General features: G+C 71.1%; 46 protein-coding genes (1 of these 46 running past the window's edge). 20 read left to right on the plus strand and 26 right to left on the minus strand.

The window, feature by feature from the left end; genetic code table 11:
* The 4 genes from NK718_RS05200 to NK718_RS05215 form a co-directional block, all read left to right on the plus strand.
* Positions 1 to 1,092 (plus strand): Y-family DNA polymerase (locus NK718_RS05200; protein WP_254739317.1); only part of this gene is annotated, 1,092 nt, incomplete at its 5' end.
* Positions 1,093 to 1,108: 16 nt separating this feature from the next.
* On the plus strand, positions 1,109 to 4,408 hold the full coding sequence (locus tag NK718_RS05205; RefSeq protein WP_254739767.1) for an error-prone DNA polymerase: 3,300 nt from the start codon (positions 1,109 to 1,111) through the stop codon (positions 4,406 to 4,408).
* A gap of 87 nt (positions 4,409 to 4,495) precedes the next feature.
* Positions 4,496 to 5,431, plus strand: a complete 936-nt coding sequence (locus tag NK718_RS05210) for a dihydrodipicolinate synthase family protein (protein ID WP_254739318.1) — start codon at positions 4,496 to 4,498, stop codon at positions 5,429 to 5,431.
* Between the two features lie 10 nt (positions 5,432 to 5,441).
* Complete coding sequence (locus tag NK718_RS05215) at positions 5,442 to 6,542, plus strand: NAD(P)/FAD-dependent oxidoreductase (RefSeq protein WP_254739319.1); 1,101 nt, start codon at positions 5,442 to 5,444, stop codon at positions 6,540 to 6,542.
* A 24-nt stretch (positions 6,543 to 6,566) separates the two neighbouring features.
* Here the strand turns inward: NK718_RS05215 and purU are convergent, their stop codons facing one another.
* The gene (purU, locus tag NK718_RS05220) at positions 6,567 to 7,430 is read right to left on the minus strand and encodes a formyltetrahydrofolate deformylase (RefSeq protein WP_254739320.1); all 864 of its coding nucleotides are present in this window, start codon (positions 7,428 to 7,430) and stop codon (positions 6,567 to 6,569) included.
* A gap of 695 nt (positions 7,431 to 8,125) precedes the next feature.
* On the opposite strand from purU, the gene NK718_RS05225 reads away from it, so the two are divergent.
* The 4 genes from NK718_RS05225 to NK718_RS05240 all read left to right on the plus strand — a co-directional run bounded on the left by NK718_RS05225 (position 8,126) and on the right by NK718_RS05240 (position 13,390).
* A complete protein-coding gene (locus tag NK718_RS05225; protein WP_254739770.1) occupies positions 8,126 to 9,058 on the plus strand; it encodes an ABC transporter substrate-binding protein in 933 nt (310 codons plus the stop codon).
* An 83-nt stretch (positions 9,059 to 9,141) separates the two neighbouring features.
* A complete protein-coding gene (locus tag NK718_RS05230; RefSeq protein WP_254739321.1) occupies positions 9,142 to 10,665 on the plus strand; it encodes a sugar ABC transporter ATP-binding protein in 1,524 nt (507 codons plus the stop codon).
* Between the two features lie 30 nt (positions 10,666 to 10,695).
* Positions 10,696 to 11,727: an ABC transporter permease gene (locus tag NK718_RS05235; protein ID WP_254739322.1), complete on the plus strand. Its 1,032-nt coding sequence runs from the start codon at positions 10,696 to 10,698 to the stop codon at positions 11,725 to 11,727.
* A gap of 130 nt (positions 11,728 to 11,857) precedes the next feature.
* The gene (locus NK718_RS05240) at positions 11,858 to 13,390 is read left to right on the plus strand and encodes a UxaA family hydrolase (protein ID WP_254739323.1); all 1,533 of its coding nucleotides are present in this window, start codon (positions 11,858 to 11,860) and stop codon (positions 13,388 to 13,390) included.
* A gap of 33 nt (positions 13,391 to 13,423) precedes the next feature.
* On the opposite strand, the gene ppk2 is transcribed toward NK718_RS05240, so the two are convergent.
* The 7 genes from ppk2 to NK718_RS05275 form a co-directional block, all read right to left on the minus strand.
* Entirely contained in the window at positions 13,424 to 14,254 is an 831-nt protein-coding gene (gene ppk2, locus NK718_RS05245) for a polyphosphate kinase 2 (protein ID WP_371877219.1), read from the minus strand.
* Positions 14,251 to 15,942: a SulP family inorganic anion transporter gene (locus tag NK718_RS05250; protein WP_371877220.1), complete on the minus strand. Its 1,692-nt coding sequence runs from the start codon at positions 15,940 to 15,942 to the stop codon at positions 14,251 to 14,253. The genes ppk2 and NK718_RS05250 overlap by 4 nt, the downstream gene beginning before the upstream one ends.
* A 70-nt stretch (positions 15,943 to 16,012) precedes the next feature.
* A complete protein-coding gene (gene fabI / locus NK718_RS05255; protein ID WP_254739324.1) occupies positions 16,013 to 16,795 on the minus strand; it encodes an enoyl-ACP reductase FabI in 783 nt (260 codons plus the stop codon).
* A complete protein-coding gene (locus tag NK718_RS05260) occupies positions 16,792 to 19,113 on the minus strand; it encodes a DUF3141 domain-containing protein (RefSeq protein ID WP_254739325.1) in 2,322 nt (773 codons plus the stop codon). Before NK718_RS05260 ends, fabI begins: the two co-directional genes overlap by 4 nt.
* A gap of 49 nt (positions 19,114 to 19,162) precedes the next feature.
* Positions 19,163 to 19,648, minus strand: coding sequence for a hypothetical protein (locus NK718_RS05265; RefSeq protein ID WP_254739326.1), 486 nt, complete (start codon positions 19,646 to 19,648; stop codon positions 19,163 to 19,165).
* 17 nt (positions 19,649 to 19,665) lie between these two features.
* Positions 19,666 to 20,859: an acetate/propionate family kinase gene (locus NK718_RS05270; RefSeq protein WP_254739327.1), complete on the minus strand. Its 1,194-nt coding sequence runs from the start codon at positions 20,857 to 20,859 to the stop codon at positions 19,666 to 19,668.
* A 2-nt stretch (positions 20,860 to 20,861) separates the two neighbouring features.
* On the minus strand, positions 20,862 to 21,803 hold the full coding sequence (locus NK718_RS05275; RefSeq protein WP_254739328.1) for a phosphate acetyltransferase: 942 nt from the start codon (positions 21,801 to 21,803) through the stop codon (positions 20,862 to 20,864).
* A gap of 403 nt (positions 21,804 to 22,206) precedes the next feature.
* Between NK718_RS05275 and NK718_RS05280 the strand changes: the two genes are divergently transcribed.
* The 8 genes from NK718_RS05280 (at position 22,207) to NK718_RS05315 (ending at position 33,292) form a co-directional block, all read left to right on the plus strand.
* Positions 22,207 to 22,944, plus strand: coding sequence for a carboxymuconolactone decarboxylase family protein (locus tag NK718_RS05280; RefSeq protein WP_254739329.1), 738 nt, complete (start codon positions 22,207 to 22,209; stop codon positions 22,942 to 22,944).
* An 86-nt stretch (positions 22,945 to 23,030) separates the two neighbouring features.
* Complete coding sequence (locus NK718_RS05285; protein ID WP_254739330.1) at positions 23,031 to 24,029, plus strand: AraC family transcriptional regulator; 999 nt, start codon at positions 23,031 to 23,033, stop codon at positions 24,027 to 24,029.
* Positions 24,030 to 24,104: 75 nt separating this feature from the next.
* On the plus strand, positions 24,105 to 26,798 hold the full coding sequence (locus NK718_RS05290) for a decarboxylase (RefSeq protein WP_254739331.1): 2,694 nt from the start codon (positions 24,105 to 24,107) through the stop codon (positions 26,796 to 26,798).
* 39 nt (positions 26,799 to 26,837) lie between these two features.
* On the plus strand, positions 26,838 to 28,538 hold the full coding sequence (locus tag NK718_RS05295; RefSeq protein WP_254739332.1) for an aspartate:alanine exchanger family transporter: 1,701 nt from the start codon (positions 26,838 to 26,840) through the stop codon (positions 28,536 to 28,538).
* A gap of 33 nt (positions 28,539 to 28,571) precedes the next feature.
* Positions 28,572 to 29,888: a porin gene (locus NK718_RS05300; protein ID WP_254739333.1), complete on the plus strand. Its 1,317-nt coding sequence runs from the start codon at positions 28,572 to 28,574 to the stop codon at positions 29,886 to 29,888.
* A 24-nt stretch (positions 29,889 to 29,912) separates the two neighbouring features.
* Entirely contained in the window at positions 29,913 to 31,598 is a 1,686-nt protein-coding gene (gene aspT / locus NK718_RS05305; protein WP_254739334.1) for an aspartate-alanine antiporter, read from the plus strand.
* Between the two features lie 38 nt (positions 31,599 to 31,636).
* Entirely contained in the window at positions 31,637 to 32,053 is a 417-nt protein-coding gene (locus NK718_RS05310; RefSeq protein WP_254739335.1) for a hypothetical protein, read from the plus strand.
* Between the two features lie 3 nt (positions 32,054 to 32,056).
* Entirely contained in the window at positions 32,057 to 33,292 is a 1,236-nt protein-coding gene (locus tag NK718_RS05315; protein WP_254739336.1) for an HlyD family secretion protein, read from the plus strand.
* Between the two features lie 43 nt (positions 33,293 to 33,335).
* Here the strand turns inward: NK718_RS05315 and NK718_RS05320 are convergent, their stop codons facing one another.
* The 8 genes from NK718_RS05320 to NK718_RS05355 form a co-directional block, all read right to left on the minus strand.
* On the minus strand, positions 33,336 to 34,463 hold the full coding sequence (locus NK718_RS05320; RefSeq protein ID WP_254739338.1) for a CaiB/BaiF CoA transferase family protein: 1,128 nt from the start codon (positions 34,461 to 34,463) through the stop codon (positions 33,336 to 33,338).
* Positions 34,463 to 35,626, minus strand: coding sequence for an acyl-CoA dehydrogenase family protein (locus NK718_RS05325; RefSeq protein ID WP_254739342.1), 1,164 nt, complete (start codon positions 35,624 to 35,626; stop codon positions 34,463 to 34,465). The genes NK718_RS05320 and NK718_RS05325 overlap by 1 nt, the downstream gene beginning before the upstream one ends.
* A gap of 136 nt (positions 35,627 to 35,762) precedes the next feature.
* Positions 35,763 to 36,236, minus strand: a complete 474-nt coding sequence (locus NK718_RS05330; RefSeq protein WP_254739344.1) for a DUF2721 domain-containing protein — start codon at positions 36,234 to 36,236, stop codon at positions 35,763 to 35,765.
* Positions 36,237 to 36,264: 28 nt separating this feature from the next.
* A complete protein-coding gene (locus tag NK718_RS05335) occupies positions 36,265 to 36,783 on the minus strand; it encodes a hypothetical protein (RefSeq protein ID WP_254739347.1) in 519 nt (172 codons plus the stop codon).
* 68 nt (positions 36,784 to 36,851) lie between these two features.
* A complete protein-coding gene (locus NK718_RS05340) occupies positions 36,852 to 37,217 on the minus strand; it encodes an Ig-like domain-containing protein (protein WP_254739349.1) in 366 nt (121 codons plus the stop codon).
* 67 nt (positions 37,218 to 37,284) lie between these two features.
* The gene (locus NK718_RS05345; RefSeq protein ID WP_254739351.1) at positions 37,285 to 38,022 is read right to left on the minus strand and encodes a hypothetical protein; all 738 of its coding nucleotides are present in this window, start codon (positions 38,020 to 38,022) and stop codon (positions 37,285 to 37,287) included.
* 98 nt (positions 38,023 to 38,120) lie between these two features.
* Positions 38,121 to 38,480: an HdeA/HdeB family chaperone gene (locus NK718_RS05350; RefSeq protein WP_254739353.1), complete on the minus strand. Its 360-nt coding sequence runs from the start codon at positions 38,478 to 38,480 to the stop codon at positions 38,121 to 38,123.
* 93 nt (positions 38,481 to 38,573) lie between these two features.
* Entirely contained in the window at positions 38,574 to 41,153 is a 2,580-nt protein-coding gene (locus NK718_RS05355) for an arylsulfatase (protein ID WP_254739355.1), read from the minus strand.
* Between the two features lie 100 nt (positions 41,154 to 41,253).
* On the opposite strand from NK718_RS05355, the gene NK718_RS05360 reads away from it, so the two are divergent.
* On the plus strand, positions 41,254 to 42,312 hold the full coding sequence (locus NK718_RS05360) for an AraC family transcriptional regulator (RefSeq protein WP_254739357.1): 1,059 nt from the start codon (positions 41,254 to 41,256) through the stop codon (positions 42,310 to 42,312).
* Positions 42,313 to 42,318: 6 nt separating this feature from the next.
* Here the strand turns inward: NK718_RS05360 and NK718_RS05365 are convergent, their stop codons facing one another.
* On the minus strand, positions 42,319 to 43,221 hold the full coding sequence (locus NK718_RS05365) for an alpha/beta hydrolase (protein WP_254739359.1): 903 nt from the start codon (positions 43,219 to 43,221) through the stop codon (positions 42,319 to 42,321).
* A gap of 143 nt (positions 43,222 to 43,364) precedes the next feature.
* Between NK718_RS05365 and NK718_RS05370 the strand changes: the two genes are divergently transcribed.
* Complete coding sequence (locus tag NK718_RS05370; RefSeq protein WP_254739361.1) at positions 43,365 to 44,411, plus strand: aldo/keto reductase; 1,047 nt, start codon at positions 43,365 to 43,367, stop codon at positions 44,409 to 44,411.
* A gap of 16 nt (positions 44,412 to 44,427) precedes the next feature.
* A complete protein-coding gene (locus tag NK718_RS05375) occupies positions 44,428 to 45,585 on the plus strand; it encodes a M14 family metallopeptidase (protein ID WP_254739363.1) in 1,158 nt (385 codons plus the stop codon).
* Between the two features lie 3 nt (positions 45,586 to 45,588).
* Here NK718_RS05375 and NK718_RS05380 read toward each other — a convergent pair whose 3' ends face one another.
* The 3 genes from NK718_RS05380 to NK718_RS05390 form a co-directional block, all read right to left on the minus strand.
* Entirely contained in the window at positions 45,589 to 45,807 is a 219-nt protein-coding gene (locus NK718_RS05380; protein WP_254739365.1) for a SlyX family protein, read from the minus strand.
* Between the two features lie 71 nt (positions 45,808 to 45,878).
* Positions 45,879 to 46,874, minus strand: a complete 996-nt coding sequence (locus tag NK718_RS05385) for a ribose-phosphate diphosphokinase (protein WP_254739367.1) — start codon at positions 46,872 to 46,874, stop codon at positions 45,879 to 45,881.
* Positions 46,875 to 46,902: 28 nt separating this feature from the next.
* The gene (locus NK718_RS05390; RefSeq protein ID WP_254739369.1) at positions 46,903 to 47,961 is read right to left on the minus strand and encodes a hypothetical protein; all 1,059 of its coding nucleotides are present in this window, start codon (positions 47,959 to 47,961) and stop codon (positions 46,903 to 46,905) included.
* Positions 47,962 to 48,075: 114 nt separating this feature from the next.
* On the opposite strand from NK718_RS05390, the gene NK718_RS05395 reads away from it, so the two are divergent.
* Positions 48,076 to 48,702, plus strand: coding sequence for a LysE family translocator (locus tag NK718_RS05395; RefSeq protein ID WP_254739371.1), 627 nt, complete (start codon positions 48,076 to 48,078; stop codon positions 48,700 to 48,702).
* A 10-nt stretch (positions 48,703 to 48,712) separates the two neighbouring features.
* On the opposite strand, the gene NK718_RS05400 is transcribed toward NK718_RS05395, so the two are convergent.
* The 6 genes from NK718_RS05400 to NK718_RS05425 all read right to left on the minus strand — a co-directional run.
* Entirely contained in the window at positions 48,713 to 50,551 is a 1,839-nt protein-coding gene (locus NK718_RS05400) for a dipeptide ABC transporter ATP-binding protein (RefSeq protein WP_254739373.1), read from the minus strand.
* Positions 50,551 to 51,426, minus strand: coding sequence for an ABC transporter permease (locus NK718_RS05405; RefSeq protein ID WP_254739375.1), 876 nt, complete (start codon positions 51,424 to 51,426; stop codon positions 50,551 to 50,553). Before NK718_RS05405 ends, NK718_RS05400 begins: the two co-directional genes overlap by 1 nt.
* Complete coding sequence (locus NK718_RS05410) at positions 51,423 to 52,445, minus strand: ABC transporter permease (RefSeq protein ID WP_254739377.1); 1,023 nt, start codon at positions 52,443 to 52,445, stop codon at positions 51,423 to 51,425. Before NK718_RS05410 ends, NK718_RS05405 begins: the two co-directional genes overlap by 4 nt.
* Before the next feature lie 71 nt (positions 52,446 to 52,516).
* Complete coding sequence (locus NK718_RS05415) at positions 52,517 to 54,076, minus strand: ABC transporter substrate-binding protein (protein ID WP_254739379.1); 1,560 nt, start codon at positions 54,074 to 54,076, stop codon at positions 52,517 to 52,519.
* A 36-nt stretch (positions 54,077 to 54,112) separates the two neighbouring features.
* Positions 54,113 to 55,660, minus strand: a complete 1,548-nt coding sequence (locus NK718_RS05420) for an indolepyruvate oxidoreductase subunit beta family protein (RefSeq protein WP_254739381.1) — start codon at positions 55,658 to 55,660, stop codon at positions 54,113 to 54,115.
* Positions 55,657 to 57,671 carry the 3' portion of a thiamine pyrophosphate-dependent enzyme gene (locus tag NK718_RS05425; protein WP_254739383.1) on the minus strand. 130 nt of this gene lie beyond the right edge of the window, so only the last 2,015 of its 2,145 coding nucleotides appear in the window; its start codon lies beyond the right edge, outside the window — the gene reads right to left on this strand; the stop codon is at positions 55,657 to 55,659. Before NK718_RS05425 ends, NK718_RS05420 begins: the two co-directional genes overlap by 4 nt.

A 57,671-nucleotide genomic window follows, 5' to 3' on the forward strand; every position in this document is an offset into this window, starting at 1 on the left:
GCGGAACGCGATGGGGCCGGGCTGGTGCTGCCGCCGGGGGGCGAGGCGCGCGCGACCCGGCCGCTGCCCGTCGCGGCGCTGGGGTTGGACGCCGACAGCCTGGTGGCGCTCGGCCGGCTGGGCCTGAAAACGGTGGGCGACCTCGCGGCGCGCCCGCGCGGCCCGCTGGCGGCGCGCTTCGGCCTGCGCCTGCTCGACCGGCTGGACGGCGTGCTCGGCCGCGCCGAGGAGCCGGTGTCGCCGCGCCGGCCGCTGCCGGCCTGCCTCGCCGAGCGCCGCTTCGCCGAGCCGATCGGCCACGAGGACGACGTGCGCCGCTCCATCCTGGCGCTGGCGGGCGAGCTGGCCGGCGTGCTGGAGCGGCGCGGCGAGGGGGCGCGGCGGCTGGAGCTCTCCTTCTTCCGCACCGACGGCGCGGTGCGCCGCGTCGCCGTGGAGAGCAGCCGCCCGCTGCGCGACCCCGCCGCCGTGCTGCGCCTCTATCGCGAGCGGCTGGACGCGCTGGCCGACCCGCTCGACCCCGGCTTCGGCTTCGACGTGATGCGCCTCGCCGCGCTGCACAGCGAGCGCTTCGTGGAGGCGCAGGCCGGGCTCGGCGGCCGCGTCGGGGCGGAGGAGGCGATGGCCGAGCTCGCCGACCGGCTGGGCGCGCGCTTCGGGGCGCGCCGTGTGCTGCGCCTGTCCGCCCGCGACACGCACTGCCCGGAGCGCGCCGCCGTGGCCGTGCCGGCCCAGCGTGGCGGCGCGGCGCTGGCGCGCGAGCCGGCCTGGGAGGAGTGGGCCTGCCCCGGCGAGCCGCCCGCAAGGCCGCTGCGCCTGCTCGACCCGCCCGAGCGCATCGAGGCGGTGGCCGAGGTGCCGGACGGGCCGCCGGTGCGCTTTCGCTGGCGGCGCGCGCCGCATGTCGTGCGCAAGGCCGAGGGGCCGGAGCGCATCGCGCCCGAATGGTGGCGCGGCGAGGCGGAGGCGCTGACGCGCGACTATTTCCGCGTCGAGGACGAGGCGGGCCGCCGCTTCTGGCTGTTCCGCGAGGGGCTGTGGGAGCGCGAGACGCAGGCGCCGCGCTGGTTCCTGCACGGGCTGTTCGCGTGAGCTCATGAGCGAGTCCATGACCGCCTTCGCCGAGCTCGCCGCCGCCACCAATTTCTCCTTCCTCACCGGCGCGTCGCACCCCGAGGAGATGGTGGCCCGCGCCGCCGCGCTGGGCCTCGCCGGCCTCGGGGTGGCCGACCGCAACACGCTGGCCGGCGTAGTGCGCGCCCATGTCGCGCTGAAGGAGACCGGGGCCGGCGGGCCGGGCGGCCCGCGCCTCGCCGTGGGCGCGCGGCTCGTCTTCATGGACGGAACGCCGGACGTGCTCGCCTTCCCGCGCGACCGCGCCGGCTACGGCCGGCTGTGCCGGCTGCTGACGCTCGGCAAAAGGCGGGCGCGCAAGGGCGAGTGCCATCTGCGCCTCGACGACCTGCTGGCGCTGGCGGAGGAGGGTGCGGGGCCGGGGGCCGGGCTCAACCTGGCGGCGATGCCGGCGCGCCGGCTGACGCCGGCCGAGGCGGAGCGGCTGGCCGGCGCGCTGGCGCGGCTCGCCCCCTTCGCCCCCGGCGCGCTGTGGCTCGCCGCCACCATGCCGCACGGCGGGGCCGACCGCCGCCGGCTGCACCGCCTCGCCGAGCTGGCCGCCGCCGCCGGCGTGAAGCTGCTGGCCAGCAACGACCCGCTCTATCACGAGCCCGAGCGCCGGCCGCTGCAGGACGTGCTCGCCTGCATCCGCGAGCACGTCACCATCGACGCCGCCGGCCGGCTTCTGGAGGCGCACGCCGAGCGCCACCTGAAATCGCCGGAGGAGATGGCCCGCCTGTTCCGCCACGCGCCCGAGGCGGTGGCCGAGACGGTGCGCTTCCTCGACGGCTGCCGCTTCTCGCTGGACGAGCTGCGCTACGAATATCCCGACGAGCCGACCCCGCCGGGCGCGACCCCGCAGGGGCACCTGGAGCGGCTGACCTGGGAGGGCGCCGCGCGGCGCTACCCCGCCGGCGTGCCGGAGGCCGTGCGCGCGGCCCTCGTCAAGGAGCTGGCGCTGATCGCGCAGCTCGGCTACGCGCCCTATTTCCTCACCGTCAACGACATCGTCGCCCACGCGCGCGGGCTCGGCATCCTGTGCCAGGGGCGCGGCTCGGCCGCCAACTCGGCCGTGTGCTACTGCCTGGGCGTGACGGCGGTCGACCCCACCGAGATCGACCTCTTGTTCGAGCGCTTCGTCTCGGCCGAGCGGCGCGAGCCGCCCGACATCGACGTCGACTTCGAGCACGAGCGGCGCGAGGAGGTGATCCAGTGGATCTACCAGCGCTACGGCCGCGAGCGCGCCGGGCTCGCCGCGACGGTGATCTCCTACCGATCCCGCAGCGCCATCCGCGACGTCGGCAAGGCGCTCGGCCTCACCGAGGACATCACCGCCGCCATGGCCAACACGGTGTGGGGCAGCTGGGGCAAGGGCATGGACGAGGCGCAGGTGCGCCAGGCCGGGCTCGACCCCGCCAACCCGGCGATCCTGCGCGCCGTCGACTTCGCCACGCGGCTGCAGGGCTTCCCGCGCCATTTGTCGCAGCATGTCGGCGGCTTCGTGCTGACGCGCGGCCGGCTCGACGAGCTGGCGCCGATCGGCAACGCCGCCATGGACGACCGCACCTTCATCGAGTGGGACAAGGACGACATCGACGCGCTCGGCATCATGAAGGTCGACGTGCTCGCGCTCGGCATGCTCACCTGCATCCGCAAGGCGCTCGACATGCTGCGCGAGCACGGCCGCGCCGACCTCGAGCTGGCGACGATCCCGCGCGAGGACCCGCAGGTCTACGCCATGCTGCAGCGCGCCGACTCGCTCGGCGTGTTCCAGGTCGAGAGCCGGGCGCAGATGAACATGCTGCCGCGCCTGCGGCCGGAGCGCTTCTACGACCTCGTCATCGAGGTGGCGATCGTGCGGCCGGGGCCGATCCAGGGCGACATGGTGCATCCCTACCTGAAGCGGCGGCAGAACCGCGAGAAGGTGGTCTATCCCCGCCCCGCGCCCGAGCACGGCCCGGCGGACGAGCTGGAGCGCGTGCTGGGTAAGACGCTGGGCGTGCCGCTGTTCCAGGAGCAGGCCATGCGCATCGCCATCGAGGCGGCGAAGTTCTCGCCCGACGAGGCCAACCGCCTGCGCCGCGCCATGGCCACCTTCCGGCGCGTCGGCACCATCCACCTGTTCCAGCGCAAGATGGTGGAGGGCATGGTGCGGCGCGGCTACGACGCCGACTTCGCGGCCCGCTGCTTCCAACAGATCGAGGGCTTCGGCGAATACGGTTTCCCGGAAAGCCACGCCGCCTCCTTCGCGCTGCTCGTCTACGCCTCGTCGTGGCTGAAGCTCCACCACCCGGCCGCCTTCGCGGCGGCGCTGCTCAACAGCCAGCCCATGGGCTTCTACGCCCCGGCGCAGATCGTGCGCGACGCCGTGGAGCACGGCGTCGAGGCGCGCGCGCCGGACGTCAACGCCAGCCGGCACGACTGCACGCTGGAGGAGCGCGACGACGGCGCGCTCGCCCTGCGGCTCGGGCTGCGCCAGATCGACGGCTTCCGCGAGGACTGGGCGCGCCGCATCGTCGAGCGGCGCGGCGCGTTCTACGACACGGTCGAGACGCTGCAGCGCCGCGCCGGGCTGTCCAAGGCGGCGCTGGTGCGCCTGGCCGAGGCCGATGCCATGCGCTCGATGGGGCTCGACCGGCGCGAGGCCGCCTGGGCGGTGCGCCGCCTGCCCGACGACATCGCCCTGCCGCTGTTCGAGGCCGCCGGCGCGGCGGAGCTGGCCGAGGAGCCGGCCACCGCGCTGCCGGCCATGCCGCTGCCCGAGCACGTCGTCGCCGACTACCAGACGCTGCGCCTCTCCCTGAAGGGCCACCCGATGGGCTTCCTGCGCCCGCTCTTCGCGCGCGAGGGCGCGCTCGCCTGCCGCGACGTGGCGAACCTGGCCGACGGGCGGCGCGCACGCGCCGCCGGCGTGGTGCTGGTGCGCCAGCAGCCGGGCAGCGCGCGGGGCGTCGTGTTCATGACCATCGAGGACGAGACCGGCATCGCCAACTGCGTCGTCTGGCCGACCCTGCGCGAGAAGTACCGGCGCGAGGTGATGGGCGCGCGGCTGATCGTGATCGAGGGCCGCGCCCAGCGCAGCCCGGAGGGCATCGTCCACGTCGTCGCCGAGCGGCTGGTCGACCGCTCCGCCGAGCTCGGCCGCCTGTCGGAGCGCGCCCTCGACCCGCCGCTCGCCAACGCCGACGAGGTGCGCCGGCCGATCCCGGAGAACCGCGTCTCCGGCGGCCATTCGCCGCGCCGCCACCCCCGCGACGTGCGCGTCCTGCCCAAGTCGCGCGACTTCCACTAGGCCGCCGGCGCGGCCCATCCCCGCGCCAGCCGGCGTTGCCGGGCGGCCGGCGTTTGGCTAGACGGGACGGACACGGAGGAAATCGGCATGTTCGGCATCGACAGCACGGGCGTCTACCCCATCGCCCCCACACCCTTCACCGACGGCGGCGCCATCGACTTCGACTCGACCGACCGCATGGTCGACTGGTGGGGCGAGATCGGCGCGACGGGCATGACGGTGCTCGGCATCATGGGCGAGGCGCCCAAGCTCGACCAGGCCGAGTCGCTCGCCTTCGTGGAGCGCTGCATCCGCCGCGCGGGACGGCTGCCCGTGCTCGTCGGCGTCTCCGCCCCGGGCTTCGCCGCCATGCGCGGGCTCGCCCGCGCCGTCATGGACAAGGGCGCCGGCGGCGTCATGATCGCGCCGCCGCCCTCGCTGCGCACCGACGACCAGATCGTCACCTATTACGCCCAGGCGGTGGAGGCCATCGGCTCCGACATCCCGTTCTGCATCCAGGACTACCCGCTGACTCTGTCGGTGGTGATGACGCCGCGCGTCATCCAGAGGATCATCACCGACAATCCGTCCTGCGTCATGCTCAAGCACGAGGATTGGCCGGGGCTCGAGAAAATCTCGGCGCTGCGCCGGTTCGAGACCGAGGGCTCGCTGCGCCGCGTCTCCATCCTCACCGGCAATGGCGGGCTGTTCCTCGACTTCGAGACGGAGCGCGGCGCCGACGGCGCGATGACCGGCTACGCCTTCCCCGAGATGCTGGTCGACGTGGTGCGCCTGCAGGCCGAGGGCCGCCGCGACGAGGCGCACGACGTGTTCGACGCCCACCTGCCGCTGGTGCGCTACGAGCAGCAGCAGGGCGTCGGCCTGGCGGTGCGTAAATACGTGCTGAAGCGGCGCGGCATTTTGGCGTCGGACGCGCAGCGCAAGCCGGGCTCCGCCCTCACGGCGGCGGCCAAGGCCGAGGTCGAGTACCTGCTGGAGCGGCTGGCCCGGCGCGACCCGCGCGCCGCGCGGCTGCCGGGCTGACCCGCCTTCCATGGCGGATGTCGACGTTGTCGTGGTCGGGGCCGGCGTGGTCGGCCTCGCCGTCGCGCGCGCCTTGGCGCTGCAGGGCCGCTCGGTGGTCGTGCTGGAGGCCGCCGACGGCATCGGCTCGGAGACGTCGTCGCGCAACAGCGAGGTCATCCACGCCGGGCTCTACTACCCGGCGGGTAGCCTGAAGGCGCGGCTCTGCGTCGAGGGTCGCGAGCGGCTCTACGCCTTCTGCGCCTCGCACGGCGTGCCGCACCGACGCTGCGGCAAGCTGGTCGTCGCCGCCGACGCGACGGAGCTCGCGGCGGTCGAGGCGGTCGGACGGCGCGGCGCGCAGAACGGCGTCGACGACCTCGAGATGATCTCCGGCGCGGCGGCCCGCGCGCTGGAGCCGTCGCTCGCCTGCGTCGGCGCGCTGCTGTCGCCTTCCACCGGCATCATCGACAGCCACGCCTACATGCTGGCCCTGCTGGGCGACGCGGAGGCGCACGGCGCGGCCTTCGCCTTCCGCACGCCGTTCCTGCGCGCCGAGGCGACGGGCGGCGGCTTCACCGTGGAGGCGGGCGGCGCGGAGCCGATGCGGCTCACATGCGGCGCGCTGGTCAATTGCGGCGGCCTGCACGCCTCGCGCGTCGCCGCCGCGGTCGCCGGGCTCGCCGGCGAGCACGTCCCGCAAACCCGCTACGCCAAGGGCAACTACTTCGTGCTCGCCGGGCGCGCGCCGTTCTCGCGGCTGATCTACCCCGCGCCGCACGCCCACGGGCTCGGCGTCCACCTGACGCTCGACCTCGGCGGGCAGGCGAAGTTCGGCCCGGACGTGGAGTGGGTGGACGCCATCGACTACGAGGTCGACCCGGCGCGCGGCGAGGGCTTCGAGGCCGCCATCAGGTGCTACTGGCCCGGCCTGCCGGACGGCGCGCTGGCCCCCGGCTATTCCGGCATTCGGCCGAAGATCGCCGGCCCCCACGATCCCGCGCCCGATTTCCGCGTCGACGGCCCGGAGGCGCACGGCGTCGCAGGCCTGGTCAACCTGTTCGGCATCGAGAGCCCGGGCCTCACCGCCTCGCTGGCGCTGGCCGACGAGGTCACGCGCCGGCTCGGCTGAGGCGGCCGGGGCGGCGCTTCGCGCTCAGCCGGCGAACACCACGGTCTTGCGGCCGTTGGGGATCACCCGGTCGTCGAGATGGTAGGCCAGCGCCCGGGCGAGCACGCGCCGCTCGATGTCGCGGCCCTTGCGCACGAGGTCGTCCGGCGTGTCGCGGTGCGAGATGCGCTCGACGTCCTGCTCGATGATCGGCCCCTCGTCGAGGTCCGAGGTGACGTAGTGCGCCGTCGCGCCGATCAGCTTCACGCCGCGCTCGTGCGCCTGGTGGTAGGGCTTGGCCCCCTTGAAGCCGGGCAGGAAGGAGTGGTGGATGTTGATGCAGCGTCCCGACAGCTTGGCCGCCAGCCCGTCCGACAGCACCTGCATGTAGCGGGCGAGCACGACCACTTCCGTCTCCGTGCTCTTCACCAGCTCCCAGAGCTGCTGTTCCTGCTCCAGCTTGGTCTGCCGGGTCACCGGCAGGTAGTGGAACGGGATGCCGTCGAGGTCGTGGTGGGAATAGGTCTCGCGCGGGTGGTTGGCGACCACCGCCGACACGTCCATGGCCAGCTCGCCGATGCGGCGGCGGTAGAGCAGGTCGGCCAGACAATGGTCGAACTTCGACACCAGCAGCATGACGCGCCGGCGCTGCGCCTGCGAGCGCATCGTCCACTCCATGCCGAAGCGCTCGGCGACGGGCGCGAAGGCGTCGCGCACGGCCTCGAGCCCGCTGTCCTCGCGCACGGCATTGAACGCCACGCGCATGAAGAAGCGGCCGGTTTCGGTGTCGTCGAACTGCTGCGCCTCGAGAATGTTGCAGCCGCCCTCGAAGAGCACCGTCGACACGCCGGCGACGATGCCGGGCCGGTTGGGGCAGGCGAGCTTGAGGACGAAGGTCTCGGGCGTCATGGCGAGGATTCCCGTGGAAGGGCTCCGGTGGGAGGCTTCCGGTGACGACGGCCGCCGGCGGCGGGCGCGCGTCTCTACCGCTTCGCGGCCGGGCGGGCAACTTCGGCGGAGCAGGACACCCGCGGGGGCGGGCTCCCCTCTCCAGATGAGCAGGGCTCTCCGCCCGCCCTTTGGTTGCGGGCCTGCGGCCCGCCCGTCCCCGGCCCGGTGCAGCGAAGCGGAACCGGAGCCGGGGCCCAGCGCAACATGCCGCGCGGAGCGCGTCCTTATGGCCTTTTCGATTGAGCGCCGCTTCGCGGCAACATCCATGCGCTGGCCCCCGGATATGCCTCCGCCAAGGCTCCGGCATTCCGGGGACGGGCGGACGAGGTCCGCCCGTTGGGGTTGCGGGCTCGGCCCGCAAGAAGCGCGTCCTTATGGCACAGCCACGTGAAGCGCTCCGCCATCGGCTCGGAAACGCGTGAAAGCTGTCGTTTTCAACCGAGACTAGAAGCGCGGCCGGGCCCCGTCGGAAAACTGTCCGGTACCGCGCCTTGACCGGCGGCAAGCCCCTTGCGCGGGCTATGAAACCGGTGTTCCATAGCTTTGCAATTATGGAACGGTTGTTTCGACCGCGACCATTGCAACCAGACGACGGCCGGCCGCGCCGGCCTCAGGAGGAAACCATGAAGAAGACCTGGCTCCTCGCCGGACTGATGGCCGCGTCCGTCGGCCTCGGCTCCCCCGCTCAAGCCCAGCAGCCCACCATTCCGATCATCGTCAAGGACACCACGTCCTTCTACTGGCAGATCGTGCTCGCCGGCGCGCGCAAGGCGGGCCAGGACCTCGGCGTCAAGGTGCCGGAGCTCGGCGCGCAGTCCGAGGCCGACATCAACGGCCAGATCGCCATCCTCGAGAACGCCGTCTCCTCCAAGCCGGCCGCCATCGTCATCTCGCCGACCCAGCGCGCCGCGCTCGGCAAGCCGATCGACGAGGCCGCCAAGTCGGTCAAGGTGATCGGCATCGACTCCGCTGCCGACTCCAAGGCGTTCACCTCGTTCCTGACCACCGACAACGTGCAGGGCGGGCGCATCGCGGCCGACGGCCTCGCCGCCGCCATCGCCGCCAAGTACGGCAAGCCCGAGGGCGAGGTGGCGCTGATCACCCACCTGCCGGGCGTCGGCTCGCTCGACGAGCGCGCCAAGGGCTTCAAGGAGCAGCTGGCCGCCAAGTATCCGGGCCTCAAGCTGGTCGCCGACAAGGTGTCGGACGGCACCGCCAATGGCGGCCTCAACATCACCACCGACCTGATGACGGCCTTCCCCAACCTGCGCGGCATCTTCGCCTCGAACCTCATCCAGGCGCAGGGCGCGATCCAGGCGATCGCCGAGTCCAAGGCGCAGGACAAGGTCAAGCTGGTCGGCTTCGACTCCGACGACAAGCTGGTCAAGGCGCTGAAGGACGGCGTGATGGCCGCCACCGTCGTGCAGGACCCCTACCGGATGGGCTATGACGGCGTGAAGACCGCGCTCGCCGCCTCGAAGGGCGAGAAGGTCGAAGCCTTCGTCGACACCGGCGCGAACCTGATCACGGGCGAGAACATGAACGGCGCCCGCGCGCAGGAACTGCTGAACCCGAAGGTGAAGTAAGCCGGGCCACAAAGCGCATCCGCCTCCGGCGCGCCGACGCCGGGGGCGGGTTCGCCGCTTCCACGACATCCGGAGACGCGTCCTTGTCCGCCGCCGCCGAAGCCCCGTCCGCGCGCCGGGATTCGTTCGCCGGGCCGATCCTCGAGCTGCGCGGGCTCGAGAAGCGCTATGTCGGCACGCATGCCCTCAAGCCCGCCGACCTCGCCTTCGAGGCGGGGGAGATCCACGCCATCGTCGGCGAGAACGGCGCGGGCAAGTCCACGCTCATCAAGCTCCTGACCGGCGTGACGCCGCGCACCGCCGGCGAGATCGTCTGGAAGGGCGTTCCCACCGACCTCTCGACGCCCAACGAGGCCATCGCGCTCGGCATCAACGCCGTCCACCAGGAAGTGGTGCTGTGCCCGCATCTGACGGTGGCGGCCAACATCTTCCTCGGCGACGAGCGCACCGCGCGCGGCCTGCTGAAGGACCGCGCCATGGTGCGCGAGGCGCAGCGCATCCTCGACGACCTCGGCTTCAACCTGCCGGCGGGCGCGGTGCTCTCGACGCTGACCATCGGCCAGCAGCAGCTCATCGCCACGGCGCGCGCGGCGACGCGCGGCACGCAGTTCCTCATCTTCGACGAACCCACCGCCTACCTCACGAGGCAGGAGGCCGCGCAGCTCTTCGCGCTCATCCGCCGCCTCAAGGCGCAGGGCGTCACCATCGTCTATATCAGCCACCGCATGGAGGAGATCTTCGAGCTGGCCGACCGCGTGTCGGTGCTGCGCGACGGCATGCTGGTGGGCACCCGCGTCGTCGCCGAGACCACCGACGCCGAGCTGATCGCGCTGATGATCAACCGCTCGATCGAGCAGATCTACCACAAGGAGACCTTCGCGCACGGCGCGCCGGTGCTGGAGACCCGCCACCTGAGCGGCCGCGGCTTCGAGGACGTGTCGCTGACCGTGCGGGAGGGCGAGATCGTCGGCCTCTACGGCCTCATCGGCGCGGGCCGCAGCGAGTTCGTGATGGGCGTCTACGGCCGCGAGCGCGTCACCGCCGGCGAGGTGCTGTGGCGGGGCCAGCCCGTGACGATCCGCCGCGAGCGCGACGCCATCGACCTCGGCATGGCGCTCGCGCCCGAAAGCCGGCGCGACCAGGGGCTCTGCCTCAACCTCGGGGTCGGCCTCAACCTCAACCTGCCGGTCTTCGACCGGCTGACGCGAGGCGTCACAATTTCCGCCTCGGAGGAACGCAAGGCCGCCGACAAGCAGATCCGCGACCTGCGCATCAAGACGGCCTCGCGCAACGCGCTCGCGCTGAGCCTTTCCGGCGGCAACCAGCAGAAGATCGTCATCGGCAAGTGGCTGAACCACGGCGCGAAGCTGTTCATCTTCGACGAGCCCACGGTGGGCGTCGACGTCGGCACCAAGGCCGAGATCTACCGCCTGTTCGGCGCGCTGCTCGCCAAGGGCGCGGGCATCCTGCTGATCTCCTCCTATTTGCCGGAGGTGTACGAGCTGGCCGACAGGCTGCACGTGTTCCGAGGCGGGCGGCAGGTGGCCTCGCACGGCTTCAAGGCCGCGAGCCACGAGCAGATCCTGACGGAAGCCATCGGAGTGTGAGGCGCCCCGCGCCACGAGGGAACGAGGGACATGACTGATACCGCCGCGACGGGCGACGCGCCCCGCACGAAGTTCGAGTTCTCGCGCCTGCTCGGCCTGACGCTGGTGGGCGTGCTGCTGGCGATGTTCCTGTTCCTCGCGTGGAAGACCTCGACCTTCGCCACGCCGGGCAACCTCTCCAACCTGGCCCGCCAGGGCGCGATCTTCGCCATCCTGGCGCTCGGCCAGACCTTCGTGATCATCACCGCCGGCATCGACCTCTCTGTCGGCGCGGTGGCGAGCTTCATCACCGTGGTCGTCGCCATGCTCATCCAGAGCGTCGCGCCGGACGTGACGGCGTGGCTGGTCGGCGCCGGGCTGCCCGAGTCGATCGCCAACGGCGTGGCGCTGTGGATCATGATCCTGGCCTCGCTGCTGCTCGGCGCGGGCATCGGCGCGTTCCACGCCTTCGGCGTCGTCAAGATGGGGCTGCCGCCGTTCATCATCACGCTCGCCACCTTCACGGCGCTGCGCGGCGTCGGCCTGCTGATGACCAACGGCTCCACCGTCAACGTGACGAACGACGTCTTCACCGGCTTCTCGCGCGGCGAGTTCCTTGGCATCCCCAACCTGTTCATGGTGGTGATCGTCGTCGCCGTGCCGGCCTTCGTGTACCTGCACCTCAGCCGCTGGGGGCGTTATCTCTACGCCGTCGGCTCCAACCCGGAGGCGGCGCGGCTGTCGGGCGTCAACGTCAACGCCGTCACCGCCACCGCCTACATCCTGTCCTCGGTGTGCGCCGCCATCGTCGGCGTCATGCTCGCCTCGCGCACCGGCACCGGCAACGCCACCCAGGCCATCGGCTTCGAGCTGGAGGCCATCGCCGCCTCGGTGATCGGCGGCACCAGCCTGTTCGGCGCCATCGGCAGCGTGTGGGGGCCGCTCCTCGGCGCGTTCATCCTGGCGACCATCCGCAACGGCGCCAATCTGATGAACGTCAACTCGTTCTGGCAGTTCATCATCACCGGCGTGCTGATCATCGCCATCGTCTACGCCGACGGGCTGCGGCGGCGCAGGCGCTAGCTTCGCCGCGCCCACCCGGGCCTCGCGCGCGGCCGGCGCGAATCCCCCTGCTCAAGCGGTTCGAACCGGTTTAGAAGGGGGCGAGCGCGCCCGTCGCGGCCCCTTTCGAACCGGTGATCCGGAGGAAACCATGAACGCCCCCGTCCTCAACGCGCCGCGCGTCGTGCGGCTCAACGCCGCCGACAACGTGGTCGTCGCGGTCGATCCGATCGAAGCCGGCGCGACGGTGGAAGGGATCGCCGCCCGCTCGCGCGTCATGCGCGGGCACAAGATGGCCACCGCGGCCATCCCCACCGGCGCGCCGGTGCTGAAGTTCGGCCAGGTGATCGGCTTCGCGGCGCTCGACATCGCGCCGGGCGAGTGGGTCCACGAGCACAATGTCGAGATGCACGCCTTCGCGCGCGACTACCGCTTCGCCGAGGGCGCGCGCCCGGAGGAGGTGCTGCCGGTCGAGATGCAGGCCACCTTCCAGGGCTATCGTCGCGCCAACGGCAAGGTTGGCACGCGCAACTACATCGCCATCCTCACCTCGGTGAACTGCTCGGCGACGGTGGCGCGCTTCATGGCCGAGGAGATCGTGCGCTCGGGCGTGCTGCGCGACTATCCCAACATCGACGGCGTCATCCCGCTCGTGCAGGGCGGCGGCTGCGCGCTCGACGTCAAGGGCGAGGGCTACGAGGTGCTCAAGCGCACCCAGTGGGGCTACGCCACCAACCCGAATGTCGGCGGCGTGGTGATGGTGGGGCTCGGCTGCGAGGGCTTCCAGATCGGCCGCTGGAAGGACGCCTACAACGTGCAGGAGAGCGACACCTTCCGCACCATGACGATCCAGGAGACCGGCGGCACGCGCAAGACGGTCGCCGCCGGGGTTGAGGCGATCCGCGCCATGCTGCCCAAGGTCAACGCGGTGCGCCGCGAGACGACGCCGGCCTCCGAGCTGATGCTGGCCCTGCAGTGCGGCGGCTCTGACGGCTATTCGGGCATTACCGCCAACCCGGCGCTGGGCGCGGCGGTGGACGAGCTGGTGCGCCATGGCGGCACCGCCATCCTCTCCGAGACGCCGGAGATCTACGGGGCCGAGCACCTGCTCACCTACCGCGCCGCCACCCGCGAGATCGGCGAGAAGCTGGTCGGCATGATCCGATGGTGGGAGGACTACACCGCCCGCAACAAGATGGAGATGAACAACAACCCGTCTCCCGGCAACAAGCTGGGCGGGCTCACCACCATCCTGGAGAAGTCGCTGGGCGCGGCGGCCAAGGGCGGCACGCGGACGATGACCGGCGTCTACCACTACGCCGAGCCGGTCGACGCCAAGGGCTTCGTGTACATGGACACGCCCGGCTACGATCCCGTCTCCGCCACCGGCCAGGTGGCGGGCGGCGCCAACGTGCTGTGCTTCACGACCGGGCGCGGCTCGGCCTATGGCTGCAAGCCGACGCCCTCGATCAAGCTCGCCACCAACAGCGACATCTACCGCCGCATGATCGACGACATGGACATCAACTGCGGCGACATTCTCGACGGTGTCTCCATCGAGGAGAAGGGCCGCGAGATCTTCGCCAAGGTGCTGGCCGTGGCCTCCGGCGAGCGCTCCAAGTCCGAGGAGCTGGGCTACGGCGACGCCGAGTTCGTGCCCTGGCAGATCGGCGCCACCATGTGAGCCGGCGGGAGGCCGCGCCGCCTCCCGCCCCTCTCAATAGGCCTGCCGCACCAGCGTCACCGGGTGCAGCGGGTCGCGGTAGTCGCCCGGCTTCTGGCGCTTGGGCAGCTTGATCTTCTCGCGCTTCACCTTGTCGTAGGGCACCGTGTCGAGGATGTGCCGGATGATGTTGAGGCGCGCGCGCCGCTTGTCGTCCGACGGCACCACGATCCACGGGGCCCATTGCGTGTCGCTGTTCTGGAACATGTCGTCGCGGGCGCGCGAATAATCGTACCAGCGCGTGTAGGACTTGAGGTCCATCGGCGAGAGCTTCCACACCTTGCGGGGGTCGTCGATGCGGTCCTTGATGCGCCGCGTCTGCTCGTCCTCGCTCACCTCCAGCCAGAACTTGATGAGGATGATGCCGGAATCCACCATCGCCTTCTCGACCTTCGGGACGGCCGAGAGGAACACCTGCGCCTCGGCCTCGGTGCAGAAGCCCATCACCCGCTCGACGCCGGCGCGGTTGTACCAGCTGCGGTCGAAGATCACGACCTCGCCGCCGGCCGGCAGGTGCGGCAGGTAGCGCTGCACGTACATCTGCGATTTCTCCCGGTCGCTCGGGGCGGGCAGGGCGATGACGCGGAAGGTGCGCGGGCTCACCCGTTCGACGATGGCCTTGATCGCGCCGCCCTTGCCGGCCCCGTCGCGGCCCTCGAACACGATGCAGACCTTGAGCCCTGCGTGCTTCACCCATTCCTGCATGGCGACGAGTTCGCCGTGCAGGCGGCGCAGCTCCTTCTCGTAGGCCTTGCCCGACATCGGGCCTTCGTTCTCGGCGGGCTTGTCGTTCTTCACCTTCTCGTTCTTCGCCTTGGCGCTCATTCCCGTGCTCCCCTCTCCAATCCGTCTCCCGCCGGCGCGCCGCTGGCGTCGCCGGCCGAAAGGTAGCGGTCGATCGCCGCCCGCGCGTTGAACAGCAGCCGCTCGCGGCCGAGGCGCCGGTCGAAGCCGGCGCGGCGCACCGCCTCCAGCGCGTCCGGATTGAGCGCCGCGATCCACACGACCGCCCCCGCCTCGGTCGCTCGCTGTTCGCCCTCCATCAGCATTTGCAGCGCCGAATACTCGATGTCCGGCACCCGGCTCATGTCGAGCACCACCACGCGCGGCCGGTGTTCGCGCACCAAAGCGGTGACGCGGTCGGCGACGGCCTGGGCGTTGAGGAAGAACAGCCGCCCCTCCGGGCGCAGGATGAGCAGCCCCTCGAAGGTCTCGTCGTCGGCGTGCTCGGGCGAGAGCGGGCGCAGCACGTCGGCGCCGCGCTTGCGGCCGATGATCGAGACTCGCGGAAACGCCGTCTGGCTGCCGAGCCCGATCAGCGACAGCACGATGGCGGCGACGATGCCCTGCAGCGTGCCGAAGACGAGCACGCCCAGCGCCGCCGCCACCGCCCATTGGAACTCCATCCTGCGCACGCGCAAAATGTCGCGGAACTCGCCGAGCTTGATGAGCGGCACGGAATAGACGATCACGACGGCCGCGAGCGTCGCGTTCGGCAGCAGGCCGAGCAGCGGCGACAGCAGCAGCATGGTCGCGGCGGCGAGGCCGGCCGTCACCAGCGAGGCGGTCTGCGAGACGCCGCCGGCAACGCGCACGACGCCCGTCTGCGAGGTGCCCCCGCCCGCCGGCATCGCCCCCAGCACGGCCCCGGCGACGTTGGCGAGGCCGGTGGCGGTCAGCTCCTGCGCCGGGCGGATCGCCGGGTCGCCGCTGCGCCAGAAGGCCCGCCCCGCCGCGATGGTCTCCGTGAAGCTCATCAGCGCGATGCCCAACGCGCCGGGCAGCAGCGCCAGCGCCAGCGACGGGTCCGGCAGCGTCAGAGAGGGCAGCCCGGTGGGGATGAAGCCGACCGTCGACACGCCGCGCGAGGCGAGGCCGAGCAGGCCGGCGGCGGCGATCGCCCCGCCCACGGCGAGCAGCGGCGCGGGGGCGCGCGGCGCGAAACGCTCGAGCCCGACCAGCACCGCCAGCGTCGCCGCCGCGACCGCGAGCGTCGGCCCGGACGCCTCCGGCATATGCCGGGCGAGGCTCAGCAGGTCCGCGAAGAAGCCGTGCTTCTCGATGTGCAGGCCGAGCAGCTTGGGAAGCTGGTCGACGACGATCACCAGCCCGATGCCCGCCTTGAACCCCGTGAGCACGGGCGCGGAGATGAAGTTGGCGAGAAATCCGAGCCGCAGATAACGGGCGACGATGAGGATGAGGCCGACAAGGGCGGTCAGCGTCGCAGCGGCCGTGGCGACGCGCGCCGGGTCGCCGTCCGGCGCGACCAGCGCGATCTCCGCGCCGGTGAGGATGGCGATGGTGGTGGTCGAACTCACGCTCAGCACGCGCGAGGAGCCGAGCAGGCCGTACACCAGCATCGGCACGAGTGCGGTGTAGAGGCCGACCGCCACGGGCAGGGTCGCCACGGTGGCGTAGGCCATCGCCTTGGGGATGACCACCGCGCCGGCGGTCAGCCCGGCGACGAGGTCGGCGCGGCCCCAGACGAGCCCGGCCGCCCACCCCCGTTCCACGCCCGCCCTCCCGGCCGCCCCGCCTTGCGCGCTCACCTCGGACCCCCTCCCCGCCGGCCGCTCCGCGCCGCTACGCCATGATGCTCAGCCCGCCGTCGACATAGACCGTCATGCCGGTCAGCCGGCGGGCGTAGGGCGTCGCGAGATAGGCGGTGGTGACGCCCACGTCGTCGATGTCGACCAGTTCGCCTACCGGCGCGCGCGCGGCGGCCTCGGCGAGCAGCAGGTCGAAATCCTTCAGCCCCGACGCGGCCCTCGTCTTCAGCGGCCCCGGCGACACGGCGTGGACGCGGATCTGGCGCTCGCCGAGCTCGTGCGCGAGGTAGCGCACGCAGCTTTCCAGCGCCGCCTTCACCGGGCCCATCATGTTGTAGTTCGGCACGACGCGCTCGGCGCCGAGATAGCTCATGGCGAACAGCGTGCCGCCCTTGTCCATCAGCGGCTCGGCCAGCCGCGCCATGCGCACGAAGGAATGGCACGACACGTCCATCGCCAGCGCGAAGCCCTCGGCCGAGCAGTCGAGGACGCGGCCCTGGAGGTCTTCCTTCGGCGCGAAGGCGATGGAGTGCAGCGCGCAGTCCAGCCGTCCCCAGCGCTGCCGGATCAGCTCGAACACGGCCTCGAGCTGGCCGGGAACGGACACGTCGCACGGCGCGAAGATCTCCGCGCCGAGCTCCTGCGCCAGCGGCTCCACGAAGCGCCGCGCCTTGTCGTTCAGGTAGGTCACCGCGAGGTCCGCGCCGAGCTTGCGGAAGGCGCGGGCGCAGCCATAGGCGATGGAGTGCTCGTTGGCGATGCCGAGCACCAGCACCTTGTCGCCGAGCAGCGGCTGGCCGTGAGGAAGCTCGATCATGCGCGCGCCCTCCGGCCCGCCTTGCGCCGCGCGCCCGCGGCGAGCGCCACGATCTTGCCGGAGTCGCCCGCCGGGGCCGCCGGCCCGAGCCGCACCCTCAATTCGTCGAGCAGGACGCGCTGGGCCTCGTTGAGGTCGGCCTGCGCCGCGATGGCCTCGAACACGGCGAGCGCCCGCGCGCGGTCGCCGGCGTCCGGCATCAATTGCCCGAGCGTGTCCAGCGCGACCTCGGGCGCGAACTCGACGATGGCCGATTGCTGGCCCACGCGCCGGCGCAGCTCGTCGGGGTTGACGCCGGTGATGCCGAGGCCCCGCCCCAGCAGGCCGTGGCTGGCGCGCATCGCCGAGAGCCTGCGCCGTCCCGTGCCCGCCTTCACGGCCATCAGCGCCATGCGGACGATGGCGTCGTGGAAGTCGCCCTTGGCGGCATTACGGATGGCCTCGCGGACGCGCTGCGCGCCGGCGACCTCGCCGCGCGCCTCGTCCGTCTCTTCGGCTTCGGTCGCCGCGTCCCCGTAGAGGCTCATGTGCCCGTAGATCGAGAAGAAGAGATATTCGGCCATGGCGTCGCGCATCGCGCGCGCCAGTTCCAGGCCCTGGCTGGCCATCGACGCCGCCCACGCCTCGCCGAGCGCCGCCGGGCCCGTGTCGTCGCGCGGCGCGCGGTTCACCCGCGCCAGTTCCGCCGCGCCCTTCACCGGCCCCATCGCGGGGTTGAGGCTGGACAGCGCCCAGCGTTGCAGCCTCAGCGGATGGAAGGCGCGCGCCATCGCCGCCGCCTGGGGGATCACCGCCGCCTTGAGCCAGGGATGCACGACGCTTTCGTAGAACGCCTCGTTCATGCGCGAGACGCGGTCGACCGATCCGAACGGGATCTCGTCGACGCGGTCGTATTTCTGCATGGCGCGGAGGTCTTCGACGCGGCGCTCCGTGAGGTGCACGTCGAAGCTAGGCGCGCCGCCCGCGTCGCGCGTCTCCTCGATCTGCATGGCGTAGAGACCGGGCGGCAGCGCCTCGATCTGCTGCAGCACCTCGACGATCTGGGCGTGTTCCTTGCGGGCGACGCCGCCGGACACGAAGATGCCGAGGTGGCCGACGCTATGGTGCATGAGGCCGACGATGACCTGGCCGTTGGCCTTCAGCGCCTCGGTGGTGGGGTAGAGGTCGGCGACCCAGTTGATGGCCTGCTGGGGTGGGGTGATGTTGTCGCCCAGCGAGGCGAAGACGATGATCGGCGAGCGGATTTCCCGCAGGTCGAAGGCGCGGCCTTCCGACCACTCCGCGTCGCCCTTCGCCAGCCGGTTGCCGACGAACAGGTTCTCGACGATCCACTTGATCTCGTTGCGGTTCATCAGGAAGTAGCCGCCCCACCAGCGCTCGAACTCGAGGAAGCGCGGCGGCTCGCTGTCGACCTTCGACCACAGCGTGTAGGGCTTGTCGACGAGCGTGTTGGCGGGGTTGGCGTTCTCGAAATTCTCGACGAGGTAGGCTCCGTCGAAGATGCCGCCGCCGAGATCGCTGGCGAGCAGGGCAGGCCAGACGCCGCCGAGCACGCCGCCCGAATAGCGCATCGGGTTCTCGTCGTCGTTGCCAGCCCAGTACGACATCGGCGCGCCGGCGATGACGATGGGGCCCACGACATCGGGCTCCAGCGCGCCGATCAGCATCGCCGCCCAGCCGCCCTGGCAGTTGCCGATGAGGACGGGCCGGCCGGCGCGCGGATGGCGCGCGTGGACGATGCGCAGGAACTCGGCTTCCGCGCGCGACACGTCGGCGAGGGTTTGGCCGGGCTCGGGGTCCGGGAAGAATGAGACGAAATAGACCGGGTGGCCGGCCTTCAGCGCCACGCCGACCTCCGAGTCCTGCTTGAAGCCGCCGATGCCGGGGCCGTGCCCGGCGCGCGGGTCGATGATGACGAAGGGCCGCTTCGTCAGGTCGGCGACCGCCACGTCCTTCGGCAGAATGCGCAGCAGGCAGTAATTGACCGGCCGGGCGAAGCTGCGCGCGTCGGCGACGGTCTCGTAGGCGAAATGCAGCAGCGGCGGCTTGCCGGCCTTCTCGTGCTCCAGCCAGTCGTCGCCGCGCTGGCGCAGCGTGTCCCAGAACAGCGCCGCGCGCTGCCCGAAGTCGACCCAGTAGGACGCCGCGTCCTTCCACGCCGTCGTGGGGTCGAGCGCACGCGCGGACACGCCTTCCAGCAGGCGGGCGGCAGCCTCCTGGCTTGACCGCATATAGGCCGCGAACGCCTCCTGAAGACGCTCGTGGAAGATCCGCGCGAGGCGCGGCCCGAGTTCGGCGGGCGTGGTGGGCGTCGGCATGGCTGTCTCCCTCGACGGATCGGACGCGGCGCGGACGGGACGTCTCCGGTTACTGGCGGCTCTCGCCCCAGGCGAGGAAGAAGCCGACGTCGCCGGGAAGCCCGCCGGGCCACTCGATGATCATCGCCTTGAGGCGGAAGCCGCCGGCGCGCAGATGGTCGCGCCACAGTTCGTAGGCCTGGCGCGGCCGGCCGGTCAGCGTGTCGGGCCAGCCGGCCTCGTTGTTGTTGATGGCGCGGCCGCCGTCCGTGCACAGCGCGGTGGGGAAGCGCATCACCATCAGCTCCGACTGGCCGGTCTCGGCCGTCTTCTTCATGCGCAGGGTGAGCGAGCTCATCACCTGCTTGAGGAATTCCGGCGTCACCTTGATGGGCTCGGAGAGCGTCTTGATGAGGTCCTTGCGGGCCTTGTCGGCGGCCTCCATCGAGGACACCGCGCTCGACGCCTTGGCCATCTGCATCTGCGTCATGTAGCTGCGCAGGTCGTCGGCGGACATGAAGGATTCGTTGGCCAGTTCGGTGGTGGCGGCGGACATTTGGTCTCTCCTTTGCCTCAAGCGGCGTTGCCGATCAGCGCGCGCATGTGGCGCGCGACGACGAGTTCCTCGTTGGTGGGGATCACCCAGGCGGACGGACCCGGCCCGCCCGTGATCCTCGGCCCTCCGGCAGCGTTGGCGTCGGGATCGGCGCGCAAGCCGAGGAACGCCAGCCCGTCCAGCACGGCGGCGCGCGTCGCCGCGTCGTTCTCGCCGATGCCCGCCGTGAAGATCAGCCCGTCCAGCCCGCCGAGCGCGGCGGCGAGCGAGCCGACCTCGCGCACGATGCGGTAGACGTAGAGCGCGATGGCCTCGCGGGCGTGCGGCTCGCCGGCCTCCTTCGCGCGCAGCGTCCGCATGTCGTTGGACAGGCCCGATACGCCGAGCAGCCCGCACTGGGAGTAGAGCATCTTCTCCGCCGCGTCGGGCGTCAGCTTCATCTCGCGCAGCATGTAGAACACCACCGCGGGGTCGAGCGAGCCGCAGCGCGTGCCCATCATCAGGCCGTCGAGCGCCGAGAAGCCCATCGTCGAGGCGACGCTGACGCCGCCGCGCAGGGCGCAGGCGCTCGCGCCGTTGCCGAGATGCGCCACGACGACGCGGCCCTTGGCCAGCGCCGGGTCGTACTCGCCCATCACGGAGGCGATGTACTCGTAGGACAGGCCGTGGAAGCCGTAGCGCCGCACGCCCTGCTCGGTCATGGCGCGCGGGATGGCGAAGAGCTGCGCCAGCTCCGGCTGGGTGCGGTGGAACGCCGTGTCGAACGAGGCCACCTGCCTCACGCCGGGCAGGGCCTCCAGCGCGAAGCGGATCGGCCGCAGATTGTGCGGCTGGTGCAGCGGCGCCAGCGCCACGAAGCGTTCGAGGTCGTCGACGACGCCGGGGTCGACCAGCACCGGGCCTTCGAAGTCCGGACCGCCGTGGACGACGCGGTGGCCGACGCCGGCGAGGCTCGCGCCGGCGAACCGGTCGCGCAGCCAGGCGATCAGCCGCCGCAGCGCCTCGTCGTGGCCGCCGCCGGCCGCCTGCCAGCGCTCCTCGCCGACCGTTTCGCCCCGTCCGTCGCGGGCGACGAAGTGGGCCGTGCCGTCGCCCGCCAGCCCTTCGAAGAGCCCGCGGCAGAGCGGCGTTCCCGGCTCCACGCCGGCGTCGAAGACCTGGAACTTGAGGCTCGACGAGCCCGCGTTGAGGACGATGTTGAGCGCCGTCATGGTTACACCGCCGCGACGGCGAGCTTGGCGCGCGACGCCTCGGCGACTAGAGACGCCACCGCGCAGGAGGCGAGCCGCGTCAGCCGCGAGTCCGCCCGGCTGGTGAGGATGATCGGCACGCGCGCGCCCAGCACGATGCCGGCGGCGTCCGCGCCCGCCAGGAAGGTGAGGCTCTTGGCGAGCATGTTGCCGGCCTCGAGGTCCGGCACGACCAGCACGTTGGCGCGCCCCGCCACGGGCGAGGCGATGTTCTTGATCTTCGCCGCGCCGAGGTCGATGGCGTTGTCGAGCGCGAGCGGCCCGTCGATGAGCCCGCCCTTGATCTGTCCCCGGTCGGCCATCTTGCAGAGCGCCGCGGCTTCGATGGTCGACGGCACGGCGGCGTTGACGGTCTCCATCGCCGACAGGACCGCGACCCGCGCCTCCTCGATCCGCAGCGCGTGGGCGAGGTCGATGGCGTTCTGGACGATGTCGACCTTGTCCTCCAGCTTCGGCGCGATGTTCACCGCCGCGTCGGTGATGATCAGCGGCTCCGCGTGCCTGGGCACGTCCATCACGAAGCAGTGACTGATGCGCCGCGCCGTGCGCAGCCCGCTGTCGCGGCGCACCACGGCCCCCATCAGCTCGTCGGTATGGAGGCTGCCCTTCATCAGGGCCTCGGCCTCCCCGCCGCGCACGAGGGCGACCGCCTTGTCGGCGGCGTCGTGGCTGTGGGCGGCCTCGACGACGCGGAAGCGGGACAGGTCGACGCCCAGCCGCTTCGCCACCGCGGCGATCCTGGCGGGCGGCCCGACGAGCACCGGCTCGATCAGGCCCATCTCGGCCGCCTCGACGGCGGCGGACAGCGAGGCCTCGTCGCAGGGGTGGACGACCGCGACCTTCAGCTTCGGGAGCGCCCGCGCCGCGTCGACGAGGCGTTGATACTTCTCGTGGGCATGGTCCATGGGTCGGCCTCTGTCTTGCGCGCCGGGTCTTTGGGCGCGGGCGTCGGCGGCGCATTGAGCGCGGTTGGCGACTTGTCCCCTCGGCCCCACCGGCTTCAGGCCGGGGCTTGAGCCGTTGTGCAGCGTCGGGGAAGCCGCCGCTTGACTTTTTACGACGATAAACTTTGCCGTTGCGCTTAAGCTGACTCGGAACGAACACCTTTCGATCGGCAGGTTCGCACCTAAGCTATTCAGTTGTTGGAGCAAAAATAGCGGATCCGCTCAGGCCGGCTTTGATCTGACGCAACGTAATAAGAAGTTTCCGCCGCTTAATTTGAAGGCGCAATTCAATTTGTGGTCGTAAAATGTCAAGCAATAGCCGAGGGGTCGTGTCGACATAGCGCAAGGAAGGGGGCTTCCTGTCATGGCTTTGGACGCAAAGGGCCTGAGCGACTGGACGGAGAGGCTCGCGCCTCTCCCGGTCGACCTGCGGTTGCTGGCGAGCGCGAGCGGCGCGGAACCGGCGAGAAGCGGCGCGCTCTCCGCCAAGCTGAACGCGCTGCTCGCCATCGTCGCCGCCGTCCTGCTGCCGCCGCGCGAGGACGACGCGACCGCCCGCACGCTGTCAGCGGCGGCGGAAGCCGGCGCGACCTCCGAGGAGATCGCCGTCGTCGTGCGCATCGTGTGCTCGGCGGTCGGCAAGTCGCTGATCGCCGAGATGACGATGCTGCGCAACGAGGCGCGCGGCGCCGGCGTCGCGGCGGAGGCCGACATCGCGTTGCCGCCCGCCACGCGCGCGAACCTGCGCCGACGTCGCCAGTGGGACGAGGACTGGGACGCGCTGGCCCTGCTGCCGCCCGACTGGTCGCGCGCGCTGATCCAGAACGAGGAGGCGATCCGCCTCGGCGGCGTGATGCCCGGCCGCACGAGCGAGCTGTTCCACATCGCCGCGCTCTCGTGCGCCCGGCCGCAGGACGAAGCGGCGATCCGTGGCCACATGGGCAGGGCTCTCGAACTCGGCGCGACCGTGCAGGAGATCTCCGAAGTCCTCCGCTTTTGCGCCCGCGAGCGCCTGCGGCGCTGCGCGGCGCGCCTCGACCGGATGGCCGCACCGCCGAAAGCCGGCCTGCGGGCCCGCAAGCCACGGGCGAAGCGGCCATGAACGATCTCCGCAACGCTTCGCCGGCCGATGCCGGCGGCGGGAGTCCGAGCCGGGGGCGGAGGCCGGGCCTGTCGTCCGTTCGGGGCATGCACCGCGTCGGCGTGATGCGCCACTTCCCGGCGGTGATTTCCGAACTCGGCTTCGACCCCGACGAGGCCTGCGCCCGAGCCGGCGTCCGGCGGGACGCTCTCGACAATTCCGACAACCCAATCACGCTGGCGGCGATGGGCCGGCTGCTGTCCGCCGGGCAGGAGATCACGGGCTGTGCGCACATCGGCCTGCTGGTCGGCATGCACGGATCCCTCGACTGCCTGGGGCTCGTCGGCGCGTACATGGCGCAGGCGCCCGACGTCGGAACGGCGATCCACGACCTCACCGACCACCAGCATCGATACGTCCGCGGCGCGCTCCCCTACGTGCTGCCCATGGGGCAGGAGATCGTCTTCGGCTACCGGGTGCATGAGACGCCGGTGGCCGCCGTCGAGCAGATCTGCGAGGGCGCGCTGGCGCTCGCCTACAACCTGGTGCGGGAGCTCTGCGGCCTTTATCCGGTCGAGGTGCTGTTCGCCTGCGACGAGCCCCAGGACCGCCGTCCGTTCAGCCGCGCCTTCGGCGTGCCGCTGCGCTTCAACGCCGAGCTCTACGGCCTGGCCTACCCCATCGGCGTTCTCAAGCGCCCGGTGATGGGCGCGTCGGCGGCCCGGCGGGAGGAGCTGCGCGGAGAAGTGGAGGCGTACTGGGCCGTCGACCCGCCCGACGTCGCGTCCCGGCTGCGCCGCCATCTGGCCGTCGTCGTGCTCGGCGGCGACCAGTCGCTCAAGGCGGCGGCGGAGGCGCTGGGGCTGCATCCGCGCGTGCTCAACCGCCGGCTCAACGAGGAAGGCACCACGTTCCAGCGCGAACTCGCCGACGCCCGCTTCACGCTCGCGGGGCAGCTCCTGGCCGAAACGAACCTCAGCGCCACGGTGATCAGCGAGACGCTGGGCTACGCCGACCTCAGCGTGTTCTCGCGCGCCTTCGAGCGCTGGTCCGGGCTGCCCCCGACGCGTTGGCGCAAGCAGGCGGGAGCCCGGGAAGCGAACTGAACGAACGGGCGGCCGTCCGTCCGCCACACCAATCCGGCCCGCGGGACGCGGGCGCTGAATGCGGGGAGACGATCCATGTCAGAGGCCAAGCACGACCGCATCGACCAGTTCTTCATCCTGCACGCGTCCCGCGCCGACCTGTGGCGCAACGTGGAGAGCGTCGCCGCCAAATGGAGCAACGGCACAGGCGACGCGGCGGAGGTGAAGGCCGCCGTCGCCGAGATCGCGGTGATCGAGGAGTTCCACGCGGTTCCCGGCCACGCCGCGATGCGGCAGCTGGAGCAGAAGATCGAGGCCGGCGACGCCAAGGCCGCCTGGACGCTCGCCCGCCGCATCTCCGAGATCATCCTGACCAATCGCGGCCACGGCGAAGCGATGGAGGACCTCGCCGACGAGGACTCCGCCGACATCCTGCCGGGCGCGATGGGCGGCGAGCATGGCCGGCCCTCCTTCGAGACGTTGTTCGTCACCGCCCAGCCGGCGTCGCGCTGGCCGGCGCTGTGCGAGGAGATCCGCCGGCTGCGGCGGCCCGAGGACCAGTTCGTCTACGACAGCGTCTTCGTCGGCTCGTTCGAGGACGCAGTCTGCGCCGCCATCATCAACCCGCGCATCGCCGCGGTGGTGACCGCCGACGACATGCCCTATCGCTCGCGCCACGACGCCCCGGTGCTGCGCAAGCTGCTTGACCCCGTGCTCCACTACGAGGACGGCGTCGGCTCGGGCGTCGACCTGGCGCGCGTGCTGAAGGCGCTGCGTCCCGAACTCGACCTCTATCTGCTCTCGGACCGCAACGTGGAGGCGCTCGCCGGCGACCCCAAGGCGGACTGCATCCGCCGCGTCTTCTACGCCGTCGAGGAGCCGCTGGAGACGCACCTGTCGGTGCTGGAGGGCATCGCGGCGCGCTACGAGACGCCGTTCTTCGACAATCTCAAGAAATACGCCCAGCGGCCCATCGGCACCTTCCACGCGCTGCCGATCGCGCGCGGCAAGTCGGTGTTCAAGTCCGAGTGGATTCGCGACATGGGCGAGTTCTACGGGATCAATCTGTTCCTCGCCGAAAGCAGTGCCACCACGGGCGGCCTCGACAGCCTGCTGGAGCCGACCGGCAACATCAAAAAGGCGCAGGAATACGCCGCGCGAGCCTTCGGGGCCGACCACGTGTTCTTCGTCACCAACGGCACCTCGACCAGCAACAAGATGGTCGTGCAGGCGCTGATGAAGCCGGGCGACATCGCCATCGTCGACCGCAACTGCCACAAGTCTCACCACTACGGCATGGTGCTGGGCGGCGGCCAGCCGATCTACGTCGAGGCCTTCCCGCTGACGCAGTACTCGATGTATGGCGCGGTGCCGCTGTCGGCCATCAAGCGCGCCATGCTCGACCTGAAGTCCGAAGGCCGGCTCGACAGGCTGCGCCTGATCGACCTCACCAACTGCACCTTCGACGGGCACATGTACAACACCCGCCGGGTGATGGAGGAATGCCTGGCGATCAAGCCGGACGTCATCTTCCTGTGGGACGAGGCGTGGTCCGGCTTCGCGCACTGGTCGCCCTTCCTGCGCCCGCGCACGGCCATGGGCGCAGCCGCCGCGCTGGAGGAGTACCTGGCGAGCCCGGCCGCGCTCGACGCCTACGAGACGCAGAAGGCGGCGCTCGGCAAGCACCCGAGCGACAAGGCGCTGATGGAGACGCGCCTCGTGCCCGATCCGCGCCAGGTGCGGCTGCGCGTCTACCAGACCAACTCCACCCACAAGTCCATGTCGGCCATCCGCCAGGGCTCGATGGTGCTGGTGCGCGACGTCGACTTTCCGCACGTCGAGAGCCAGTTTCACGAGGCGGTGTTCACCCACGCCTCCACCAGCCCCAACCAGCAGCTCATCGCCAGCCTCGACGTGGCGCGCCGGCAGATGGAGCTGGAGGGCTACGGCCTGGTGATGAACGCGATCTCGATCGCCCTGAAGATCCGAGCGGCGGTCAACATGCACCCGCTCATCTCGAAATATTTCCGCATCCTTGGCGCCGACCAGATGATCCCGGCCGAATTCAGATCCTCCGGCTTCGTCGACTTCCTGAAGCCGGGGACAAACTGGGGCGACATCGCCAAGGCGATGCGCGAGGACGAGTTCTATCTCGACCCGACCCGCATGACGCTGGTCTGCGGCACGGCCGGCTTCGACGGCACGCAGTTCAAGAACCTGCTCGCCAACACCTACAGCATCCAGCTCAACAAGACCTCGCGCAACTCGGTGCTGCTGCAGTCCAACATCAACAACACGCGCAGCGACATCGCCCACCTCATCCGCGTGCTCGTGGAGATTTCCCGGGGCATCGAGGAGAAGCTGCGCAACGGCGGCGAGAGCGCCAAGTCGGCGTTCGCGGCGCGCGTCAAGCAGCTGATGGAGGACGTGCCGGACCTGCCGAACTTCAGCCGCTTCCACGACGCGTTCCGCCGCGACGCCGGCAAGAAGACGAGCGAAGGCGATATGCGCACGGCGTTCTTCGGCGCCTATGTCGAGGCGGAATGCGAGTACCTGCCGCTGTCGAGCCCCGACGTCGACAAGCGGCTCGCGCACGGTCCCGAGCTGGTGTCGGCCAACTTCGTCATCCCGTATCCGCCCGGCTTCCCGATCATGGTGCCCGGGCAGGTGCTGACGCGCGAGACGATCGACTTCATGCGCAAGCTCGACGTCAAGGAAATCCACGGCTACGAGGCGGCGAAGGGGCTCAAGCTCCTGCGCGCCGACGTCCTCGCCGCCAAGTCCCGCTAATCGCTCCCCGACAGCGCCGACCCAGAAGGACGTCCCCCCATGGCCAGCTTCTTCCAGTTCCTCGGGGCCAACCCATTCATCCTGCTCTTCCTCACTGTCGGGCTCGCCGTTTGGCTGGGACGCCAGACGGTCGGCGGCTACGGGCTGGGCATGGTGGCGGCGGCCATCATCGTCGGCTGCGCCCTGTCCGTGATGGGCTCGGCGTTCGGGGTCAAGCTCGCCCTCGATAACTTCACCAAGTCGATGTTCTACTACCTGTTCATGTACGGCGTCGGCCTGCGGGTCGGGCCGTCCTTCGTGAACAGCCTGGGCGGCGACGGCCTGAAGTTCACGCTGCTGGCGGTGGTGAGCTGCGTCGTGGGCCTGCTGCTGGTCGTTCTCGGCGCCAACCTGCTCGGCCTGCCGCCCGGCGCGGCGGGCGGCATGCTGGCCGGCTCGCAGACCATGTCCGCCGCGATCGGCTCGGCGGAGGAGGCGGTCAAGGCCGGCGTCGTGACGCTGCCGGCGGGCACCACGCCCGACCAGGTCTCCTCGATGATCGCCTTGTCCTACGGCATCACCTACATCTGGGGCACGGTCGGCATCATCCTCATCACCAAGTACCTGCCGACCTGGTGGGGCATCGACGCGCGCGCCTCGGCGCGCGAGTACGAGAAGGAGCACGGCGTGGCCAGCGGCGACACGCCGACGCTCACCGGCTGGACGCCCGCCGGGCTGCGCGCCTATCGGCTCGAGAACGCCACGTGGAACGGCGCGACCGTCGGCAAGCTGCTGGGCGAGAACCCCGAGTACCGCGTGCTCAACGTCGTGCGCGACGGCGCGCCGCTGGCGCTGGCGGACACGCTCGTCCTCAAGCTGGGCGATGTGATCGCGCTCGGCGGCAGGCGCGAGACGATGACGGAGAAGATGGGCCTGATCGGCCCGGAGGTGTCCGACCGCGTCGCGCTCGACGTGCCGCTCGACGTCGCCGACGTTCTCGTCACCGACAAGAAGGCGCTGACGCTGACCCCCGGGGAGATGCGCAGCCTGCCGGACGTCAACCAGGTGCAGCTCGTCAAGATCGAGCGGGGCGGGGTGCCGATCCCGATCGGGCGCGACACCAGGCTCCAGCGCCTGGACATCGTCACCATCGCCGGCCTGAAGGAGGCAGTCAGCCGCGTGGGCGGGTTCTTCGGCCGCGTCGTGCGCCCGAGCACGGCCACTGACCTGCTCACCTTGTCGGTGGGCATGGTGCTCGGCTTCCTGATCGGGGCGATCCAGTTCCCGGCCTTCGGGGCGTCGGTCGGCCTCGGCAACGCCGGCGGTCTGCTGGTGTCGGGCGTGATCGTGTCGTCGGTGGTGTCGCGCGTGCGCTTCTTCGGCAACACGCCCAACGCCGCCCGCAACATCCTCGAGGATCTCGGCCTGGTGGTCTTCGTCGCGATCGTCGGCATCAACGCCGGCAACTCGCTGCTCAGCCAGCTCACGGGCGTGCTCGCCCTCAAGATCTTCGTGGTCGGCTTCGTCGCCTGCTCGATCCCGCCGGTGATCGTGTGGATGATCGGGCTCTACGTCTTCAAGATGAACCCCGCCGTACTGATGGGCGGCGTCGCCGGCGCGCGCAGCCACTCGGGTCCCTGCCGCGAGGCGGCGGTGGAGATCCAGAGCAACGTGCCGTGGATCGGCTTCCCCGTCGCCTACGCGGTGTCGGGGGTGCTGCTGACGGTCTTCGGCTACTTCGCCATGGTGCTCGCGCACTGAGGCGGGACGCGTACGGGCAAGGAGGTCTAGCCCATGATATCGATCCGTTTTCTCATTCCTCGGGCGGGGCCGCTTCTGGCGGGGATGGCAGGTCTGGCGGGCGGCCTCGCGTCGTTCGCCGCGCTCGCGGCGGACCTGCCGTCCGGCAAGGCGGCGGCGGTCGAGTATGTCAGGACGTGCCCCGAACGCGGCCGGGGCTTCTTCTACATCCCGGGCTCCGACACCTGCCTGCAAATCGGCGGCCGGGTGCGCGCCGAATATCGCTACGAGGAGCCGTTCAAGCGCACCGACAACACGATCCGCTTTCGCGGCCGCGGCTACCTGTCCTTCGACAGCTACACCAACACCGAGCTCGGCGCGGTGCGCGCGACGAGCCGCATCTACGTCACCAAGGACACCGGCAGCAGCGCCAGCACCACGCTCGACTGGGCCTATATCCAGTTCGCCGGGGTGACGGCGGGGCGGCTCGAATACTCCTTCTTCGATTTCTCGCCCATCGGCGACTGGGGCTATCTCGACGCCACGGTGGTCGGGCGCGGCGCCTACCACCAGTCCATCAACGCCCTCGCCTACACGTTCAAGCCGATCCCGGAGATGCTCGCGACCATCTCGATCGAGGACTCCACGGAGCGTCAGGTCGGCCTCTACACCTACACGCCGGCCGGCAATCCGTATGACCCGGTGCAGCTCGGCTACGGCGGCCAGTCGCTGCCGGACATCGTCGGGCGGCTGGAGTACAACCCGACCTGGGGCCAGATGGTGCTGGCCGGCGCGGTGCACCAGAACCGCTTCGGCGGTCCCTACGCGGCCGGGTTCAACGGTTCGACCGGCGGCGTGGTCGACACCGAGTACGGCTACGCCGTCAACGCCGGCTTCAAGGTCAACCTGCCCATGCTGGCGCAGGGCGACGCCTTCATGGCCTCGGCGGTGTGGGCCTACGGCGCGTCCAATTACACGGGCTGGACCACGGCCGGGGCGGCGGGATCGCTCAATCCGCTGCGCACCGACGTCATCGTCCGTCCGGATACGATGGATGGCAGCCTCGCGCACAGCTACAGCCTGTCGGCGGGCCTGCGGCACTTCTGGGCGCCGGAATGGGTGCAGTCGATCTTCGCCGCCTATGGCGGGCTGAACCAGCAGGGAACGGCCTTCGACGTGCGCGCGATCACCGTCGGCACCAACGTCGCCTGGGCCCCGTCGCGCTTCGGGCTGATCGGCGCGGAGATCTACTACAGTCGCCTGATCGACCCGCCGCCGAGCGCCTATCCGTTCGTGGCCGGCGCGTACGACCTCTCCGGCCAGTCCGCCGACAACTGGGGCGGACGCGTGCGCTTCCAGCGATCCTTCTGAAGTTCCGGCACAAGGCGGCCCACCATGGACTACGTCGTCACCGCGCTGCGGAACAATCCCGAACTGGCGATCTTCCTGACGCTCGCCATCGGCTTTCTCGTCGGGAAGCTCCGGTTCGGGAGCTTCAGCCTCGGCATCGTGGTGGGCTGCCTGCTGGCCGGCGTGCTGATCGGCCAGCTCGACATCAAGGTGTCGCCGCTGGTCAAGACGATCTTCTTCGATCTCTTCCTCTTCACCACCGGCTACAAGGTGGGGCCGCAGTTCTTCCGCGCGCTGAAGGCGGACGCGCTCCCGCAGGTGGCGCTGACGGTGGTGCTGTGCGTCTCCTGCCTGCTCACCGCCTTCCTGTTCTCCAAGCTGCTCGGCTACGACATCGGCACGGCGGCCGGGCTGCTGGCCGGCGCGTTCTCCGAGTCCACCGTCATCGGCACGGCCGGCGAGGCGATCCAGCGCCTGTCCCTGCCCGAGGCGGAGAAGGCGATGCTCGTCAACAACATTCCGGTCGCCTACGCCGTGACCTACCTGGTCGGCACGGCGGCGCTGGTCTGGTACATCCCGACCATCGGGCCGAAGCTGATGGGCGTCAGCCTCCGCGACGAGGCTGAGCGGATGCGAGGCGAGGTCGGCTCCGCGCGCGACGCCCCGGAAGGCGTCATGTCCGCCGCGCGTTCCTTCGACGCGCGGGCCTACCGCGTCGAGAATCCGGCCCTGTTCGACAAGACCGTCGCCCAGCTCGAGGCGATGCCGACGGACGCGCGCGTCTTCATCGCCCGCGTGCGGCGGGGGAACGACATCCTGGAGTCCGCGCCCGACCTGGTCGTCCGCGGGGGCGACGTCGTGGCGGTGCTGACCCGCATGGAGCTGCACGCGGCGAAGGGCGAGCTCGTGGGCCAGGAAGTCGCCGACAAGGCGTTGCTCGACATTCCGGTGGAGTCGCTCGACGTGGTGGTCACTCACCGCTCGGTGGCGGGCAAGACGCTGGCCGATTTGGCGGGGCGCGACTTCGCGCGCGGCGTGTTCCTGTCGCGCATCATGCGCTCCGGCGTCGAGATGCCGATCGCGCCGGGGGCCGTGGTGGACAGGGGCGACGTGCTGCGGCTCATCGGCGCTCTGCCGGACGTGGAGCGCGCCGCCAAGGCGCTGGGCTACCCCGACCGGCGCACGGCCGAAACCGACATGGTGTTCGTCGGGCTCGGCATTTTCCTGGGCGGGCTGGCGGGGCTGCTTTCCCTCGTGGTCTGGGGCGTGCCCCTGACGCTGACGGCGAGCGGCGGCGCGCTGGTGATGGGCCTGGCCTTCGGCTGGCTGCGCTCCGTGTTCCCGGCGTTCGGCCGCATTCCCGAGCCGGCAATCTGGATCTTCGACACGATGGGCCTGTGCATGTTCATCTCGGTGGTGGGCCTCAGCGCCGGTCCAAGCTTCGTCGCCGGGCTGAAGAGCTCGGGCCTCAGCCTCGTGCTGGTCGGCCTCGTCTCCGCGCTGCTGCCGCACACGATCGCGATCCTGTTCGGCCGCTTCGTGCTGCGGATGAACCCGCTGATCGTGCTCGGCGCCTGCGCGGGAGCAGGCACCATCACCGCGGCGCTGCGCGCCGTGCAGGACGAGGCCAAGAGCAGCATCCCGGCGCTCGGCTACACCGTGCCTTACGCCATCGGCAACATCCTGCTCACGGCCTGGGGACCCGTCCTCGTGGCCCTCATGTCGATCTGAACCGCCAATCTTCCTTCCCCCGATCCGGAGCCCCCGACGTGCCAGACAAACTTCATCCGATGGCGACGGAGCACCTTCCCATCTTCATCCCGGCGCCGGGCGGCACGGACGTGCTCATGGTTGTCGTGGGCGTGTTCCTGGTGGCCGTCGTGCTGCTGGTGGGGCTGCTGTTCTTCTGGCTGCACACCCTGCCGGAGCGCATGGCCCACAAGGGCAAGAAGCTCCAGTTCGAGATCGTCGCCGTGCTCGGCCTGCTGGCGCTGTTCACCCATGTCCACGCCTTCTGGGTGGCGGGACTGCTGCTGGCGCTCATCGATCTGCCGGACTTCGCGACCCCGATGCGCCGCATGGCGGACGCGCTCGAGCGCATCTCCGGCGTCGAGCCGGAACCTGATCCGAACGAAAGGCCGGATCGCGGCCATGCCGACGAGCCGCACGCAAGCCACGGAGCCTGAGCCATGTTGGAACTGCTCCTGTGTTCGCTGCTCACGATCCTCCCCGACTATCTCTACCGCCGCTACCGGCAGGGCAGGCGGCTGGGGCACGAGATCACGATCTATTCGGTGTGGTACGAGCTGCGCTGGGGCATCACGACCTGCCTCATGCTCACCCTCGCCCTCATCACGACGGTGTTCTACAACCACCCCTCCACGAGCAATGTCACGTCGCTCTACCGCGCCATCCCGATCCTTTCAGAGACCAGCGGGCGGGTCGCGGAGATCTATGTCGGCGTCACGGGCGACCGGAAGATCGGCGAGCCCATCTTCAGGCTCGACAGCAGCCGCCAGGATGCCGCGCTCGAAACCGCGAGACGACGCGTCGCCGAGGTCGATGCCTCCATGGTGATGGCGAAGGCGGACCTCGCCGCCGCCGACGGCCAGATCCAGCAGGCCAAGGGCGCGTACGACCAGGCGCTGGAGGAGTTGCAGACCAAGGAGGAACTGCAGCGCCGCAACGCCGACATCGTCGCGCAGCGCGAGATCGAGAAGCTGCGCAACCTCGTCGAAGGACGCCAGGGCGGCGTCGTGGCGGCGGAAGCCGCGCGGCTGGCCGCCGAGACCAGGCTGACCACGCTGCTGCCCGCCGAAAAGGCGAGCGCCGAGGCCACGCTGGCGCAGGCCCAGGTCGACGTCGACAAGACCATGGTCCGCGCCGGCGTCACCGGCCGCATCGAGCAGTTCGTGCTGCGGGTCGGCGACGTCGTGAACCCGCTGATGCGCCCGGCCGGCGTGCTGATCCCGGAAGAATCGGGCCGCGGCCGGCTCCAGGCGGGGTTCGGCCAGATCGAGGCGCAGGTCATGCGCACCGGCATGATCGCCGAGGTGACCTGCGTGTCGAAGCCCTTCACGATCATCCCGATGGTCGTGACCGGCGTTCAGGACTTCATCGCCGCCGGCCAGGTCCGCACCGGCGAGCAGCTGATCGACATCCAGCAGGTGAACCGCCCGGGCACGATCCTCGTCTTCATGGAGCCGCTCTACCAGGGCGCGCTGGACGACGTGCCGCCCGGCAGCTCCTGCGTCGCCAACGCCTACAGCAACAATCACGACATCATCGTCGCCAAGGACACCGGCACCCTCAAGGCCGCCTACCTGCACATGGTCGACGCGCTGGCGCTCGTCCACGCGCTGATCCTTCGCATCCAGGCCTTGGTGCTTCCGTTCCAGACGCTGGTGTTCTCGGGCGGCCACTGACGAGGCGCGCCGGGACGCGCCCGGCGCGGCGATCCAGGTCGCCTCAATGGTCCTCGCCGCCGCCCGGCGGCGGGGCGTGTTCGCCCACCGCCGGGACCCGGCCGTAGCGGCGCTCCTCTCCGGCGATGCGCGGCGCGGGGGCCGGCAGCGACACGGGGCCGGCCGGGGTGTCCACCTCGATGCGCCGCAAATGCGGGTGGCGCGACAGGGCCGCCATGTCGTTCACCGCCGCGAAGGCGGTGTCGGCCTGCGTGAGGCGGGCGACCGCCGCGTCGGCGGTCAGCGCCGCGAACGCCGACGCCACCGCGGCGTCGGTCTCCGGCCGGTTGCGGACGCGCGCCACGTTGGTGGCGAAGCGCGCGTCGCCCGCCAGCTCCGGCCGGCGCAGGAAGGCGGCGCAGAACGACGCCCATTCGCGATCGCTCTGGATCGAGACGAGGATGTCCTTTCCGTCGCCGGTGCGGAACACGCCATAGGGCGAGATGGAGGGGTGCGCGAGGCCGAGCCGCGGCGGCGGCTTCCCGCCCTCCGCGTGCAGCAGCGGCACGGTGAGCCAGTCGGCCATCACGTCGAACATGGAGACCTGGATGTCGCGGCCCTCGCCCGTGACGCCGCGCGCGATCAACGCCTCGAGCACGGCGGCGTGCGCCGTCGCCCCGGTGGCGATGTCGACGATCGAGACGCCGACCCGCGCCGGCGCGTCCGGGCCGCCGGTGATCGAGCTCAAGCCCGATTCCGCCTGGATCAGCAGGTCGTAGGCCTTGCGCGCGGCGTAGGGTCCCGTCTCGCCATAGCCGCTGATCGAGCACGTGATCAGGCGCGGGAAGGCGGCGCGCAGCTCCGGGATGGCGAGCCCCATGCGCGCGAACGCGCCGGGCTTGAGGTTCTGCACCAGCACGTCGGCGTCCGCCAGCAGGCCGCGCAGCGCGCTCCGTCCGCCCGGCGTGGCGAGGTCGAGCACCAGCGACTCCTTGCCCCGGTTCAGCCAGACGAAATAGCTGCTCTGCCCCTTCGCCACGTCGTCGTAGCCGCGGGCGAAGTCGCCTTCCGGCCGCTCGATCTTGATGACGCGCGCGCCCGCGTCGGCGAGCCGCGAGGTGCAGAACGGAGCCGCCACCGCCTGCTCGACGGCGACGACGGTGAGCCCCGCCAGAGGCAGGCGCGCCGTCATCAGAACGACCTCGGCAGGCCGAGCACGTGCTCGGCGACATAGGCGAGGATGAGGTTGGTCGAGATCGGCGCGACCTGGTACAGGCGCGTCTCGCGGAACTTGCGCTCGACGTCGTATTCGTGGGCGAAGCCGAAGCCGCCGTGGAACTGGATGCAGGCGTTGGCCGCCTCCCAGCTCGCCTTGGCGGCGAGGTACTTCGCCATGTTGGCCTGCGCCCCGCAGGGCAGGCCGGCGTCGAACAGCCGGCACGCCTCGAAGCGCATCAGGTTCGCCGCCTCCACCTCGATGTAGCTCTCGGCGATCGGGAACTGCACGCCCTGGTTCTGGCCGATCGGCCGCCCGAACACGACGCGCTCCTTGGCGTAGGCCGTGACCTTGTCGACGAACCAGTAGCCGTCGCCGATGCACTCGGCGGCGATCAGCGTGCGCTCGGCGTTGAGCCCGTCGAGGATGTAGCGGAAGCCCTTGCCCTCCTCGCCGATCAGGTTCTCGGCGGGGATCTCCAGGTCGTCGAAGAACAGCTCGGCCGTCTCATGGTTGACCATGTTGGCGATGGGGCGGGCCTCGAGGCCGCGGCCGAACGCCTCGCGCAGGTCGACGATGAAGATCGACAGGCCCTCGGACTTCTTCGCCACCTCGGCGAGCGGCGTGGTGCGGGCGAGCAGGATCATCAGGTCCGAGTGCAGCACGCGCGAGATCCACACCTTCTGGCCGTTGACCACGTAGCGGTCGCCGCGGCGCACCGCCGTGGTCTTCAGGCTGGTCGTGTCGGTGCCGGAAGTGGGCTCGGTGACGCCCATGGATTGCAGGCGCAATTCGCCCGAGGCGATGGCGGGCAGATAGCGCCGCTTCTGCTCCGGCGAGCCGTGCCGCACCAGCGTGCCCATGTTGTACATCTGGCCGTGGCACGCGCCGGAATTGCCGCCGCTGCGGTTGATCTCCTCCATGATGACGGAGGCCTCGGCGAGGCCGAGCCCCGCGCCGCCATACTCCTCGGGTATCAGCGCCGCCAGCCAGCCCGCGCGCGCCAGCGCGTCGACGAACGCCTCCGGGTAGCCGCGCTCGGCGTCGACCTTGCGGTGGTACTCGGGTGGAAACTCCGCGCACAGGGCGCGCACCGCCTCCCTGATCTCGCGATAGTCGTCGCTGGCTCGTCCGGTCATGGCGTCGCTTCCAGGCACGGCCGAACCGGCGGCCCACCCGCCGACCCGACCTCACCCTCCATACCCCGCCCGGGGGGTGCGGTGGAATGGGGGGCCGCGCCATGTCGCGATAAGCCGCGCCGTGGCGGCGCGCGCCTCAGCGTTCGCCGCGCTTCCAGCGCCTGTCCGGGAGGTGGCCGGTGCTGTCCGGCAGCATCAGCATCGCCACCTTGACCTCGCGGGCGAAGTGCACGAGCGAGCCCATCAGGAGGGCGAGCGCGGTGGAGAACAGCACCGCGACGCCGACCTGGTGGCGCGCGCCCACGAAGGCCGACCCGAAGGCGACGATGAGCAGCAGCGCGGTGACGAGCGCGCTCAGCACCGCGAGGTAGATCGCGCGGTGCAGCATGCGCATCCTGTCGTGCAGCAGGGCGATGTACTTCTTGTCCTCCTCTTCCGAGCCGGCCGCGTTGAGCCGGGCGCGCCACTGGTCGCCGACGCGCTCGGAGCGCGTCACGAGGATGGACAGGAACGCCGCGACCGCGCCGAGCATGAAGGACGGCGCGGTGGCGTGCGAGATCACCGCGTTGAGCCTCTCGGAGTCCAGGCTTTCGGTGAGGAGACTGGACATGAGCGGCCGACCGGGTTGCGGGGGACAACTATTTGGCGAGTTCGATCAGAAGTTCGTCCTGTCCCATGCTGAGCGTCAAGCCTTCGCTCTGCCCGACGAGGTGCATGATCGCGCCGGCCTTGTTCTCCAGCCACAATTCGCTGCGGCCGCCGGTGTCGAAGTCGAGGCCGAGCGGCCCCGTGCCTTCCACCCACACGCCCGCGAGCTGGGACGGGTCGTCGAGCTTGTAGATGTCGCCCGACACCTGCCGGCGGGAGACGCTGCCCGGGCCCATCACCGTGCCGACGACGCGGAACGGGTAGGTCTTGCCCTTCATCGTGAGCACGCCCTTGCCGACGCCGGCCCCGCCCACGAACGCCTCGGTGAGCGTCACTTTTCCGGAGGGCTTGAGGCCGGTGATGTCCTGCTGCGTCGGCGCCCTCATCGGCACCGGGCTGTCGGCCTCCATGGTGGCGCAGCCGGCCAGGGGCAGCGCGGCGCAGCCGGCCAGCAGGAGGACGCGAGCGGCGGTGAATGGCGCGCGGGCGCGCGCGGCGATGCGGTTCATCTGGGATCCCCGGGGGTGTGAGCGAGGGCGGGGCGCTGGCGCGCCCCGCCGGAGGGAGGCGTGGAGGGTCAGTTCCTGACCTTGACGTTGACGGTGACGATGGACGTGCCGCTGCCGGCGTTGCCCTGGCCGGTGAGGCTCATCTTGAACTGGTCCGGGCCGGCATAGCCGGCCGCCGGCGTGTAGCCGTAGGTCGTGCCGCTGACGAAGGCCGTGCCGTGGCTGGCCTGCTGCACGATGGCCGAGTTGGTCATCATCGCGCCCCACAGGTCGAGCGTGGCGGAACAGCCCGCGCCGCCGACATAGAGCAGCCAGGTCGAGTTCTGGCCGAAGCCGAAGGACGACGCCTCCGGCATGCACTGCGTGCCCTGCGAGGCGCTGACGCAGCCGCCGAGCGAAGCGACGACGCCCACAGCGAGAAGACGTTTCAACATGGCGAATCCTGTCCCGTGAGAGAGTGGCGGAAAAGGTGGGACGGGAGGCCGCGCCGGCGGCTCCGCGTCAGTAGCACGGCGGATAGGGGTAGTAGCCGCAGGGGGGCGGGGCGTAGTAGGGCCGCGCGGCGGCCGCCGCCGCGCCCACCATCGCCCCGGCGGCGAGGCCCGCGCCGACGCCGTAGACGGGCTCGGCCGGGTGCCCGTACCAGGCGCCGTGGTAGACCGGCGCGTGGTAGTACGCGCCGCCGAAGCCGCCGACATGGGCCACTCCGCCCCCGTAGGGACCGCGCACCGCGAAGGCGTCGATGAACACCGCGACCGGCCCGGAGGCTCCCGTCAGCGCGCCCTCGAGCACGGCGACGTCGAAGGTCAGCGTGGTCCCGTCGAGCTTGGGCGACTTCAGCACGACGACCGCGTCGGCGACCTCGCCCGGATTGGCGCCGAGCACCGACACCGTGGCGTTGGGCGGGTCCTTGGCGAAGTTGTCCTTGCCTTCGTCCCACTGCATGATGAACTGCTTCGTCATCTCGTGGCCGGCCGCGCGCACCGGCCGGTCGGCGAAGACGATGGTGTTGGTGGCGATCCCGGTCAGGACCAGCTTGCCGCCCTCGAGCTTGGCGCCGGCGGCGTTGAGCACGGCCAGCGACGGTACCGGGCGGCTCTGGGCGGCGGGCACGCCGATCGACTTCTCCAGCGGGACGTGCTTCTTCGCCTCCTGCGCCGAAGCGGCTCCGGCGGCGAGGCAGAGGAGGGCGACCAGCGCCAGCGAACGGACGGGCCGCGAGGACATCTCGGCGATCATGGCTAACTCCGATGTTGAAGGGGACGGCGCGGCGGCCGATCCGTCGCGCGGCGCCGCCGTCGCGCCCGCGAACGGGGCGACGGCGGACGCGGGTCGCGTCACTTCATCTTGATGCCGAGCTTGGCCCGCTCGTCCTTGAACACGACGGCGATGGCCTCGATGACCTTCTTGGACTGGTTCGCCTGGCAGTAGACGATGATCTGGTGCTCGAGGTCCTTGCCCCGGGTGACGTTGAAGGCGTGCTTCTTCGCCAGCCCGTTGTACCAGCCGGCATACCAGGTGGTGAGCGCGTCCGCGTCCTCCTGGTAGGTGTTGGCGAGCTGGGCGCAGGTCAGCGCCTGCACGTCGATGAAGCCGTCCTTGTCGGCGTAGGACGCCAGCGACACGGGGGACTGGGCCTGGGCCGCCGCGCCGAGCAGCATCGTGAAGCCGGCGGCCGCGAGAATACGCACGCTCATGGGGTTCTCCTGTGGGTTTTGGAAGTCAGGGGAGTGGGTCGCGACGGCGCGCCGCGCGCCGCGGCGGACCGCGGCGCGGGGCGTCCGGCGGGGTTACTTGGCGTCGCTGGCGGCGCGCATGGCATCCGCCAGCTTCTTCTCGTCGTCCGGCGAGAGCCTGGGCCGGTCGAGATCGATGGCGAGCCGGGCGAGCTTGCCGGTGAAGGCGAACGGGACCTGGTAGTCCTGGTCGTCGACCGGCGTGCCGGTGTCGGAGCCCACGTCGAACGTCTCGTCGACCGGCAGCGCCAGCGGCACGGTGCGGTCGAGCTGCTGGCGCGCGACCTCCTTGCCGTCGACCTTCAGCACGCCGACGCCGCCGCGGCCGATGCCGCTGAGATTGTTGAAGGCCAGCGTCGCGAAGCCGAGCCCGTCATACTTGAAGTCGAAGACGATCTGGTGCTTGCCGGGGGCGAGCGGCAGGTCGCCGGTCCACTTCACGCGGCGCAGGTCGAGCAGGTTCCAGGTGAAGGTGGGCTTGCCCTTCAGCAGGTACAGCCCCCAGCCGCCGAAGCGCCCGCCCTCGGTGACGACCACGCCCTCCGCCCCGGAGGCCGGGACCTCGATGTCGGCGGTGATCGTGTAGGAGGTGTTGAGCAGGCTGGGCGCCGCGCCGTCGGGGATGCCGGTGACGGGGGCCGTGTAGACGAAGTTCGAGCGGCCCGCCGACAGGCTGGGGCGAGGCGACACGAGGCGGGTGGCGACCGACGCGTCGAGCGGCAGCACGTTGTTCCTGCCGAACTCGGCGAACATCAGCTGCTGCATTTCCCTCAGCCGGCGCGGCTCGGCGGCGGCGAGGTCCTGGTTCTGCGTCCAGTCCTTGGCGACGTTGTAGAGCTCGAACTTGTAGGCGCTCGCCGGGTCCGCCGTCGCCGCCCCGAGCAATTGCCAGGGCGCGCGCACCGGCACGGCGCTGAGCATCCACCCGTCGTCGTAGAGGCCCTGGACGCCCATCATCTCGAAGTACTGCGTATGGTGCGTCGAGGGCGCGGCGGCGTTCGCCTTGTCCCACGTATAGGCCATGCTGACGCCCTCGATCGGCTTCTGGGCGATGCCGTCGACCGTCACGGGGGCGGGGATGCCGGTCGCCTCGAGCAGCGTCGGGACGATGTCGATGACGTGGTGGAACTGGTGGCGGACGCCGCCCTTGTCGGCGATCTTGCGCGGCCACGAGATCGCCATGCCCTGGCGCGTGCCGCCGAAGAAGCTCGGCACCTGCTTGGTCCACTTGAACGGCGTGTCGAAGGCCCAGGCCCACGGAACCGCCATGTGGTTGTAGGTGTACTGCGAGCCCCAGACGTCGAACCACTTCATCTGCTCGGCGGCGGTGAGCTCGACGCCGTTGAACTGCATCATCTCGCTCGGCGTGCCGTTGGGCGAGCCCTCGGCCGAGGCGCCGTTGTCGCCGCTGATGTAGATGACCAGCGTGTCGTCGAGCTTGCCCATGTCCTGCACGGCCTGGATGACGCGGCCGATTTCGTCGTCGGCATAGGCGAGGTAGGCGGCGTAGACATCGGCCTGCCGCACGAACAGCTTGCGCTCCTCGTCGGTCAGCGAGTCCCAGTTCTTCAGCAGGTCGGCCGGCCACGGCGTCAGCTGCGCGTCCTGCGGGATCACGCCGAGCTTCTTCTGGTTGGCGAAGATCTGGTCGCGCAGCTTGTTCCAGCCCTGGTCGAACAGGTGCATGTCGCTGATCTTCTTGATCCACTCCGGCGTCGGGTGGTGCGGCGCGTGCGTCGCCCCCGGCACGTAGTAGAGGAAGAACGGCATCTCGGGGTCGATCGAGTTCAGCTGGTTGAGCCAGCCGATCGCGTCGTCCGCCATCGCCGTGACGAGGTTCCACTTCGGATTGTTGACGTAGGGATAGATGGCGGTGGTGTTGCGGAACAGGTTGGGCTGCCACTGGCTCGTGTCGCCGCCGACGAAGCCATAGAAATATTCGAAGCCCATGCCGAGCGGCCACTGGTCGAACGGCCCCGCCTGGCTGGCCTGGTAGGTCGGCGTGTTGTGGTTCTTGCCGAACCACGCCGTGCGGTAGCCATTTTCCTTCAGGATGCGGCCGATGGTGGCGTTGTCCGGCCCGATGATGCTGTTGTACCCGGGAAAGCCCGTGGACTGCTCGGAGATGACGCCGAAGCCCACCGAGTGGTGGTTGCGCCCGGTGATCAGCGCGGCGCGCGTCGGCGAGCACAGCGCCGTGGAGTGGAAGTTCGTGTAGCGCAGCCCGGCGTTGGCGATGCGGTCGAGGTTGGGCGTCGGGATGACGCCGCCGAACGTCGACGGCGCTCCGAAGCCGACATCGTCCGTCATGATCAGCAGGACGTTGGGCGCGCCCTTGGGCGGGGCGACGCGCGCCGGCCAGAAGGGTCGGGACTGCATGGCGTTGAGGTTGATCTCGCCCCCGAACGGGGCGGGCGGCGGCGGCAGCACGCGACCGTCGATGGTCGTCGTCGCATTGGGCGCGCCGGGCGCCGGGCCGCGCGGCGTTCCGCCCGTCTGGGCGGTGGCGGCCACGCCGACGCCGGGCGCGGAAGGCGGGGCGGACTGGCCGAACGACGCGCCGGCCGCGAGCAGGCCGGCCAGCAGGGTGACGCGCCCGCAGCCGCGCGCCCATCCAAGCGATAAGTGAAACATAGTAAGCCTCACGCAACGTTCGGGTTTGGTAACGTTCATCAACTGTCAAGTTAGGCTACTTGGAGTTGACCGGTTTCTCTTTTAGGGACAATCTAACTCAATGAATGAGTTGGGTGATCGCAATCAGCGCGTGGGGCCGATCGCCGGGCTCGGGGCGCTGCTCCGCGAATTCGGCATTCAGCCGCGCGCCTTCGGCGAGGAGTTCGGCGTCGACCTGGACCGCCTCACCCCGGACGCGCGGGAGCCGTTCGGGCTGATGCTGCGGATGCTGCGGGAGGCCGCGGCGCGCACCGGCTGCCCGCATCTGGGGCTGCTGCTGGGATCGCGCTATCGCCCGACCGAGCACGGCCCCATTCACCGCCTGATGGCCACGGCTCCGACGCTGCGCGACGCGCTGCTCGATTTCGTTCACTGGCAGTTCGGCTACTCGACGGCCGCCACCGTCTATCTCGACCGCATCGGCGACGATTTCGCGTTCGGCTACGGGGCCTACGAGCGCACCGCGCCGGCGACGCCGCTGCTCTACGAGATGTGCGCGGCGATCGGCGTCACCATGATCCACGAGCTGACCGGCGGCGCGGTGTCTCCGGTCGAGATCCACTTCGCGCACCGCCCGGCCGCCGACCTCGCGCCCTACCAGCGCATCCTGCGCGCGCCGGTGCGCTTCAACCAGAACCAGACCTGCCTCGTGCTGCGCGCCGCCGCCCTCGAGGCGCCGCTGCCGGGCTTCGACCCGGTGGCCAGGGCGCGGCTGATCCAGGCGATGGCGGCGCACGGCTTCGCCTCGCTCTCGGCGGCGGCGCGGCTGCGCCGCATCGTGCGGCCGCAGATCCTCAGGGACGATCCGTCGATGGCGGGCGCGGCGCGCGTGCTGCGCGTGCATCCGCGCACGCTGCGCCGCCAGCTCGCCGCCGAAGGGGTTTCTTTCGAGCAGGTGCGCGACGAAGTGCGCTTCATGCTGGCGCGCGAGCTGCTGCAGCTCACCGACCTGCCGATCGGCGACATCAGCAACGCGCTCGCCTTCGCCACGCACGCCGCCTTCGTCCGCGCCTTCCGGCGCTGGAGCGGCGCGCCGCCGACCGTGTGGCGCGCGGCGGCCCGGCTGACGGCCTCGCCGCCGCCGTCCGCGAACGCGGCCCGGCCGCCCGAAGCGGCCTGAGGCCGGTCAGGCCGGCCCGAAGCAGGGCGCGGTCGCCGGGTCTCCCGTCAACCACGCGGCCAGCGTGCGTGTCCACGGATTCTGCGGCCGCTGCTGGTCCACGTGAATCCAGAAATGGTCGAACAGCGGGAACATCCAGCCTTCGGCCCGCGCCTGGCCCTTCTCCCGCAGGGCGGCGAGGAACACCGGCCCCTGCGCCTTGCAATAGGGGTTGTCGTTCTCCGACCACGTGACGAGGAACGGGGTGCGGTTGCCCTCGACCCAGCGGATCGGGGACGCCTCGCGCGCCGCCGCGTCGTCGCCCTCGGGCACCAGCCGTAGCGTCGAGGGCGAGCGGATGACGCTGCCGTCCGCGGCGGTGGAATAGAGGTCGTAGACGCCGCTATAGGGCAGGCAGGCCTTCACCACGCCCGGCGGCAGGCCGAAGCCGGCGTGCAGGTCGGCGCGCAGCGTGAGCAGCGCCGCGAGATGGCCGCCGGCCGAGTGGCCGCCGACCACGATGAGCTCCGGGTCGCCGCCGAAGCGGGCGATGTTGGCGTGCACCCAGGCGAGCCCCGCCAGGCAGTCGTGCAGCGGCGCGGGGTAGGTGTGCGCCGGCGCAAGCCGATACGACAGCGACACGTAGACCGCGGGGACGGCGGTGATGGCGGGCGCGTTGAGGCCCATCCACTCCTTGTAGCCGTGGCTCCAGCCGCCGCCGTGGATGTTGACGAACACCGGCAGGCCGGTCAGCGCCGTGTCGTCGGGCATGTAGACGTCGAGCCGCTGCCAGTAGTCCGGCCCGTAGGCCAAGTCGCGCTCGCAACGCGTCGTCATCTGGGCGAGGCGCGACAGGCGCAGCGCCGTCTCGGCGTAGGCGTCGGCGCGGATGTTGATCGGCGGCTGGGCGGGAAGGTCCTGGAAGGGCATCGGTCGGGTCCGGGGGCTGTTGCGAACGGGCCCCGGCAATGCAGCACAGTTCGCCCTGACATGACAGGCCCAAGCGCCGCTTGACCCCGCCCGCGCGATGCCGGAGCGTGCGCCTTCCCCTGCGGCAAAGGATCCCGACAATCATGGTGGAGCGTTTCGACCTCAAGCCCGGCTACACGATCTCCCGCATCCTCAAGGGCGGGTGGCAACTGGCCGGCGGCCACTCGGACATCGACCGCGAGGCCGCGATCCGCGACATGCAGTCCTATGTCGAGGCCGGCGTCACCACCTTCGACTGCGCCGACATCTATACCGGCGTCGAGCAGATGATCGGCGATTTCCGCCGCGACGCGCTGGCGCGCGGCCGGGTCGACCTCGTCGCTCCGCTCAAGGTCCACACAAAGTTCGTGCCGGACCGCGACGTCCTCGCCACCATGACCAGGGCCGACGCCGAGGCGATCGTCGACCGCTCGCTCGCGCGCCTCGGCCTGGAGCGACTGGACCTCGTGCAGTTCCACTGGTGGAACACCGACGTGCGGCGCTACGTCGAGGTCGCCAACTGGCTCGCCGAGTTCCAGAAGAAGGGCAAGATCGACTTACTCGGCGTCACCAACTTCAACGACGCGGCGACGCGCGAGATCCTCGACTCCGGCGTCGCGCTCGCCACCACGCAGGTGCAGTATTCCGTGCTCGACACGCGGGTCGAGAAGAAGCTGGTCGAGACGGCGCGCCGCCACGGCATGAAGCTCCTGTGCTACGGCACGGTGGCCGGCGGCTTCCTCTCCGAGGCGTGGCTCGACAAGCCGGAGCCCGTCGAGCCGCTCGAGAACCGCTCGCTCACCAAGTACAAGCTGATCGTCGACGACATCGGCGGCTGGGACGTCTTTCAGGCGATCCTGCGCGCCCTGCGGGCGGTGGGCCAGCGCCACGGCGTCGGCATCGCGGACGTGGCGATGCGCCACGTGCTCGACCGGCCGCAGGTCGCCGGCGTCATCGTCGGCGTGCGCCATGGCGGGCATCTGGCGGCGCACCGGCGCGTCACCGAGCTGGCGCTCGACGCCGCCGACCGCGCCGAGATCGACGCGGCGCTGGCGCTGCGCAAGGAGCTGGAGGGCGACTTCTACGACCTCGAGCGCGACGCCAACGGCCGCCACGGCCGCATCATGAAATACAACCTCAACGCCGCCTGAGCGCCGGACCCCCCGCATGATCCGCATCGATTCCCAGATTCCGTCCGGCCGCATCGAGGTGCTGGACGCCTCCGACCCCGCCGACATCCGCCTCGCCGTGCCGAAGGACCCGAACTGCGACCTGATGGGCTGGTACCATTTCCGCGCCTCGGGCGTCCGCGGCGTCGCGTGCCGCTTCTCCCTCGTCAACGCGGGCGAGAGCCTGAAGGTGCGCCTGCCCAACCGCGAGGACTACGAGGACCGCTGGACCAATACCGGCCCGGTGGCGAGCTACGACCGCGTCCACTGGTTCCGCCTCAAGGCGGAGTATGACGGCATGGCGTTCTCGTTCCGCCACACGCCGGAACACGACCTCTGCTACTACGGGCTGTGGGCGCCGTTCCCGCTCGAGCGCGACCACGCCATGATCGCCCGCGCCCAGGTCTCGCCGCGCGTGCGGCTGGAGACGGTGGCCCACAGCGTCGAGGGCCGCGCCATCGATATGCTGACCGTCGGCGAGCCCGGCCCCGGCAAGCGTGTGTGCTGGGTGATCGCGCGCCAGCATCCCTCCGAGACGCAGGGCGGCTATTTCCTCGAAGGCCTGTTCGACAGGCTGCTCGACCCCGACGACGCCACGACGACGGCGCTGCTCGACGCGGCCGTCCTGCATATCGTGCCGAACATGAACCCGGACGGCACGGCCAACGGGTTCAGCCGGAGCAACGCGCTCGGCGTCAACCTGAACCGCGAATGGGTGTCGCCGAGCCCGGAGCGCTCGCCGGAAGTGTTCGGCGTGCGCAGCCGCATGGAGGAGATCGGCGTCGATTTCTGCATCGACTGCCACGCCGACGCGGAGCTGACCTGCAACTTCATCTGGCCGTCGGAGAACGTGCCGAGCTGGACGCCGGAGCGGCGCGCGCCCTTCACCGCGTTCGAGACCGCCTGGGCCGCCGCCAACCCCGACTACGAGCTCGGCCATCCCTATCCGGGCGGCGTGCCGAAGCAGGCCGACCTGTCGATGGCGTGGAACTGGATCGGCGAGCGCTTCCCGCACGCCTTGTCCGTGCTGCTGGAGCAGCCGTTCAAGGACGTGTCGTGGCGCAAGACGCCCGAGACCGGCTGGTCGCCGGCGCGCGCCCGCCGCCTCGGCGAGAGCTTCCCGGCGGCGCTGCTGGCGGCGCTGAGGGCGATGTAGCGCTCAGTAGTGCGGCGGCGGCGGCTCGTCGCCGGGGTCGGACGCGGGGCGGTCCTCGACCGCCTGCAGCCGGTCGGTGAGCATCGCGAGGCGGCGCGTCAGGTCCTCGATCGCCGTCCACTGCGCGGTGACCGCCGCGTTCAGGTCCTCCATCGCCTGGTCCTGGTAGGCGAGGCGGGTCTCGATGTCGTCGAGGCGATCCTTCGGGTCCGGTTCCGGCATGTCGCGGCGCTCCTTCGCGTGACCGCGACAGGTGGCCCGCCGCCGCGCCCGCGTCAAGCGACGCGGAGGCGTCAGGGGCGGCCGGACCAGGCCGTGCCCCAGGCGGAGAGGCGCTCGGCGAGGAGCGGCGCGACGGGGAGCACGTCGAGCCGGCCGCCGGCGGCGGCGCGGACCGCTTCGGAGACGGGCACCGTGTCGGTGACGATGACGCGTTCGACGTCCGGCGAGCCGAACAGCGACGGCGCGCCGCCGGAGAACAGGCCGTGGGCGGCCACGCAGAGCACGCGCGACGCGCCGCGCCGCCGGCATTCGCGCGCGGTGCGCGCCATCGAGCCGCCGGTGGCGACGAGATCGTCCAGGATGATCGCGCAACGCCCCTCCACGTCGCCCGCGAACAGGTCGCCAGAGACCTGGCCGGAGCTGCGCACCTTTTCCATGAAGCCCTTGCCGACCGGCTGGCCGGTGGTCTCCTCCAGCGCGGCGCGCAGCGCCTCGACGCGCTTCATGCCGCCCGCGTCGGGCGACACCACGGCGAGCTTTTCGCCGGGCAGCGCGCCCGCCAGATGCGCGGCGAAGAAGCGCGTCGTCTCGATATGGTCGACGCCGCGCCGGAAGGCGTTCTCGAACGCCGCCGGGTTGTGGACGTCGACGGTCGCCAGGTGGTCGACGCCGACCGCCTCCAGGATCTGGCCGACATAGCGTGTCGTCACCGGGTCGAAGCTCTTGGTGCGCCGGTCCTTGCGCGCGTAGCAGAGATAGGGCGCGACGACGCTTGCGAAGCTCGCGCCGGCGTCCTTCAGCGCGCCGACGAAGAACAGCAGCCGGCAGAACTTGTCGTTGCCGCTGCCGCCGCCCGCGCCGTGCAGGCTGTGCAGAACCACGACGCGGCGGCCGCGCACGTCGACCAGCGGGCGGGACTTGTGCTCGCCGTCCTCGAACTCGCGTTCCTCGAGGGGCGCGAGCGTCGTCCCGAGCGCGGACGCGACCTCCTCTCCGAGAGCGCGGGTCGCGCCCAGCGCGAACAGCAGGAAGGGGCGGTCGCTGCCGGTCTTGTCGCTGTCGGTCATGGCATGGCTCCGTGTCCGCCGCGTCGGGTCAGCCGCGCGGCGGGTCGGCGGCGGCGAGGCGCAGATAGGCCTTGGCCTGCGCCATCCACCGCTTCGGCTCGCGCCGGGGCGGCTCCAGATAGTGGCGCAGCGCCAGAGCCGCGCGCAAGACGGCGCGGAACGACCGGTAGTGGCGCAGGATGTCGGGCGTCGGGCGGTCGTCGAGCGCCCGCGTGGCGGCGTCGAGCAGGATCGGACCCACCCACGGCGCGCCCAGCCGCTCGCATTCGAGGCCGAGGAAGCCCAGCTCGTCGAACGGATCGACGAGGCGCAGCGGACGGCTGAACTCCAGGCAGTCGATGGCCAGCGGCGCCCCGTCGAGCCAGACGTGCTCGGGCCGCAGGTCGCCGTGGCCCTCGACGGGCGGGCGCAAGGCGAGGCGACGGGCGAGCGGCCCGCCGTCGCGCGCGACATGCAGCAGCGACCCGCACAGACGCGTGACGCGCCGGCGCGACAGGCCAAAGCGCGGGTGCAGCAGGATGGCCCGCGCCGCGAGAATCTGCCGCCGCGCGGCGGCGACATGCTCGGCCGGCGCGGCGGCGACGAGCGTCTGGCGCGCGTAAAACCCGGCGAGGCGCTCGGCCGCCGCCTCGATGGAGCGGCGGTCGACGCGCCGCTCGGCCAGCGCCCGGTCGAGGAAGCCGTCGTCGAAGAGGCGGCGCATGCGCACGAGCCAGTCGACGGGCTCGCCGGGCCCACCGAGCGCGAGGCCGCCATCGGCGGCGCGCGCCAGCGGAACGACGCCGAGATAGACGGTCGCGGCGAGGCGGGCGTTGAGCCGCGTCTCCTCCTCGGCGTTGCGCCGGCGCGCCGCCAGCGTGGTGAAGTCCATCAGCGCGTCGCGGATCGGCTTCTTCAGCTTGTACGCCTCGGTCGGCGTCAGGAATACGAACGAGGTCCGCGTCTCGCGCACGGCGACCGGCGTGTCCGCCGGCAGGCCATACGTCTCCGGCCGCGACAGCAGGGCCACGCTCGCCGCGAGCGCGCCGTCCGCCTCGCTCCCGGAGGCTCCGCCGGTTTCCGCCACCCACGCGGCGCAGGACGCCATCTCCGCTCCTCCGATCGCGGCCCGAGCATCGGGGAAGCGGCGGCGCTTGGGAAGGGGCCTTGCCCGCCCGCCGCGTCCGGTGTCGTATGGCGGCCGACCGGGCGGAGAGCGGGGATGAGCGTCGAGCATTGGCTGGCCTTCACGGCGGCAACCATGGTGCTACTGGTGATCCCGGGGCCGACCATCCTGCTGGTCGTGTCCTACGCGCTGGGCCAGGGCTGGCGCACGGCGTTCCCGATGGCGGTGGGCGTGGCGCTGGGCGACTTCACGGCGATGACGCTGTCCATGCTGGGCGTGGGCGCGCTGCTGGCCGCCTCCGCCACCGTGTTCACCGTGCTGAAATGGATCGGCGCGGCCTATCTGGTCTGGCTCGGCGTCAAGCTGTGGCGGGCCGGCGGGGCGCTCGATGCCGAGCCGCGCACCGAACGCGTCTCGGCGGCGCGGATGACCGGCCATGCCTGGCTGGTGACGGCGCTGAACCCGAAGAGCATCACCTTCTTCGTGGCCTTCCTGCCGCAGTTCCTCGACGCCAGGGGCGATTTCTGGACGCAGATGCTCATCTTCGAGGCGACGTTCCTGACGCTCGCCTTCGCCAACGCCTTCACCTACGCGCTGGTCGCCTCGCGCGCCCGCGCCGTGGTGCGCGACGCGCGCGCCATCCGGCTCGTCAACCGGGTCGGCGGCGGGCTGCTGATCGGGGCGGGGGTGGCGGCGGTGGCGGTCGGGCGCGGCCAGGGCTGAGCGGCGCGGCTCACGCGGCCGGGCCGGGCTCTGGCGGCCAGGGGCGGTCGGGGTCCTCGGGCGGAACGGCGGCGAGCAGCGCCCGCGTATAGGGGTGGCGCGGCGCGGCGAACACGGTGTCCGTGTCGCCCGACTCGACCACCTCGCCGTGGCGCATCACCACCACGCGGTCGCACAGATAGCGCACGACGGCGAGGTCGTGCGAGATGAACACCAGCCCGATGCCGCGCTCCCGCCGCAGGTCGAGCAGCAGGTTGAGGATCTGCGCCTGCACCGACACGTCGAGGCCCGAGACAATCTCGTCGGCGACGAGCAGGCGCGGCGTCACGCACAGCGCGCGGGCGATGTTGACGCGCTGCTTCTGGCCGCCGGAGAGCTGCGAGGGATAGCGGCCGAGCAAGTCCGGCGACAGGCCGGTCTCCTCCAGCAGCGCGCGGGCGCGCGCCACGCGCTCGGCCTCGCTCCACCGCCCGTCGCCGGCCTCCATCGCCTGGGTGATGAGCCGGGACACCGGGCGGCGTGGGTTCAGCGCCGATTGCGGGTCCTGGAACACCATCTGCAGCGCGCCGAGCCGCACGCGCCGCGCCGCCGGATCGTTGACGGTGACGTCCTTGCCGTCGACCGCGATGCGCCCGCCGGTCGCCGCCTCCAGCCCCATGACGAGCTTGGCGAGCGTGCTCTTTCCGGAGCCGGATTCGCCGACGACGCCGACGAACTCGCCGGCGCGCACGGTGAGGTCGAGCGGCTTCACGGCGTCGACGCCGGGGCGGCGGCGGCCGAGCCAGTCGCGCTCGCCCGGGTAGTGCTTCGACACGGTCTCCAGCGCCAGCACCGTCTCGCCCGGCGGGGGCGCGGGCGGGCGCGGCGGCGCGGCGTCGACGATGGCGGCCGCCCCCGTCAGGCAGGCCTCGGTGCAGCGCACCGCCCGGCCCGGGGCGATGTCGCGCAAAGGCGGCGTCGCGGCGGCGCAGGCGGGGTCCTTCACGGGGCAGCGCGGCGCGAAGCGGCAGCCCGGCAGCGAGGCGAACGCGGCCAGCCCGGGCATGGTGTCTGGCAGGGTGACGAGCCGGCGCGCCGCGCCGTCGAGCGGCGGGTTGGCGGCCAGCAGGGCGCGCGTGTAGGGATGGCGCGGCGCGGCGCACACCTCGCGCGCGGGCCCGCGCTCCACCACCTCGCCGGCGTAGAGCACGAGAATGTCGTCGCACACATGCGAGGCGAGGCGCAGGTCGTGGGTGATGAACAGCAGCGTCGTGCCGTGGTCGCGCTGCAGGGCGCGGACGATCTGCACGATGTGGGCCTGCGTGCTCACGTCGAGCGCCGTGGTCGGCTCGTCGGCGACGATCAGCGCCGGCCCGCTGGCGAAGGCCATGGCGATCAGCACGCGCTGGCACATGCCGCCGGAGAGCTGGAACGGGTAGCGCTCCAGCAGCGATGCCGGGTCGCGCAGCCGCAGCTCGGCGAGCGCGGCGATGGCGCGCTCGCGGCGTCCGGCGCGCGGCGCGCCGAGCCGGGCGAGGTGCTCGTCGAACTGCCGCCCCACCGTCATCACCGGGTTCAGCGCCGTCAGCGGCTCCTGCGGGATGAAGGCGATCTTGTCGCCGAGCAGCTGCCGGCGCGGCTCGTCGGCGATGGTCACGAGGTCCTGGCCGAGGAAGGACAATGCGCCGCCGGTGACGGCGAAGCCCTCCGGCAGGTTGCGGGCGATGACGCGGCCGAGCATCGACTTGCCCGCGCCGGACTCGCCGACGAGGCCGAGCACGCGGCCGCGCCGCAACGTGAACGAGACGTCGCGCAGCACCTTGGCGGCGCCGAACGACACTTCGAGCCCGCGCGCCTCGAGCACGTCCATCACGCCTCCCCCCGCGAGGTGACGAGGCGCGGGTCCAGCGCGCGGCGCAGGCCGTCGCCCGTCAGGTTGAAGGCGAGCACGGTGACGAAGATGGCGAGCACCGGCGCGACGACGCCCCACGGGGCCTGGTTCATGGTCTGGCGCGCGTCGGCGATCATCACGCCCCACGCCGCGACGTTGGGCTCCACCGAGAGGCCGACGAAGGACATGATCGCCTCGACGATGACGGCGATGCCCATCTCCAGGCTGAACAGCGTGATCAGCAGCGGCAGCACGGCCGGCAGCACCTCGCGCAGGATCGTCTGCGCGTGGGTGAAGCCGGCGAGGCGTGCGGCGGCGACATAGTCCCTTCGCCGCACCACGATGACCTCGGAGCGCAGCACGCGGCAGAAGCGCGTCCAGTCGATCAGCACGATGGCGAGCACCACCTTGTTGACGCCCGCGCCGAGCCCGACCAGCAGGATCAGCGCCAGGATGACCGGCGGGAACGCCATCCAGATGTCGACGAGGCGGCTGACGAGCCAGTCGACCCAGCCGCCGAAATAGCCGGCCACCAGCGCCAGCGCCGCGCCCAGCAGCGCCGCGCCGGTCGCGGCCAGCGCCGCCACGTACAGCGCCACGCGCGCGCCGTAGAACAGGCGCGACAGCACGCAGCGGCCGAGCGAGTCGGTGCCGAGCGGGTAGTCGGCGACGCCGCCCGCCGCCCAGGCCGGCGGCAGCAGCGTGTTGAGCAGGTCCTGCTCCTGCGGGTCGTGCGGGGCCAGGAACGGGGCCAGGATCGCCACGGCGACGGCGGCGGCGATGAGCGCCAGGCCGATGACGACGCGCGGGCTGGCGAGGCAGCGGCGCAGCGCCGCGCGGGTGCGCGGCGTCATGCCGGCGTCCTCAGCCGCGGGTTCACCGCGAGATAGAGCACGTCGACCGCCGCGTTGATGCCGAGCACCAGCACGCAATAGACGAGGCCGACGGCCTGGATGACCGGCAGGTCGTGGTTGCGCACCGCGTCGACCATCAAATTGCCGAGGCCGGGATAGGCGAAGATCATCTCCACCAGCACCGTGCCGCCGAACATGAAGCCCGCCTGCACGCCGATCAGGCTGATGGTGGGCAGGGCGGCGTTGCGCAGCGCGTGGCGCACCACGACGGTGCGCTCCGGGATGCCGCGAAGCCGCGCCTGCGTGACGTAGTCCTCCTGGATCACGTCGAGCAGCGAGGAGCGCAGCACGCGCATCACCAGCGGCGCGACGCCGATGGCCAGCGCCACCGCCGGCAGCGCCAGATGCGCGAGCGCGCTGGCGAACACGTCGAGGCGCAGCCGCGCCAGGCTGTCGAGCAGCAGGAAGCCGGTGAGCGGGGCGGGCAGCGCGATGTCCGGGCTCAGCCGCCCGATGAACGGCATCACCGGCCAGGCGACGCCGAACAGCAGGATCAGAAGGATCGCCCACAGGAACTCGGGGATCGCCATCAGTCCCGCCGCGCCGAGGTCGAGCGCCTGCTCGCCGGCGCGCCCTCGCCAGGCGAACATGGCGAGGCCGCCGGCGACGCCCAGCGCGACGCCGAGCGCCAGCCCGACGGCGACCAGCTCCAGCGTGGCGGGGAGCGCGGTGGCGATCAACTCGGCGACGCTCCGGCGGAAATAGATCGACACGCCGAGATCGCCCGTCGCCAGCTTGCCGAGCCAGATCACGTATTGAACGGGCAGCGGGCGGTCGAGGCCGAAGGCCTGGCGCAGCTTCTCCATGTCCGCCGCGCTGGCGCCCGGCGGCAGCGACATGGCGACGGGATCGGCGGGCAGCAGCCGCAGGATCACGAACACCAGCGCCGACACGCAGAGCAGGATGGGGATGGCGAGCAGCGTGCGCCGAAACAGCAGAAGCAGGGCGATTCGGCTCATCGGCCGGGGGCGTCCGGAAGGCTTGGGGTCGGAGAACGGCGCCGGGCGCGGGGCCCGGCGCCGCGGCGGGGTCAGGCCTTGAAGGAGAAGGTCTGCGGCAGCACGAGGCCGTTGTCGTACTTGACGATGGCGACGTTGGCCTGGCTCACCACCGTCTTGACCGTCTGGTAGAGCGGGATCGTGTAGCCCTTCTCGGCGGCGAAGCGGTGCGCGGCGCGATATCCCTCGAGGCGCTTCTTCTCGTCGGTCTCGACCAGCAGCGGCTGGAACTTCTGGCCGAGGTCGTCGGACTTCATGGCCGAGAAGATCGACTTCGGGTCGAGCAGGTAGCCGCCATACATCTCCGGATCGCCGGCGGCGTTGCCCCACGAGAACAAAGTCGCCTCCGGCAGCGTGTTGGCGCGCAGCCGCTCCTGGTAGGTCGACAGCTCGATGGTCTCCAGCTCGGCGGCGATGCCGACCTTCTTCCACATCTGCACGATGGCGCGGGCGACGTCGAAGTCACCCGGGAACGCGCCGTTCGGCGACGAGAACTTGATGGCGATCGGGTTCTGCGGGCCGTGGCCGACCTCCTTCAGCAGCGCCATCGCCTTGTCCTCGGAGAAGGCGAAGGAATAGTCCTCCGGGTAGCCCGGCGTGTTGTGCGCCGCCGGCACCGAGATCGGCTTGGCCGCGCCGTTGAAGAACGCCTTCGACAGCGCCTCCTTGTTGATGGCGTGGTGCGCGGCGAGCCTCACGCGCTCGTCGGCGAAGCCGCCGTTCTTGGTGATCTGCAGCAGCGTGATGTCGGAGATCGGCTCGATCATCGACGTCAGGCCGGGCACGGTGGCGAGGCGCGCCGCCTCGCGGATCGGCACGTCGACCGACACGTCGACGCGCTTCGACTCGATGGCGGCGGTGCGCGCCGTGGGGTCGCGCACCAGCTCCACCGTCACGCGCGGAATGGCGGGCTTGCCGCCCCAGTAGGCGTCGTTCGCCTCCAGCACGATGCGGGCGCCCTGCTGGTACTCGACCAGCTTGTAGGGGCCGCTGCCGATCGGCTTCTTCTCGAACTCGGCGACGCCGACCTTCTCCAGATAGGCCTTCGGCACGACGTAGCTGGTGAGGAAGTACAGCCACGCCACGGCGGAGGGCATCGGCTCGCTGAAATGCATCACCACGCGGGTGGGCGAGACGATCTCGATGTCCTTGACGCGCCGCCAGATGAAGGCGGTGTCGAGCTTGCGGCCGCCCTCGGGCGTGGGCAGGCGCGGGCGGTCGAAGAACGAGTACTTGAAGTCCTCCGCCGTCATCTTCGAGCCGTCGTGGAAGGTCACGTCGGAGCGCAGGTCGAGCCCGAGCGCCAGGCCCTTGTCGTCGACATAGCCCCACTTGGTGGCGAGCGCCGGCTTCGGCGTGATGTCCGGGTTCTGGGTGATCGGTTGGTCGAACACCATTTTGTAGAGGGACTGCACGGCCGCCAGCGAGCGGGCGTTCGGGTCCCATGTCGGCACGTCGGCCGGGAAGGCCATGGTGAGCTGGCCCTTGGCGGCGGCCTGGGCCAGCGCGTCGGCGGACACGCCGAGCGCGGCGAGCGCGCCGGCCCCCGCGCCGAGTTTCATGAGCGACCTGCGGTCGATCCCCTGTCTCATCGGTTCCCCTCCGTTGTGTGTTGTCCCGGCGTCGGCTCAGGCGAGCCCGAGCCGCGCCGTCGCTTCCTCGAGCTTCGCCCCCGTCTCGTCCGCCAGCGCCGCCGCCCGCAGCTGCGCCAGCGCGGCGGCCGGCGTCGCCAGCGCGGCGACGCGCGGCAGCAGGCCGACGATGCGCGCGTAGCTGGCGCGGCCGCGCTCGTGCGTGTCGCCGTAGCCCTTCACGAGGTTGCGGCACTCCACCAGCTCCAGCGCCAGCGCGTAGTCGGTGGCGGCGGTGGCGCGGACCTGGGCCAGCCAGCCCTCCAGGTGATCCTGCTCCGCCGTGTAGCGCAGCGACTTGCGCCGCCACGGCTTCAGGCTCGCCACGGCGTAGAGCTGCAGGAAGCCGCGCACCGAGGTGGTCTTGACCGTGCGACCCTCGCTGGTGAGGCGCTCGATGAGGTTGCGCAGCGCGCCGGGGCGCAGCATCGCCTTGCCGAGCCAGGCGGGCACCGTCTCGGCGATCTCCTGCAGGCGCGGATGCAGATATTCCTCGATCTCCAGGATCTGCCCCGGCTTCAGCCGCACCTCCTTCGCCACGCGCTCGAACCGCGAGGCGCGGGTCTTCAGCTCGGCGACGCGGATGGTGTCCTCGTAGGCCATGCCGAGGGCGAGGTGGCGCGCCGTCTCGGAGGTCAGGCGGAACGAGCCGTCGCCGTGCGCGCGGTCCGCCTCCGCCACCGCCTTCAGGCGATGCAGATAGAGCCGCGCGTAGGCGATGTCCTGGTAGTCGGCCAGCCGCTCGATGCCGGCCTTGGCGATCTCCATCGCCTCGGCGGGGAGCGCGTCGGCGGCCTCGCGCTCCAGCGCGGCGGCGTCGTCGGGCGGCGGCCGATGGGCGAGGATCTCCGCCTTGCGCGAGCGCGGGTCGGGCAGGGGCGTGTCGGGCGCGCGCCCGGCGGCGACCTCGTACGCCTCGGCGAAGGCGCGCTTCGAGGCGGCGACGCCGACCCCGGCGCGCGCGATGGTCGCCTCGAAATCCTCGCGGGCGAAGGGCAGCACGCCGGCGCTCGCCAGCGCCCCGAACATAGCGGCGCTGATGACGCTGCCGGACCGCTCCGCGATGGCCGCCATGTCGCAGGCGATGAAGCGCTTCGCCGCCGTGCGGCAGGCGTCGCGCAGCACCGGGTCCTCGACGCGCCCGTCGGCCAGCGCGATCTTCTCCGTCATGGCGTAGACGCGGTTGGTCGAGGCGATCAGCGTCGTGCGGTCGGGCGTCACGAGGCCGCGCTGCACGGCGCGGCCGGCTTCCATCAGCTCGGAGGCGATGACGATGTCGACGTCGCCCGGCGCGGGCATCAGCGCCAGCACCGGCAGCCGGCCGGCGGCCTCGGCGGCGGCGCGCGGGAACAGCTCGAGATAGTAGATCGTCGCGCCGGTGCGCTGGGCGACGCCGGGCACCGAGGTCGACTGCGCGATGTAGCCGCCGTGCTCGGCCAGCGACACGATCCAGTCGGCCAGCACGCCGCCGCCCTCGCCGCCCATGGCGAGCACGGCGATGCGGATGGCGCGCGCCTGCGCGTGAGGGTTCACCGGAGCGTTCACGCCGCGACCGCCTTGCGCGCCATGCGGCGCTGCAGATAGCCGAGCACGGCGCGCCGGAAGCGGGCGCGGCGATGGTCCGCCGGGGTCGGGTTGTTCACGATCGACGCCTTGTAGAACGAGGGGCACAGCACGGCGGCGTGGCTCACCTCGCCGCACAGGCCGCAGCCGACGCAGCTGTCGATGACGCGCGTCACCGGGTCCTTGCGTAGCGGGTCCGGGTTCGGCGCGACGGTGAGCGACGGGCAGCCGGAGAGGCGGATGCAGGAATGGTCGCCGGTGCAGGTGTCGGGGTCGACGCCGAAGCGCTCGCGCACCACGCGTTTCCCGTCCTTGATCGCCTGGTTCACCAGCGGCTTCACCCGGCGCTGCCGGTTGAGCATGCATTCCGACTGCGCGACGATCACCTTCGGCCCCTTCTCGGGCGTGGTCAGCGCCTCGCGCAGCGTGCGCGTCATGGCCTTGAGGTCGTAGGTGCGCGTCAGCGTCCGCGCCCAGGTGACGCCGATGCCGCGCACCGCCTTCTCGATGCCGTTGCGGGTGGCGCGGATCGGGTTGGGAAGGTGCGAGGACAGGATGTCCTGCCCGCCGGTGGCGGCCGAGTAGCCGTTGTCGACCACCAGGAACACGTTGTCGCTCTTGTTGAACACGGCGTTGCCGATGCTCGACAGCAGGCCGTTGTGCCAGAAGCCGCCGTCGCCCATGACCGAGATGACGCGCTTGTCGGAGGGCGCGTTGAACGCCGCCGCGCCGGCCCCGCCCAGCCCGTAGCCCATGGTGGTCGCGCCGATGTTGAACGGCGGCAGGATCGAGAACAGGTGGCAGCCGATGTCGCAGCTCACGTGGTGCGGCCCCAGCTCGCGCTCCACCAGCTTCATGGCGGTGAAGATCGGCCGTTCCGGGCAGCCGGTGCAGAAGGAGGGCGGCCGGCCGTGGACCTTGCCGTCGAGCGCCGCCATCGCGGCCTTGCGGCGGTTGTCGCCCTCCGGCGGGGCGCCGGAGCCAGCCACGGCGTCGGGATGGTAGAGCGCGACGAACTTTCCGAGGCCGTCCTTCATGACCGCGCCGGTATATTCGCCGGCCATCGGCAGCAGGTCCTTGCCGTGCACCTTGGCCTGGATGTCGGCGCGGCGCAGCATGGTGTTGACGGCCTGCTCGATGAACTCCGGCTGGCCCTCCTCCACGATCAGCACGGCGCGCTTGCCGGCGCAGAAGCGCACGAACTCGGCGTCGACCAGCGGATAGGTGACGTTGAGCACGTAGAGCGGCACGCGGGCGTTGCCGAAGGCGTCGGCGAGCCCGTTCAGCTCGAGCGCGCGCAAGGCGGTGTTGTACATGCCGCCCTGCAGGACGATGCCGATGTCGGACAAATCGCCGTCGGTCATCTCGTTGAGCCCGTGCTCCTCGATGAACTTGATGGCGGCGGGCCAGCGCTTCTCGACCTTCTCCTTCTCGTGCAGGTAGCTCGCCGGCGGCAGCACGATGCGGTTGACGTCCCGCACCGGGTTCTCCATGGCGTCGCGCAGCGTGAAGCTCGGGCGCACGTTGTCGCGCGTCTTGAACCGGCCGTAGACGTGGCAGGCGCGGATGCGCACCTGCAGCATCACCGGCGTGTTGGACGCTTCCGACAGCTCGAAGCCCTTCTCCACCATGTCGACGATGGTCGGCAGGTTCGGCTTGGGGTCGAGCAGCCAGATCTGCGACTTCATGGCGAAGGGGTGGCTGCGCTCCTGCATGATCGAGGAGCCCTCGCCGTAGTCCTCGCCGACGATAATCATCGCCCCGCCTTTCACCCCGCCGGAGGCGAGGTTGGCGAGCGCGTCGGAGGCGACGTTGGTGCCCACCGTCGACTTGAACGTCACCGCGCCGCGCAGCGGGTAATGGACGGAGGCGGCGAGCATGGCGGCCGCCGTCGCCTCGCTGGCGCTCGACTCGAAGTGGACGCCGAGGTCCTCGAGGATGTCGTTGGCGTCGGCCAGCACGTCCATCAAATGGGAGATCGGCGCGCCCTGGT

Origin of the sequence: Alsobacter ponti, from assembly GCF_024294805.1 — a bacterium.
GTDB lineage: Bacteria > Pseudomonadota > Alphaproteobacteria > Rhizobiales > Beijerinckiaceae > Alsobacter > Alsobacter ponti.

Bases quoted from the DNA above. Each gene is read 5' to 3' on its own strand.
- ppk2 (WP_371877219.1), bottom strand. From the start codon at position 14,254: ATGAGCGCCAAGGCGAAGAACGAGAAGGTGAAGAACGACAAGCCCGCC.
- NK718_RS05300 (WP_254739333.1), top strand. From the start codon at position 28,572: ATGATATCGATCCGTTTTCTCATTCCTCGGGCGGGGCCGCTTCTGGCG.
- purU (WP_254739320.1), bottom strand. From the start codon at position 7,430: ATGACGCCCGAGACCTTCGTCCTCAAGCTCGCCTGCCCCAACCGGCCC.
- NK718_RS05290 (WP_254739331.1), top strand. From the start codon at position 24,105: ATGTCAGAGGCCAAGCACGACCGCATCGACCAGTTCTTCATCCTGCAC.
- NK718_RS05340 (WP_254739349.1), bottom strand. From the start codon at position 37,217: ATGTTGAAACGTCTTCTCGCTGTGGGCGTCGTCGCTTCGCTCGGCGGC.
- fabI (WP_254739324.1), bottom strand. From the start codon at position 16,795: ATGATCGAGCTTCCTCACGGCCAGCCGCTGCTCGGCGACAAGGTGCTG.
- NK718_RS05275 (WP_254739328.1), bottom strand. From the start codon at position 21,803: ATGGACCATGCCCACGAGAAGTATCAACGCCTCGTCGACGCGGCGCGG.
- aspT (WP_254739334.1), top strand. From the start codon at position 29,913: ATGGACTACGTCGTCACCGCGCTGCGGAACAATCCCGAACTGGCGATC.
- NK718_RS05260 (WP_254739325.1), bottom strand. From the start codon at position 19,113: ATGCCGACGCCCACCACGCCCGCCGAACTCGGGCCGCGCCTCGCGCGG.
- NK718_RS05330 (WP_254739344.1), bottom strand. From the start codon at position 36,236: ATGTCCAGTCTCCTCACCGAAAGCCTGGACTCCGAGAGGCTCAACGCG.
- NK718_RS05400 (WP_254739373.1), bottom strand. From the start codon at position 50,551: ATGGACGTGCTCGAGGCGCGCGGGCTCGAAGTGTCGTTCGGCGCCGCC.
- NK718_RS05360 (WP_254739357.1), top strand. From the start codon at position 41,254: ATGAATGAGTTGGGTGATCGCAATCAGCGCGTGGGGCCGATCGCCGGG.
- NK718_RS05325 (WP_254739342.1), bottom strand. From the start codon at position 35,626: ATGACCGGACGAGCCAGCGACGACTATCGCGAGATCAGGGAGGCGGTG.
- NK718_RS05295 (WP_254739332.1), top strand. From the start codon at position 26,838: ATGGCCAGCTTCTTCCAGTTCCTCGGGGCCAACCCATTCATCCTGCTC.
- NK718_RS05215 (WP_254739319.1), top strand. From the start codon at position 5,442: ATGGCGGATGTCGACGTTGTCGTGGTCGGGGCCGGCGTGGTCGGCCTC.
- NK718_RS05320 (WP_254739338.1), bottom strand. From the start codon at position 34,463: ATGACGGCGCGCCTGCCTCTGGCGGGGCTCACCGTCGTCGCCGTCGAG.
- NK718_RS05205 (WP_254739767.1), top strand. From the start codon at position 1,109: ATGACCGCCTTCGCCGAGCTCGCCGCCGCCACCAATTTCTCCTTCCTC.
- NK718_RS05375 (WP_254739363.1), top strand. From the start codon at position 44,428: ATGATCCGCATCGATTCCCAGATTCCGTCCGGCCGCATCGAGGTGCTG.
- NK718_RS05355 (WP_254739355.1), bottom strand. From the start codon at position 41,153: ATGTTTCACTTATCGCTTGGATGGGCGCGCGGCTGCGGGCGCGTCACC.
- NK718_RS05370 (WP_254739361.1), top strand. From the start codon at position 43,365: ATGGTGGAGCGTTTCGACCTCAAGCCCGGCTACACGATCTCCCGCATC.
- NK718_RS05315 (WP_254739336.1), top strand. From the start codon at position 32,057: ATGTTGGAACTGCTCCTGTGTTCGCTGCTCACGATCCTCCCCGACTAT.
- NK718_RS05285 (WP_254739330.1), top strand. From the start codon at position 23,031: ATGCACCGCGTCGGCGTGATGCGCCACTTCCCGGCGGTGATTTCCGAA.
- NK718_RS05265 (WP_254739326.1), bottom strand. From the start codon at position 19,648: ATGTCCGCCGCCACCACCGAACTGGCCAACGAATCCTTCATGTCCGCC.
- NK718_RS05225 (WP_254739770.1), top strand. From the start codon at position 8,126: ATGGCCGCGTCCGTCGGCCTCGGCTCCCCCGCTCAAGCCCAGCAGCCC.
- NK718_RS05335 (WP_254739347.1), bottom strand. From the start codon at position 36,783: ATGAACCGCATCGCCGCGCGCGCCCGCGCGCCATTCACCGCCGCTCGC.
- NK718_RS05240 (WP_254739323.1), top strand. From the start codon at position 11,858: ATGAACGCCCCCGTCCTCAACGCGCCGCGCGTCGTGCGGCTCAACGCC.
- NK718_RS05270 (WP_254739327.1), bottom strand. From the start codon at position 20,859: ATGACGGCGCTCAACATCGTCCTCAACGCGGGCTCGTCGAGCCTCAAG.
- NK718_RS05415 (WP_254739379.1), bottom strand. From the start codon at position 54,076: ATGAGACAGGGGATCGACCGCAGGTCGCTCATGAAACTCGGCGCGGGG.
- NK718_RS05235 (WP_254739322.1), top strand. From the start codon at position 10,696: ATGACTGATACCGCCGCGACGGGCGACGCGCCCCGCACGAAGTTCGAG.
- NK718_RS05280 (WP_254739329.1), top strand. From the start codon at position 22,207: ATGGCTTTGGACGCAAAGGGCCTGAGCGACTGGACGGAGAGGCTCGCG.
- NK718_RS05405 (WP_254739375.1), bottom strand. From the start codon at position 51,426: ATGACGCCGCGCACCCGCGCGGCGCTGCGCCGCTGCCTCGCCAGCCCG.
- NK718_RS05365 (WP_254739359.1), bottom strand. From the start codon at position 43,221: ATGCCCTTCCAGGACCTTCCCGCCCAGCCGCCGATCAACATCCGCGCC.
- NK718_RS05380 (WP_254739365.1), bottom strand. From the start codon at position 45,807: ATGCCGGAACCGGACCCGAAGGATCGCCTCGACGACATCGAGACCCGC.
- NK718_RS05385 (WP_254739367.1), bottom strand. From the start codon at position 46,874: ATGACCGACAGCGACAAGACCGGCAGCGACCGCCCCTTCCTGCTGTTC.
- NK718_RS05345 (WP_254739351.1), bottom strand. From the start codon at position 38,022: ATGATCGCCGAGATGTCCTCGCGGCCCGTCCGTTCGCTGGCGCTGGTC.
- NK718_RS05410 (WP_254739377.1), bottom strand. From the start codon at position 52,445: ATGAGCCGAATCGCCCTGCTTCTGCTGTTTCGGCGCACGCTGCTCGCC.
- NK718_RS05390 (WP_254739369.1), bottom strand. From the start codon at position 47,961: ATGGCGTCCTGCGCCGCGTGGGTGGCGGAAACCGGCGGAGCCTCCGGG.
- NK718_RS05350 (WP_254739353.1), bottom strand. From the start codon at position 38,480: ATGAGCGTGCGTATTCTCGCGGCCGCCGGCTTCACGATGCTGCTCGGC.
- NK718_RS05395 (WP_254739371.1), top strand. From the start codon at position 48,076: ATGAGCGTCGAGCATTGGCTGGCCTTCACGGCGGCAACCATGGTGCTA.
- NK718_RS05210 (WP_254739318.1), top strand. From the start codon at position 4,496: ATGTTCGGCATCGACAGCACGGGCGTCTACCCCATCGCCCCCACACCC.